At 72.7% G+C, this 54,113-nt stretch carries 50 protein-coding genes and 1 pseudogene; 33 read left to right on the forward strand and 18 right to left on the reverse strand.

All coding sequences use genetic code 11. The features are described from left to right. Positions 1 to 341 (forward strand): annotated as a pseudogene (locus tag AB0J69_RS48825) (ATPase); the annotation flags it as partial. A gap of 13 nt (positions 342 to 354) precedes the next feature. Here AB0J69_RS48825 and AB0J69_RS48830 read toward each other — a convergent pair. Beyond that, positions 355 to 1,425, reverse strand: coding sequence for an acetyl-CoA acetyltransferase (locus AB0J69_RS48830; protein WP_364132746.1), 1,071 nt, complete (start codon positions 1,423 to 1,425; stop codon positions 355 to 357). A 297-nt stretch (positions 1,426 to 1,722) separates the two neighbouring features. Here AB0J69_RS48830 and AB0J69_RS48835 point away from each other — a divergent pair, with 297 nt between their 5' ends. Together AB0J69_RS48835 and AB0J69_RS48840 are read left to right on the forward strand one after the other, a co-directional pair. Beyond that, on the forward strand, positions 1,723 to 2,571 hold the full coding sequence (locus AB0J69_RS48835) for a LysR family transcriptional regulator (RefSeq protein WP_364132747.1): 849 nt from the start codon (positions 1,723 to 1,725) through the stop codon (positions 2,569 to 2,571). Positions 2,572 to 2,586: 15 nt separating this feature from the next. Further along, positions 2,587 to 3,207, forward strand: a complete 621-nt coding sequence (locus AB0J69_RS48840) for a MerR family transcriptional regulator (protein ID WP_364132748.1) — start codon at positions 2,587 to 2,589, stop codon at positions 3,205 to 3,207. On the opposite strand, the gene AB0J69_RS48845 is transcribed toward AB0J69_RS48840, so the two are convergent. Then, positions 3,204 to 4,091, reverse strand: coding sequence for a hypothetical protein (locus tag AB0J69_RS48845; protein ID WP_364132750.1), 888 nt, complete (start codon positions 4,089 to 4,091; stop codon positions 3,204 to 3,206). The genes AB0J69_RS48840 and AB0J69_RS48845 overlap by 4 nt on opposite strands. A gap of 75 nt (positions 4,092 to 4,166) precedes the next feature. Between AB0J69_RS48845 and AB0J69_RS48850 the strand changes: the two genes are divergently transcribed. Beyond that, positions 4,167 to 4,586: a TIGR03668 family PPOX class F420-dependent oxidoreductase gene (locus tag AB0J69_RS48850; RefSeq protein WP_364132751.1), complete on the forward strand. Its 420-nt coding sequence runs from the start codon at positions 4,167 to 4,169 to the stop codon at positions 4,584 to 4,586. Here AB0J69_RS48850 and AB0J69_RS48855 read toward each other — a convergent pair. Then, the gene (locus AB0J69_RS48855) at positions 4,576 to 5,250 is read right to left on the reverse strand and encodes a ThuA domain-containing protein (protein ID WP_364132752.1); all 675 of its coding nucleotides are present in this window, start codon (positions 5,248 to 5,250) and stop codon (positions 4,576 to 4,578) included. The two genes, AB0J69_RS48850 and AB0J69_RS48855, sit on opposite strands and share 11 nt — an antisense overlap. 195 nt (positions 5,251 to 5,445) lie before the next feature. Here AB0J69_RS48855 and AB0J69_RS48860 point away from each other — a divergent pair, with 195 nt between their 5' ends. Then, positions 5,446 to 6,306, forward strand: a complete 861-nt coding sequence (locus AB0J69_RS48860) for an RNA polymerase sigma-70 factor (RefSeq protein ID WP_364132815.1) — start codon at positions 5,446 to 5,448, stop codon at positions 6,304 to 6,306. A gap of 33 nt (positions 6,307 to 6,339) precedes the next feature. Then, entirely contained in the window at positions 6,340 to 7,101 is a 762-nt protein-coding gene (locus tag AB0J69_RS48865) for an SDR family oxidoreductase (RefSeq protein ID WP_364132754.1), read from the forward strand. Here the strand turns inward: AB0J69_RS48865 and AB0J69_RS48870 are convergent. Continuing rightward, complete coding sequence (locus tag AB0J69_RS48870) at positions 7,091 to 7,663, reverse strand: helix-turn-helix domain-containing protein (RefSeq protein ID WP_364132756.1); 573 nt, start codon at positions 7,661 to 7,663, stop codon at positions 7,091 to 7,093. The genes AB0J69_RS48865 and AB0J69_RS48870 overlap by 11 nt on opposite strands. A gap of 79 nt (positions 7,664 to 7,742) precedes the next feature. Between AB0J69_RS48870 and AB0J69_RS48875 the strand changes: the two genes are divergently transcribed. The 3 genes from AB0J69_RS48875 (at position 7,743) to AB0J69_RS48885 (ending at position 12,155) form a co-directional block, all read left to right on the forward strand. Next, positions 7,743 to 9,398, forward strand: a complete 1,656-nt coding sequence (locus AB0J69_RS48875) for an FAD-dependent oxidoreductase (protein ID WP_364132757.1) — start codon at positions 7,743 to 7,745, stop codon at positions 9,396 to 9,398. After that, positions 9,395 to 10,831: an ATP-binding protein gene (locus tag AB0J69_RS48880; protein ID WP_364132759.1), complete on the forward strand. Its 1,437-nt coding sequence runs from the start codon at positions 9,395 to 9,397 to the stop codon at positions 10,829 to 10,831. The genes AB0J69_RS48875 and AB0J69_RS48880 overlap by 4 nt, the downstream gene beginning before the upstream one ends. Before the next feature lie 193 nt (positions 10,832 to 11,024). Further along, the gene (locus tag AB0J69_RS48885; RefSeq protein ID WP_364132761.1) at positions 11,025 to 12,155 is read left to right on the forward strand and encodes a M20 family metallopeptidase; all 1,131 of its coding nucleotides are present in this window, start codon (positions 11,025 to 11,027) and stop codon (positions 12,153 to 12,155) included. 49 nt (positions 12,156 to 12,204) lie between these two features. Here the strand turns inward: AB0J69_RS48885 and AB0J69_RS48890 are convergent, their stop codons facing one another. Next, entirely contained in the window at positions 12,205 to 13,215 is a 1,011-nt protein-coding gene (locus tag AB0J69_RS48890; protein WP_364132762.1) for an ROK family transcriptional regulator, read from the reverse strand. Positions 13,216 to 13,285: 70 nt separating this feature from the next. On the opposite strand from AB0J69_RS48890, the gene AB0J69_RS48895 reads away from it, so the two are divergent. The 6 genes from AB0J69_RS48895 to AB0J69_RS48920 all read left to right on the forward strand — a co-directional run bounded on the left by AB0J69_RS48895 (position 13,286) and on the right by AB0J69_RS48920 (position 22,192). Beyond that, positions 13,286 to 14,473, forward strand: a complete 1,188-nt coding sequence (locus AB0J69_RS48895) for an MFS transporter (RefSeq protein WP_364132763.1) — start codon at positions 13,286 to 13,288, stop codon at positions 14,471 to 14,473. A gap of 208 nt (positions 14,474 to 14,681) precedes the next feature. Further along, the gene (locus tag AB0J69_RS48900) at positions 14,682 to 16,937 is read left to right on the forward strand and encodes a protein kinase (RefSeq protein WP_364132765.1); all 2,256 of its coding nucleotides are present in this window, start codon (positions 14,682 to 14,684) and stop codon (positions 16,935 to 16,937) included. A gap of 568 nt (positions 16,938 to 17,505) precedes the next feature. Beyond that, a complete protein-coding gene (locus tag AB0J69_RS48905; RefSeq protein WP_364132767.1) occupies positions 17,506 to 18,849 on the forward strand; it encodes a ferric reductase-like transmembrane domain-containing protein in 1,344 nt (447 codons plus the stop codon). 147 nt (positions 18,850 to 18,996) lie between these two features. Further along, positions 18,997 to 19,311 carry a hypothetical protein gene (locus tag AB0J69_RS48910; protein WP_364132768.1) on the forward strand — a complete coding sequence of 105 codons (315 nt, stop codon included), beginning with the start codon at positions 18,997 to 18,999 and terminating at the stop codon, positions 19,309 to 19,311. Between the two features lie 316 nt (positions 19,312 to 19,627). Then, positions 19,628 to 20,686 carry an LLM class flavin-dependent oxidoreductase gene (locus tag AB0J69_RS48915; protein ID WP_364132770.1) on the forward strand — a complete coding sequence of 353 codons (1,059 nt, stop codon included), beginning with the start codon at positions 19,628 to 19,630 and terminating at the stop codon, positions 20,684 to 20,686. A 12-nt stretch (positions 20,687 to 20,698) separates the two neighbouring features. After that, on the forward strand, positions 20,699 to 22,192 hold the full coding sequence (locus tag AB0J69_RS48920) for an AMP-binding protein (protein WP_364132771.1): 1,494 nt from the start codon (positions 20,699 to 20,701) through the stop codon (positions 22,190 to 22,192). Here the strand turns inward: AB0J69_RS48920 and AB0J69_RS48925 are convergent. Next, positions 22,177 to 22,809: a TetR family transcriptional regulator gene (locus AB0J69_RS48925; RefSeq protein ID WP_364132772.1), complete on the reverse strand. Its 633-nt coding sequence runs from the start codon at positions 22,807 to 22,809 to the stop codon at positions 22,177 to 22,179. The two genes, AB0J69_RS48920 and AB0J69_RS48925, sit on opposite strands and share 16 nt — an antisense overlap. A 98-nt stretch (positions 22,810 to 22,907) precedes the next feature. Between AB0J69_RS48925 and AB0J69_RS48930 the strand changes: the two genes are divergently transcribed. Beyond that, complete coding sequence (locus AB0J69_RS48930; RefSeq protein ID WP_364132774.1) at positions 22,908 to 24,071, forward strand: cytochrome P450; 1,164 nt, start codon at positions 22,908 to 22,910, stop codon at positions 24,069 to 24,071. Here AB0J69_RS48930 and AB0J69_RS48935 read toward each other — a convergent pair. Further along, positions 24,049 to 24,957 (reverse strand): cyclase family protein, encoded by a 909-nt coding sequence (locus AB0J69_RS48935; protein WP_364132776.1) that lies wholly within the window; start codon positions 24,955 to 24,957, stop codon positions 24,049 to 24,051. The genes AB0J69_RS48930 and AB0J69_RS48935 overlap by 23 nt on opposite strands. Before the next feature lie 30 nt (positions 24,958 to 24,987). On the opposite strand from AB0J69_RS48935, the gene AB0J69_RS48940 reads away from it, so the two are divergent. Beyond that, positions 24,988 to 26,145, forward strand: coding sequence for a serine hydrolase domain-containing protein (locus AB0J69_RS48940; protein ID WP_364132778.1), 1,158 nt, complete (start codon positions 24,988 to 24,990; stop codon positions 26,143 to 26,145). Between the two features lie 12 nt (positions 26,146 to 26,157). Here AB0J69_RS48940 and AB0J69_RS48945 read toward each other — a convergent pair whose 3' ends face one another. Both AB0J69_RS48945 and AB0J69_RS48950 read right to left on the reverse strand, forming a co-directional pair. After that, entirely contained in the window at positions 26,158 to 26,895 is a 738-nt protein-coding gene (locus AB0J69_RS48945; protein WP_364132816.1) for an SDR family NAD(P)-dependent oxidoreductase, read from the reverse strand. Next, on the reverse strand, positions 26,895 to 27,485 hold the full coding sequence (locus tag AB0J69_RS48950; RefSeq protein WP_364132780.1) for an isochorismatase family protein: 591 nt from the start codon (positions 27,483 to 27,485) through the stop codon (positions 26,895 to 26,897). The genes AB0J69_RS48945 and AB0J69_RS48950 overlap by 1 nt, the downstream gene beginning before the upstream one ends. 163 nt (positions 27,486 to 27,648) lie before the next feature. Between AB0J69_RS48950 and AB0J69_RS48955 the strand changes: the two genes are divergently transcribed. The 8 genes from AB0J69_RS48955 (at position 27,649) to AB0J69_RS48990 (ending at position 37,374) form a co-directional block, all read left to right on the forward strand. After that, positions 27,649 to 29,490, forward strand: a complete 1,842-nt coding sequence (locus AB0J69_RS48955) for a protein kinase (protein ID WP_364132782.1) — start codon at positions 27,649 to 27,651, stop codon at positions 29,488 to 29,490. 88 nt (positions 29,491 to 29,578) lie between these two features. Further along, on the forward strand, positions 29,579 to 29,941 hold the full coding sequence (locus AB0J69_RS48960) for an OB-fold domain-containing protein (protein ID WP_364132783.1): 363 nt from the start codon (positions 29,579 to 29,581) through the stop codon (positions 29,939 to 29,941). Next, positions 29,938 to 30,303 carry a VOC family protein gene (locus tag AB0J69_RS48965; protein WP_364132785.1) on the forward strand — a complete coding sequence of 122 codons (366 nt, stop codon included), beginning with the start codon at positions 29,938 to 29,940 and terminating at the stop codon, positions 30,301 to 30,303. The genes AB0J69_RS48960 and AB0J69_RS48965 overlap by 4 nt, the downstream gene beginning before the upstream one ends. 16 nt (positions 30,304 to 30,319) lie before the next feature. Continuing rightward, positions 30,320 to 31,828: a class I adenylate-forming enzyme family protein gene (locus AB0J69_RS48970; RefSeq protein WP_364132786.1), complete on the forward strand. Its 1,509-nt coding sequence runs from the start codon at positions 30,320 to 30,322 to the stop codon at positions 31,826 to 31,828. Then, on the forward strand, positions 31,825 to 33,837 hold the full coding sequence (locus AB0J69_RS48975; RefSeq protein WP_364132788.1) for an acetate--CoA ligase family protein: 2,013 nt from the start codon (positions 31,825 to 31,827) through the stop codon (positions 33,835 to 33,837). The genes AB0J69_RS48970 and AB0J69_RS48975 overlap by 4 nt, the downstream gene beginning before the upstream one ends. Further along, a complete protein-coding gene (locus tag AB0J69_RS48980) occupies positions 33,824 to 34,573 on the forward strand; it encodes a glucose 1-dehydrogenase (RefSeq protein WP_364132789.1) in 750 nt (249 codons plus the stop codon). Before AB0J69_RS48975 ends, AB0J69_RS48980 begins: the two co-directional genes overlap by 14 nt. A gap of 261 nt (positions 34,574 to 34,834) precedes the next feature. Then, on the forward strand, positions 34,835 to 36,610 hold the full coding sequence (locus AB0J69_RS48985) for a CHAP domain-containing protein (protein ID WP_364132790.1): 1,776 nt from the start codon (positions 34,835 to 34,837) through the stop codon (positions 36,608 to 36,610). A 77-nt stretch (positions 36,611 to 36,687) separates the two neighbouring features. Then, positions 36,688 to 37,374: a hypothetical protein gene (locus AB0J69_RS48990; protein WP_364132791.1), complete on the forward strand. Its 687-nt coding sequence runs from the start codon at positions 36,688 to 36,690 to the stop codon at positions 37,372 to 37,374. On the opposite strand, the gene AB0J69_RS48995 is transcribed toward AB0J69_RS48990, so the two are convergent. From AB0J69_RS48995 to AB0J69_RS49005, 3 genes are read right to left on the reverse strand one after another with little or no spacing between them, the layout of a single operon-like run. Then, on the reverse strand, positions 37,352 to 38,179 hold the full coding sequence (locus tag AB0J69_RS48995; RefSeq protein WP_364132793.1) for a TIGR03619 family F420-dependent LLM class oxidoreductase: 828 nt from the start codon (positions 38,177 to 38,179) through the stop codon (positions 37,352 to 37,354). The genes AB0J69_RS48990 and AB0J69_RS48995 overlap by 23 nt on opposite strands. Then, positions 38,176 to 39,162: an acyl-CoA dehydrogenase family protein gene (locus AB0J69_RS49000; protein ID WP_364132794.1), complete on the reverse strand. Its 987-nt coding sequence runs from the start codon at positions 39,160 to 39,162 to the stop codon at positions 38,176 to 38,178. Before AB0J69_RS49000 ends, AB0J69_RS48995 begins: the two co-directional genes overlap by 4 nt. Beyond that, complete coding sequence (locus AB0J69_RS49005) at positions 39,159 to 40,256, reverse strand: acyl-CoA dehydrogenase family protein (protein WP_364132796.1); 1,098 nt, start codon at positions 40,254 to 40,256, stop codon at positions 39,159 to 39,161. Before AB0J69_RS49005 ends, AB0J69_RS49000 begins: the two co-directional genes overlap by 4 nt. A gap of 67 nt (positions 40,257 to 40,323) precedes the next feature. Here AB0J69_RS49005 and AB0J69_RS49010 point away from each other — a divergent pair, with 67 nt between their 5' ends. Continuing rightward, a complete protein-coding gene (locus AB0J69_RS49010; RefSeq protein WP_364132797.1) occupies positions 40,324 to 41,373 on the forward strand; it encodes a helix-turn-helix domain-containing protein in 1,050 nt (349 codons plus the stop codon). On the opposite strand, the gene AB0J69_RS49015 is transcribed toward AB0J69_RS49010, so the two are convergent. Both AB0J69_RS49015 and AB0J69_RS49020 read right to left on the reverse strand, forming a co-directional pair. Beyond that, entirely contained in the window at positions 41,351 to 42,313 is a 963-nt protein-coding gene (locus tag AB0J69_RS49015) for an alpha/beta hydrolase (protein ID WP_364132798.1), read from the reverse strand. The two genes, AB0J69_RS49010 and AB0J69_RS49015, sit on opposite strands and share 23 nt — an antisense overlap. A gap of 95 nt (positions 42,314 to 42,408) precedes the next feature. After that, positions 42,409 to 43,077, reverse strand: coding sequence for a type 1 glutamine amidotransferase domain-containing protein (locus AB0J69_RS49020; protein ID WP_364132799.1), 669 nt, complete (start codon positions 43,075 to 43,077; stop codon positions 42,409 to 42,411). A 72-nt stretch (positions 43,078 to 43,149) separates the two neighbouring features. On the opposite strand from AB0J69_RS49020, the gene AB0J69_RS49025 reads away from it, so the two are divergent. Beyond that, positions 43,150 to 44,037, forward strand: a complete 888-nt coding sequence (locus AB0J69_RS49025; RefSeq protein ID WP_364132800.1) for a LysR family transcriptional regulator — start codon at positions 43,150 to 43,152, stop codon at positions 44,035 to 44,037. Positions 44,038 to 44,052: 15 nt separating this feature from the next. Next, complete coding sequence (locus tag AB0J69_RS49030) at positions 44,053 to 44,772, forward strand: dienelactone hydrolase family protein (RefSeq protein WP_364132802.1); 720 nt, start codon at positions 44,053 to 44,055, stop codon at positions 44,770 to 44,772. Positions 44,773 to 44,814: 42 nt separating this feature from the next. On the opposite strand, the gene AB0J69_RS49035 is transcribed toward AB0J69_RS49030, so the two are convergent. Genes AB0J69_RS49035 through AB0J69_RS49045 form a run of 3 tightly spaced genes read right to left on the reverse strand, consistent with a single transcriptional unit; the run spans position 44,815 to position 49,392 of the window. Next, on the reverse strand, positions 44,815 to 45,555 hold the full coding sequence (locus AB0J69_RS49035) for an ABC transporter ATP-binding protein (protein WP_364132803.1): 741 nt from the start codon (positions 45,553 to 45,555) through the stop codon (positions 44,815 to 44,817). Position 45,556: 1 nt separating this feature from the next. Next, positions 45,557 to 48,157: an ATP-binding cassette domain-containing protein gene (locus tag AB0J69_RS49040; RefSeq protein ID WP_364132804.1), complete on the reverse strand. Its 2,601-nt coding sequence runs from the start codon at positions 48,155 to 48,157 to the stop codon at positions 45,557 to 45,559. Continuing rightward, positions 48,154 to 49,392 carry an ABC transporter substrate-binding protein gene (locus tag AB0J69_RS49045; protein ID WP_364132805.1) on the reverse strand — a complete coding sequence of 413 codons (1,239 nt, stop codon included), beginning with the start codon at positions 49,390 to 49,392 and terminating at the stop codon, positions 48,154 to 48,156. Before AB0J69_RS49045 ends, AB0J69_RS49040 begins: the two co-directional genes overlap by 4 nt. Positions 49,393 to 49,537: 145 nt before the next feature. Between AB0J69_RS49045 and AB0J69_RS49050 the strand changes: the two genes are divergently transcribed. Next, entirely contained in the window at positions 49,538 to 50,626 is a 1,089-nt protein-coding gene (locus AB0J69_RS49050) for an alcohol dehydrogenase catalytic domain-containing protein (protein WP_364132806.1), read from the forward strand. Between the two features lie 31 nt (positions 50,627 to 50,657). Here the strand turns inward: AB0J69_RS49050 and AB0J69_RS49055 are convergent, their stop codons facing one another. Continuing rightward, positions 50,658 to 51,473 carry a GDSL-type esterase/lipase family protein gene (locus tag AB0J69_RS49055; RefSeq protein ID WP_364132807.1) on the reverse strand — a complete coding sequence of 272 codons (816 nt, stop codon included), beginning with the start codon at positions 51,471 to 51,473 and terminating at the stop codon, positions 50,658 to 50,660. A 95-nt stretch (positions 51,474 to 51,568) separates the two neighbouring features. Here AB0J69_RS49055 and AB0J69_RS49060 point away from each other — a divergent pair, with 95 nt between their 5' ends. Genes AB0J69_RS49060 through AB0J69_RS49075 form a run of 4 tightly spaced genes read left to right on the forward strand, consistent with a single transcriptional unit; the run spans position 51,569 to position 54,015 of the window. After that, complete coding sequence (locus AB0J69_RS49060; RefSeq protein WP_364132809.1) at positions 51,569 to 52,462, forward strand: LLM class flavin-dependent oxidoreductase; 894 nt, start codon at positions 51,569 to 51,571, stop codon at positions 52,460 to 52,462. Positions 52,463 to 52,503: 41 nt separating this feature from the next. Continuing rightward, positions 52,504 to 52,998 carry a cupin domain-containing protein gene (locus tag AB0J69_RS49065; protein ID WP_364132810.1) on the forward strand — a complete coding sequence of 165 codons (495 nt, stop codon included), beginning with the start codon at positions 52,504 to 52,506 and terminating at the stop codon, positions 52,996 to 52,998. Next, positions 52,998 to 53,645: a metalloregulator ArsR/SmtB family transcription factor gene (locus AB0J69_RS49070; protein ID WP_364132812.1), complete on the forward strand. Its 648-nt coding sequence runs from the start codon at positions 52,998 to 53,000 to the stop codon at positions 53,643 to 53,645. The genes AB0J69_RS49065 and AB0J69_RS49070 overlap by 1 nt, the downstream gene beginning before the upstream one ends. A 52-nt stretch (positions 53,646 to 53,697) precedes the next feature. Beyond that, complete coding sequence (locus AB0J69_RS49075; RefSeq protein WP_364132813.1) at positions 53,698 to 54,015, forward strand: hypothetical protein; 318 nt, start codon at positions 53,698 to 53,700, stop codon at positions 54,013 to 54,015. Positions 54,016 to 54,113: the final 98 nt, after the last annotated feature.

Genomic DNA, 54,113 nt, shown 5'->3' on the forward strand with positions numbered 1-54,113 from the left:
ACGCGCGGCCGCCGCTGGCGCTGGCCGAGCTGGCGCCGCTGGTGAGCCGGGCCGCCCGGGGCGGCGACCCGACGGCGGTGTCCATCGTCGCCGAGGCCGCGTCGCACCTGGTCCGGACCGTCTCCGAGGTGCACGAGCCGGGGCTGCCGATCGTGCTCGCCGGCAGCGTGCTCACGGCGGAGGGCCCCGTACGGGAGGCCGTACAGGGCCTGCTGGAGGGGGCCTCACCAGCCGTGGCGGGCGACCCGGCGGGCGCGGCGGCCTGGCTGGCGGCGCGCCCGTTCCTGGATCCGCGAGAGTCGCAGGCACGCCACCCGCGCTTCGTCCGCCCCGCCACCTGACCACCGCCACCGCTCACCGCGTGAGCAGGGCCGCGCTCCCGTAGCTGCCACCGAACCCCGTCACCAGCGCCGCCTCGCGCCCTGCCCGCAGCTCCCGGACGGCCTGGGCCACGTTGTTCAGCCCGTGCACGTAGCCCTCGGACAGCAGGCCGCCGTGCGGGTTCACCCAGGCGTGCCGGCGCTCCAGCAGGTACGCCCCCAGTTCCCCCCGCCCGACCAGCCCGAAGTCCTCCAGCTGCCGGGGCACCAGCCACGAGTACGCGTCGTACGCCAGCACCACGTCCACGTCGGACGCCCGCATCCCGGACGCCTCCCACAGCATGGGCGCCACGTACGCCGAGAAGATCGCCGTGACGTCGGGCGCCCGGTCCATCGAGGAGCAGCCCGGGCCTCCCCCGCGTACCACCGCCCGCACGCGTGGCCCGTCGATCACCCCGCTGACCAGCAGGGCACAGGCCCCGTCGGTCTCCTGACAGCAGTCCACCGTGCGGAGCGGGGTGCAGACGTACGGCCTGGCGAGGTAGTCGGCCAGGGCGAGCGGCTCGCGGCGCAGGGCCCGGGGGTTGGCCTTGGCGTTGTCCCTGGACTGGGCGACGACGGCGTGCAGGTGCTCGGCCGTGAGCCCGGTGTCGTGCAGGTAGCGGGTGGCGGCCAGGGCGAACAGCGGGACGGGCCCGGCGAGGCCGTAGGTGAAGCGTTCCTGCGGGCCGGTGGAGACGGTGTTCATGCGCTTGCCGGAGCGGCCGTTGAGCGCCCGATAAATCAAGATATTTCGTGCCAGGCCGGCGTGGATGAGCATGGCCGCGTCCCCCAGGATCGACGCCGCCTGCGTGCCGCCCCCGGCGATGTCGTTGTGCCAGCCGAGCCGTTCGATCCCCAGCGCACGGGCGACCTGCGCGACGGGCGCGGAGTCGTTCAGGTGGTAGCTGAGCACGCAGTCCACCTCGCTCGGGGCGATCCCGGCGTCCGCGCACGCCGCCCGGCCCGCCTCGACCGCCAGCTCCAGCTCGGAGCGCCCGGACTCCCTGCTCAGGGCCGTCATGCCGATCCCGGCCAGGGCGGCCCGCCCCGCGAACGGCTGCATGCCGCCTCCTCCGCTCGCCCGCACTCTCGCGATCTCACTATACGAGGCAAGCGCTTGCTCGGCAGAATCACCCGGCCACCCCCGCGCGGGCTTTCCGGAAGACCGTAATGGCGGCATCTTCCGTCCCAAGCCACTCGCTCGCAGGCGGCTCGATGTCCGGGAAATCCGGCGTGACCAGCGGGTTACGCCGTCCCGCCAGGAATCAGGTGACTGAGAACCTTCACGGGAGCTGTCCCCTCTTGTAATACAGAGGTGCGATCTCCCGATAGCCCATCATCATCAAGCCCGAGGTGAGCGATGGATTTACGCTACGTCCGGTACGCCATGGCGATCGCACGGGCGGGCAGCCTCCGCCGGGCCGCCGCCGCGCTGCACATCGCTCAGCCCACGCTGTCGGAGCAGTTGAGGGCCCTGGAGAAGGAGATCGGCGTCGAGCTGTTCAGCCGCTCGTCGAGCGGCGTGCAGCTCACCGAGGCGGGCGAGGCGTTCCTGGCCCAGGCCACCGTGGCCGTCGACGCCTTCGAACGCGCCGTGGCGGCCGCCAGGAGCACGGCCGAGACCGCCCGCCTGGGCGTGGCCGACGGCCTGGCCGACGTGGTCGCCCGGCTGCTGTCCCAGCTCCACAGCGGCCACCTGCGGGTGGCCCCGATGGGCACGGCCGAGCAGATCGTCTCGATCGCGGACGGCGCCCTGCAGGCGGGGCTCGGGTACGCGCCCGGCTCCCTGCCCAGGGGCGTGGCCCGGATGCTCATCCACCGCTACCCGGTACGCGCGCTGCTGCACCGGGAGCACCACCTGGCGGCGCACGAGGCGGTGTCGCTGTCCGACCTGGCGGGCGAGCCGCTGCTCATGCCGGAGTCCGACGCCGTGTCCGGCGCCCGCCGGTTCCTGGAGGGCTTCGTCCGCCACCGCCTCCACCCCCGGCTCGGCCCGTCGGCGGCCACCCACGACCTGGTCATCAACATGGTGGAGGAGGGCGCGGGCTACGCTTTGTGCGTGCATGAGGGCACCACGGTGCCGGACACCCTGGTGTTCGTCCCGGTGAAGGAGGACGTGCCGCCCCTTGAGGTGGTCTTCCTCTGGAACCGCCAGGCCGACGTGCAGGAGCTCGTGAGCGCGGCCCGGCATCTGGCCCGCTCTGGATAGCTCTATTATCTAACGATGCGCATCTCCGAACTCAGCGCCAAGTCCGGCGTGGCCATCCCGACGATCAAGTACTACCTGCGCGAGGGCATGCTGCACCAGGGCCGGCAGACGGCCGCGACCAGGGCCGAGTACGACGAGTCGCACCTGCGCAGGCTCCGCCTGATCCGGGCCATGCTCGAGGTGGGCAGGCTCTCCGTGGCCTCGATCAAGAAGGTCGTCGCGGCCGTGGAGGACGAGTCGCTGCCGACGCACGAGATGCTCGGGACGGCCCACTACGCGCTGAGCCCGGCCGTGGAACCGGAGCCCGGCGAGGAGTGGCAGGCCGCCCGCGCCGAGGTGGACGGCTTCATCGCGGACCTGGGCTGGGACATCCACCCCACCGCGCCCACCCGCGACGAGCTGGCCCAGACCCTGGTCCGGATGCGCCAGCTCGGCGTGCCGGTCGACCTGGCGCCGTACGCCGAGCTGGCGCGGAAGCTGGTCGCCGAGGTGGAGATGGGCACCATCCCGTTCGACGGCCCGCGCGACGCGGCCGTGGAGGCCCTGGTGCTCGGCACCGTCCTGTACGGCCGGGCGTTCGACACGCTGCGCCGGATGGCCCAGGAGTCGGAGTCGGCCCGCCGCCTCACGTCCTAGACCAGCCCGTTCGCGCGCAGGATCGAGACCGTCTTGACCGTGACGGCGCCGCGCCACTCCAGCGAGCCGGCGGGCGAGAACCGCGCGTAGTCCACGGTCCACCCGCCGTCGTCCTGCTGCTCCCCCGCCAGCCGTACGAGGTCGGCCGCGATCACCTCGGGATCGAACAGCTCTCGGGTCGGCCGCCCGGGGTGGGGCGCGATGTCGAGGGGCCGCAGCGCCTCGTTCTCGGTGCCACCCTCGACGGGCACCCGCCCGTCCTCGGGGATGTAGGCGCCGAGCCGCTTGAGCAGGTCGGCGGCGCGGGGGTGGCGGTCGTACACGGCGTCGAGGAAGTGCACGGCGAACGACAGCACGTACGCGTGCGGCATCTCCTTCAGCGCCGCGATCGTGTCGAGGCAGTAGCGCGTGGCCTTCTCCAGCCACGGGTGCCCGGCCACGGCCGGGTCGTGGACCGCGACGCGGTGGGCGACCGCCGCCGTGATGGCGGTGATCTGCAGGGACGAGGTGTCGGCGGCGCCCCCCGCCCACCAGGTCGCGGTCGCGGTGGGGACCGTGAGCGGCAGCGAGAACGGCAGCCCGCCGTCGGGCAGCGTCACCGTGTCCAGCCAGTCGCACAGGGCCGCGGCGTGCGGCGAGTTCACCGGGGCGATCTCCTCGAACACCTCGAAGGCGTGCAGCGCCGAACCGGGCTGGCTCTCGGGGGAGCGCAGGTCGGGTTCCAGGCCCCAGCCGTAGCCGCCGTCCGGGTTGCGGTAGCCGTCCAGGGCGGCCAGCGCGCCGGCCGCGTCGCCCTCTCCCATGAGCAGCTCGTAGCGGCGGCGGTCCAGGATGCGTGCGTGCCCGGCCATGAAGCCGGGGACTGCGGAAAGGTTCACGTTCATGCAGTCATCGTGCCCGGATCGCCGCGGGCCGGTCTTGTAGGTTCCGGACACGCCGGCAGTGCGATCATGGCGGGCATGGGGGTCGACTTCCACACCGGTCCGGCGCGGGCGAGGTTCGCCGCGCAGCGGGTGGCGCGCCTGGCCAGGCTCGCTCCCGACGGCACGCCACGCGTGGTGCCCATCACGTTCGCCCTGGACGGCGACACGGTGGTGACGGCCGTCGATCACAAGCCCAAGACGACCACCGACCTCAGCCGGCTGCGCGACATCCGGGCGAACCCGGCCGTCAGCGTGCTGGCCGACCACTACGAGGACGACTGGACGCGGTTGTGGTGGGTGCGCGCCGACGGCCGGGCCTTCGTCCTGGAGGACGGGCGGGACGCGGCGCTCGACCTGCTGGCGGCCAAATACCGGCAATACCGCGAGCGCCGGCCCGATGGCCCCGTGATCGTCGTCGAGGTGACCAGGTGGAGCGAGTGGTCCGCTACTCCCTGATCGTCACCGGCCGCTTCAGCAGCCACAGCGCCGCCCGCTGGAGCAACGTCCGGTGGATCTCGTTGTCGTACGACCTCGTGTCGTGCCCCAGCGCGTCGTAGAACACCCGCCCGCGCCGCACCGGCCGCGCCCAGATCAGCGGCTGGCCGTTCGACGAGGCCAGCGGCTCGACGTCGGGCAGCACGTCAAGGTCGCTGTAGACCTCGTCCACCACGTCGAAGTCCCGCAGGCCCTCCACCACCGGATGCGTCCCGTGCACCCGCACCCCCGTCCAGCCCAGCGGCGGGTGGTGGGACTTGGGCCAGGTCCAGCAGCCGCCCAGGACGCGCGGCCAGCCCTGCCAGTCGTCGAAGCAGATCGACGCCGAGTGCATGCACAGCAGCCCGCCACCCCGGTCGAGGTGGTCGAGGAGAGTCGTACGCGCCCCGGCCGGTAAGGCGAAGCGCCACTCGTCACGCAGGTCGGCGAAGCGGTCCTGGGTCATCTGCCAGCGCAGCGCGTTGACCGTGATGAGCTGGACCTCCGACGGCTCGCTCAGCGCGCCCGCGATGTCCTCGGTGATCTCCGACTCGATCCCCACCTCGGCGAACGCCTCCGCGAGCGCGGCCGACGTGGCGGCGAAGTCGTGGAAGGGGCCTCCTGACAGGATCAGATTTCTCGCCACTTGCCAAGCTCATCACGCTTATCGCGACATTTCTACCCATGCTCGGTCACCTCGCGACCGTACGGGCAGTGGGGCGGTCCTACCCCGGCGCCGGGGCCGGCCGACGAGGAGGCGCCGCTGCGGCGATGGGGGTGGGCGGGCTGGTGCCGCGGTTGGCGGCCCCCGGCACACCTCGTTCTTCGGCGGGCGGGCATGATGCCGGTCGTGGAGGACTTCGAGGAATGTCGCCCGATGCTGCTCGGTCTGGCCTACCGGCTGCTCGGCAGCATGTGGGACGCGGAGGACGTCGTACAGGAGGCCTGGCTGCGCTGGGAGGGCACCGACAGGGGCGCGGTCAGGGAGCCGCGGGCGTTCCTGGTGACCGTGGTCTCGCGGCTGGCGCTCGACCAGCTCCGCTCCGCGCGGGTCAAGCGGGAGGCCTACACGGGGCCGTGGCTGCCCGAGCCGGTCATGACCTCCGAGGCGGGGCCGCTGGACACGGCCGAGCTGCGGGACACGGTCTCGTACGCGACCCTGTACATGATGGAGCGGCTCTCGCCGCCGGAGCGGGCGGTGTTCGTGCTGCGCGAGGCGTTCGAGCTGCCGTACGACGAGATCGCGGAGATCGTCGGCGCCTCCGTGGCCAACGCCAGGCAGATGCACCACCGGGCCTCCGTCAGGCTGGCCCAGGGGCGCGACCGGTTCCGGCCGTCCACCGAGGAGCACGCGAAACTGCTGGTGAGCTTCATGCGGGCGGCGCAGAGGGGCGACCTGGCCGCGCTCACCGAGCTGCTCCACGAGGACGTCGTGTCCTACAACGACGGCGGCGGCCGGGTCCGCGCGGCGCTGCGGCCGATCATCGGCCGGGAGAAGGTGTTGCGGCTCCTGGAGGGCCTGGTGGAGCGCTACCGGGTCACGGATTCGCGGATGCTCGACGTCAACGGCACGCCCGCGGTCTTCTCGCGGATCGACGAGGGCCTGCGGCAACTCGTCCTGATCGACGTCCGTGACGGCCGCATCTCCGGGATCTACGCCGTGCTCAACCCCGACAAGCTCACACACGTGAGCCGAGGCTGAGATCCGCGGCCCCCACAATCTATAGTCGCCCCTATGGATCTCGGCATCTCGGGCAAGGTCGCCCTCGTCACCGGAGGCAGCGCGGGCATCGGGCTCGCCGCGGCCAAGAGCCTCGCGCGGGAGGGCTGCGACGTCTGCGTCAGCGCCCGCGACCCGGAGAAGCTCGCGGACGCGGTGGTGGAGCTGCAGGAGTTCGGCAAGGTCGTGCACGCCGTGCTGGCCGACGTGGAGGACCCGGCCGCCGCCCGGCGGGTGGCCGAGGAGACGCGCGACGTGCTCGGCCCGATCGACATCCTCGTGGCCAACGCGGGCGGGCCACCGCCCGGCCGCTTCGACGAGCTCGGCCTCGACGCCTGGGACGTGGCCGTGCAGCGCAACCTCCTCGGCACCGTGCGCCTGGTGCACGCGGTGCTGCCGGAGATGCGCTCGCGCGGCTGGGGCCGGATCGTCACGATCACCAGCAGGTCGGCCCGCGAGGCGCTCGACGGCCTGGTGCTGTCCAACGCCACCCGCTCGGCCGTGGCCGGCCTCGTGCGCACGCTGGCCCGCGAGGCCGGCCGCGACGGTGTGCGGGTCAACAACGTGATGCCGGGCCCGATCGAGACCGAGCGGCTGCGGGAGACCGCGGGCGGCGAGGACGCGCTGCTGCAGCGGGGCGAGTCGGTGCCGGTCGGCCGGATCGGGCGGCCCGAGGAGGTGGGGGACGTGGTGGCGTTCCTGGCCAGCGAGCGGGCCTCGTTCGTGAACGGGGTCTCGATCCTGGTGGACGGCGGGGAGAGCCGCGTCATCGCCTGAGGAGGGTGCGCACGACCGTGGCCGCCCAGGTCTCGTCGTCCTCGGGCAACATCACGTAGTGCGACAGGTTGGCCCGGTGGAAGCAGGCGCCCATCAGCAGGGAGGCGGCGGCGTCCGCGTCGATGCCCGCGTCGATCCGGCCCCGGCCCTGCTCCTCGCGCACGATCTCGGCCAGCGCATGGACCGGCAGGTGGGGCCCGGCGCCGGCCTTGGCCAGCATGTTCCTGAACCCCTCCAGGAGCGGGGGGTCCCCCAGCACGCCGCCGCCGATGGCCGCGGCCCTGGTGTAGAACTCCAGGGCCATGATCGTGAACGTGCTGAAGTTGGCGGTCACGTCCTCCTGCCCCACGCTCTGCCGCAACCGCGTCAGCGCGGGGCCGAGCGCGGGCATCCGCTCCAGCAGCACCGCGAGGAGGAGCGCCTCCTTGCTCGCGAAGTGCTTGTAGAGCAGCGCCTCCGAGCACCCTGCCTGGTGGGCGATGCGTTTCGTCGTGGCCCCCGCGATGCCGAACTCGTGAATCGCCTGCTCAGCGGCGTCGATGATGCGATCGCGTGTGCCCATCCGCCCATGATATGAGCGCGTGCTCACCCACACCGGCGTACATGACATCCTTCCTGTTAGGGGAACCATGGAAAGGGCGATGGGCATGGACAAGCCGGTCATCGTGACGGTGGATGACGATCCAGGCGTCTCGCGGGCGGTCGCCCGCGACCTCAGACGCCGATATGGGCAGGAATACCGGATCGTACGCGCGGAGACGGCCAGAGCCGGCATCGACGCGGTGAAGGAGATGCGGTTGCGGGGCGACGAGGTGGCGGCGATCCTGGCCGACTACCGCATGCCCCAGATGAACGGCGTGCAGTTCCTCGAGGCCGCCATGGACATGTATCCGTTCGCGCGCCGGGTGTTGCTGACCGCCTATGCCGACACCGACGCCGCGATTCAGGCGATCAACGTGGTGGACCTGGACCACTACCTGCTCAAGCCGTGGGATCCGCCGGAGGAGAAGTTCTACCCGGTGATCGACGGGCAGCTGGACGCCTGGTTGCGGACCGACCGGGTGGAGCGGGCCCAGTTGCGGGTGGTGGGCGACCGGTGGTCGGCGCCGTCCTACAAGGTGCGCGACTTCCTGGCCCGCAACCACGTGCCGTACCACTGGCTGCTGGCGGAGGACCCGGAGGGGGCTCAACTGGTGAAGGCGGCGGGCGAGAACTGCCACCTGCCGCTGGTGGTGACCGCCGACGGCGTCACGCTGGAGTCGCCCGACCAGGCGACGCTGGCCACGGCGGTGGGGCTGTCCACGACCCCGGCCACCGACTTCTACGACCTGATCGTGGTGGGCGGCGGGCCGGCCGGGCTGGGCGCGGCCGTCTACGGGGCCTCCGAGGGACTGAACACCGTGCTCGTCGAGGCGTACTCGTCGGGCGGGCAGGCGGGCCAGAGCTCCCGGATCGAGAACTACCTGGGCTTCCCCGACGGCGTCTCCGGCCAGCAGCTCGCCGACCGGGCGCGCAGGCAGGCGCTGAAGTTCGGTGCGGAGCTGCTGACCGCGCGCAAGGTGATCAGCCTGGAGCCGCGCGGCCAGGCGCGGGTGGTCGGGTTCAAGGACGGCGGGGAGATCGCGGCGCACGCGGTGATCCTGGCCACCGGCGTGACCTACCGGCGGCTGGAGGCGCCGGGGCTGGACGAGTTCGTCGGCCGGGGCGTCTTCTACGGCGCGGCCCTGACCGAGGCGCCCGCCTGCCGGGACACCGAGGTGTTCATCGTGGGGGCGGCCAACTCGGCGGGCCAGGCGGCGGTCTACCTGTCGGGATTCGCGAGCAAGGTCCACTTGTTGGTGAGGAGTGATGGTTTGGAGAAGTCCATGTCTCACTACCTCATCGAGCAGATCGCCGCGATCCCCAACATCGAGGTGCACGTCCAGACGCAGGTCGTGGGCGGTGCGGGCGACACCCATCTGGAGCGGCTGACGCTGTCCACGAAGGGCGAGGAGCGCACGGTCGACGCGCAGTGGCTGTTCGTGTTCATCGGGGCGGAGCCGTACACCTCGTGGCTGGGCGAGACGATCGAGCGGGACGCGCGCGGGTTCGTGCTGACCGGGCCCGACCTGGTGCAGGGCGGGCGGCGGCCGCGCAACTGGCCGCTGCGGCGCGAGCCGTACTTCCTGGAGACGAACGTGCCCGGGGTGCTGGCGGCGGGCGACGTCCGCGCTGAATCGATCAAGAGGGTGGCCTCCGCCGTCGGCGAGGGCGCGATGGCCGTCGCGTTCGTGCACCGTTACTTGGAGAAGCAATGACCGACCAGATGACGATCGACATAGACGAGCTGCGCAAGTTGTTCCTGTTCGAGCGGCTCACGGACGAGCAGCTCACCAAGCTGGCCGGTAGCGGGCGGGTGCAGACGTACGGCCAGGACGAGAACATCGTGTGCCAGGGCGAGCCGGCCGAGTGCTTCGCCGTGCTGATCGAGGGCGAGGTGCAGATGATCAGCGAGACGGTCAGCGCCGGCACCGTGGCCATGCCCCGCACCTCGCAGCCCGGCGTCTACGGCGGTGCCACCTCGGCCTACCTGGGCGACCGGGCGCCGGAGACCTACCAGCACACGCTGCGCGCCACCGCCCCGTCGCGGATGTTCATGCTGCCGGCCAAGAAGTTCGCCTACATCGTGGCCGAGTGGTTCCCGATGGCGATGCACCTGCTCGACGGGCTGCTGTCCGGCGGGCGGATGCAGCGGGAGATCATCGACCGGCGGCAGCGGCTGACCGCGCTCGGCACGATCACGGCCGGGCTCACGCACGAGCTGAACAACCCGGCCGCGGCGGCCGTGCGTGCGGTGAGCGAGCTGCGCTCGCTGATCAAGACCTCCCGCATCCAGCTCGCCCAGCTCGCCGAGGACGGCATCCCGCCGGAGAAGCTGCGCGCGCTGATCGAGGCGCAGGAGGCGTGCACGAGCAACCTGGGCAACCAGGAGCAGCGCTCGCCGCTGGAGATCTCCGACGCCGAGGACGAGCTCGGCGAGGCGCTGGAGGAGCTCGGTGTCGAGGACGCGTGGGAGCTGGCCCCCGCGCTGGTCAACGCCCGCTTCAACAACGCCTACCTGCAGAAGATCCGTAACAAGGTGGGCGAGGAGCACACCCCGGCGGCGCTGCACTGGCTGGCCGAGGCCATCGAGATCTCGCAGATGCTCAACGAGGTGACCGAGGCGACCGAGCGCATCACCACGCTGATCCGCTCGGCCAAGCAATATTCACAGATGGACCGGGCGCCGTTCCAGCAGGTGGACGTGCACGAGCTGCTCGACAGCACGGTCGCGATCTTCCGCGGCAAGGTGCCGCCCGGCATCACCGTGGTCACCGACTACGACCGCACACTGCCGGACATCCCCTGCTACGCGGGCGAGCTCAACCAGGTATGGACGAACCTGATCCACAACGCGCTCGACGCGATGGGGCAGGAGGGCACGCTGACCATCCGCACCGCGCACGACGAGGACGAGGCCATCGTCGAGATCGGCGACACCGGCCCCGGCGTGGCGGAGGCGATCAAGGACCGGATCTTCGAGCCGTTCTTCACCACGAAGAGCGTGGGCGAGGGCACGGGCCTCGGGCTCGACATCTCCTACCGGATCGTGGCCGGCCGGCACGGGGGCGAGATCAAGGTCCGCTCGGTGCCCGGCGAGACCTGGTTCGAGGTACGCCTGCCGCTCCGCGAACCCGTGGCCACCGCTTGAAAACGGGCCGAGAATCCTTTCCCCGGCGCCGGCTCCCACTTGTCAGATCGTTTACTGACCGCATGTAATGGGTGACCGAAATGCGGGAGGGAGGCGAGCCGGTGAGTGCGCTGCCGGACGTCCCGCCCGGTTTCGTGCTGCCGCGCGACCCCGGAGCGGCCGTTCCCTGAACACCGGTGGAAGGATTCTCGTGTTGATCACCGACTGGGCCCGGCAGGCCCTGCCGGCCATGCTCGACGACCTCAGGGCCGTGGTGGAGCTGGAGACCCACAGCTACGACAAGGCCATGCTGGTCAAGGGGCTACGGGCGATCCGGGGCAGGGCGGTCGGGCACCTCGGTACGCCGGACGACGAGATCCTGCACGAGGGCGGGCAGCACGGCGACGTCCTGGAGCTGACCTACCGGGGCACCGCGCCCGGCACGGTGCTCCTGCTCAGCCACTACGACACCGTCTGGCCGACGGGGACGCTGCTGGGCTGGCCGTTCGCGGTGGTCGAGGGCAAGGCGACGGGGCCGGGCGTGTTCGACATGAAGGCGGGGCTCGTGCAGTCGATCTGGGCGCTGCGCGGGCTGCGGGAGCTGGGGCTGCCGCATCCGAGCGTGCGGTTCCTGTTCAACGGGGACGAGGAGCTCGGCAGCCCGGCCTCGCGCGAGCACATCGAGGCGGCCAGCGAGGACGCGCTGGCGACGCTGGTGTTCGAGGCGTCCATGGACGGCGCGCTGAAGACCGCGCGCAAGGGCGTGGGGCTGTTCAACGTGAGCGTGACCGGGGTGGAGGCGCACGCGGGGCTGGATCCGTACGCGGGGGCGAGCGCGATCCACGCCCTGGCCGAGATCGTCACCACGCTGGCCGGGGTGGGTTCGCGCGAGCGCGGCACGACCGTGAACGTCGGCCTGATCAGCGGCGGCACGGGGCGCAACGTCGCGGCCGGGCGGGCGGCGTGCGGCATCGACGTGCGCGTGACCGACGCGGCGGAGATGGGGCGGATCGACGACGTGTTCGCCGGGCTGCGGGCCTCGGACCCGCGCGTGACGGTCTCCGCGACCGGCGAGTGGAACCGGCCGCCCATGACCCCGAACCCCGCCTCGCAGCGGCTGTTCAAGGAGGCGCAGGAGGTGGCGGCCGGGTTCGGGTGGCTGGTGAACGAGGCCGCGGTCGGGGGCGCCAGCGACGGGAACTTCGTGTCGGCGCTGGGGCGGCCGGTGCTGGACGGGATGGGGGCGGTGGGGGACGGGGCTCATGCGCGGCACGAGCACGTGCTGGTGGAGCACATCCCGGAGCGTACGGCGCTGACGATCGGCCTCATCGCCGCGCTGGCCTGACCCCGTACCGCTCTGGTGTGGCCCCGGCCCGATGAGAGCGCTCTCACCCTCAGCCGAAAACGCGGTCCCGGGTCAGGTCGAGGGCGGTCAGCACGGCGCCCTGGAGCACCGCGTTGCCCGCCACCGTGCTGGCGCGCACCTCGGTGGGCGCCGGTGACAGCACCCGCAGCCGCGCGGCCACCTCGGCGGCCAGCTCGTCGCCGCCCGCGCGCCCGCTCTCACCGCCGAGCACCACGAGCCCGGGATCCAGGAGCGTGACGAAGGCGAAGGCCCCCTTGGCCACGCGGGCGGCGAACTCGGTGAGGCCGAGCCCGCGCACGTCCGAGACCAGATTGCAGAACGCGGTGCCGTCCACCTCCAGGAAGCCGATCTCCCCGGCGCCGCCCGAGGCCCCGCGCCGCACCCGCCCGCCGAGCACGACCGCCGCCCCGACCCCGTCGTCCACCCACAGCAGCACGAAGTCCTCGCTGCCCCGCGCCGTACCGGTACGCAGCTCGGCGATGGCCGCCAGGTTGACCTCGTTCTCGAGGATCACCGGCACGCCGAGCCGCTCGCGCCACGAGGTCACCAGCCCGGCCCGCCACCCGGGCACGTCGTTGGACGACACGAGCTCGCCGTCACGCGGGGCCACCAGCCCAGGCGCGCCGATCACCACCGTGTCGAGCACCCGCTCCCCCGCGGCCTCGGCCAGCACGCCTTCGACCAGATCCACGAGATCCCCGCCGACCGCCCTGGTGGCCGACCCGACGACCCGGCCCGAGATGTCGGCGACCGTGACGTTGACCGTCTCGCGCCGCAGGTCCACCCCCGCCACATGAGCCCGGCCCGCCACCACCCCGTACAGGCGCGCGTTCGGCCCCCTCCGATCCTCCCCGGACTCGCCCGTGACCTCGACGAGCCCGCCCTCCATGAGCCGCTCGATCAGGTCGGACACGGTCGGCCTGGACAGCCCGGTCAGCGTGCGGAGCTGGGGCGCGGTCAGCGGCCCGCGCTCCAGCAGCAGGTCGAGGGCCAGCCGGTCGTTGATCGCACGGGCCATGGCGGGGGTCGCGGTCTTCATCCACCCATAATAAGCAGGGAGCCTGCCTAAAGCTCTTTTCATCAGGAAGCCTGCCTGATAGTTTCGAGACATGAGCCATCATCGCGCCATAGCGGCTGTCTTCGCCGTGCACGGGGCCGTGGCGGGCAGCCTGTCCACGCGGATCCCGTGGATCCAGGACCATCTGGCCCTCGACCCCCGCCTCCTCGGACTCGCGCTGCTGTGCCCCCCGATCGGCGCCTTCATCGGCATGCCGATGGCCGGCCGGGTGGCCTACCGCTTCGGCAGCCGCGCGGCCACCCGCGTGCTGATCGCGCTGTGGTGTGCCGGGCTGGCCCTGCCCGCGCTCTCGCCGTCGCCGATCTGGTTGTTCGCCGCGTTCCTGCTGTTCGGCGCGGCCGCCGGCATGTCCGACATCACGATGAACGCCCACGCCGTCGTCCTCGAACGCCGCCTCGGCCGCTCGATCATGTCCGGCCTGCACGGCATGTGGGCGGTGGGCAGCCTGGCGGCGGGCGGCATCGGGACCGTGGCCGCGCAGGCGGGCGTGGACGCCAGGCTGCACCTCGCGACCGTCTCGGCCGTGCTGCTCGTCCTGGGCGGGCTGGCCGGGCGCCACATGTACGCCGACGACTCACCCGCTGACGCGCCCGCGCCCCGGCGCTTCGCCCTGCCCTCGCGGGCGATCCTGCCGCTCGGGGTGGTCGGGTTCTGTGCCACGTTCGCCGAGGGCGCCAGCGCCAACTGGTCGGCCGTCTACATCACGGAGGTCACCGACGCCGGCCCCGGCATGGCCGCGGCCGGCTACACCATCTTCATGTTCTGCATGGCAGGCACCCGCCTGCTCGGGGACCGGGTCATCCGGCTGCTCGGTCCGGTCAGGGCCGTCCGGACGGGCGGGGCCGTCGCGGTGCTCGGGGGTGTCGTCGTGGTGACGGCCCGCACACCCGTGCCGGCCATCGCCGGGTTCGCCCTGGTCGGGCTGGGGGTCGCGGTGATCGTGCCGCTGGTGTTCGCGGCGGCGGGCAACGCCGGGGCCACCCCTGGCGAGGGGGTGACGGGGGTGGCGACGATCACGTACCTGTCGGGGATGATCGCCCCGGCCGTCACGGGATGGGTGGCCGGCGGGCTGTCCTATCCGGCCGCGTTCGCGCTGATCACCGGCGTGGTGGTGGTGCTGACGCTGCTCGCCCAGGTCCTGCGGCCCTCGGCCGGCGGTGGCGGCGCGTCCCAGCCGCCGGTGCTCGCCCGGGAGGGCCTGGCGAGGACGCACGAGTGAGACCGGCCCGCGGCACTGCCGGTGGCGCTGCCGGTGGCGCTGCCGGGGGTACTGCCGGGGGTACTGCCGGGGCCGCTCCCGGCGGTACTGCCGGTGGCGCCACCGGGAGTGCGATCGGCAGCGCGCCTCGCGGCGCGCCGACCAGGGGCTGCGCAATTAGTGGCGCGGATCGCCGAACCGACGGCTTGTCCGGAACGTCGTCTTTAACGTGATCAGTGCGGATATGTTGCTGGCGGGCCGGTATCGCTTGCTGTCGCGGCTCGGCAGCGGCGGGCACGGCGAGGTCTGGCGCGCCCAGGACACGCTGCTCGAGCGGGTCGTGGCGGTGAAGACGGTACGCGCGGCGCTGGCCGACAACCCCGAGTTCACGGCCCGGTTCCATGCCGAGGCCCGCTCGATGGCCACCATCGACCATCCCGGCGTGGTGGGCGTGTTCGACTTCGGGATCGCCGAGATGCCCGGGGGGCGGACACCGTACCTGGTCATGCAGTACCTCGACGGCGAGCCGCTGCACCTGCTGCTGTCCCGCCGGGGGCGGGTCGCCGCGGGCCCGACGATGGAGCTGGTCGCGCAGGCCGCCGCGGCACTCCAGGCCTCGCACGAGGCCGGCGTCGTGCACCGGGACGTCAAACCGGGCAACCTGATGATCCGGCCCGACGGGACGGTGGCGCTGACCGACTTCGGCATCGCCAGGACGGCCGAGGGCCTCCAGCTGACCGCCTCGGGCATCGTGCTGGGCACCGCCACCTACTGCGCGCCCGAACAGGCCGAGGGCTCCGCCCCCACCCCCGCGATGGACGTGTACGCGCTGGGCGTGGTCGCGTACGAGTGCCTGGCGGGGCGGGTGCCGTTCGAGGGCGAGAACGCGGTCGCGATCGCGCTCAAGCACCTGCACGAACAGCCGCCTCGGCTGCCCGACGACGTCCCGGCCGGGGTCCGGGAGGTCGTCATGCGCGCCATGGCCAAGGATCCGGCAGATCGCTGGCCGAGCGCCTCCGCCTTGGCGGCGGCTGCCCGTGCCCTCGCGGACGGCTTGGACACGCCGATGGCGAGCCTCTCCGGTGCCGACGGCGGCACCACCTCGACACCGAGAATCTCCGCATCTGCCGGCCCGCCGCATGACTCCGCATCCGCCGGCCCACCCCGGGACTCCGCGCCTGTCTCCTCGCCCCGTGGTTCCGCGCCTGCCGGCCCACCGCAGAACCCCGCACCCGCCGACGCACGTCAGCAGTCCGCACCCACCGGCGCACGTCGGCACTCCGCACCCGTCGGCGCGCCTCCAGGTTCCGCGTCCGCCGACCCACCTGGGGGCTCCGCGTCCGCCTCCCGGGGCACCGCCGGGGATTCCAGCGAAGGCTCTCGCCGGGAGCGGACCACCGGCGTGCGAGGCGCACGTCGTACCAGGCGGGGCGTGCTGATGGCAGGAGGCGGGCTCGCCGCCGCAGCGGCAGCGATCGCGGCGGCCGTGGCCTGGACCCTGCTCCAGCCCGGCCCACCGCCCACCACGGCGGCCCAGTCACGCGCCGGCGAAACCCTCCCGTCCACCGCGCCGGAGCCCGTACCGAACCCCACGACGGACGCCAAGGACGGCGAGCCTCGCGACACCCCCACCACCCCCGACACGTCCCCGGATCCGGACGCATCCGCGAACCCCGACCCCTCCGCCGACCCCGACACGTCGGCGAACCCCCAAGGTCCGAAGACCGGCCTGCTCATCGGTGGCATCGTTCACGTCGGCAAGCCCTCACCCGGCAGTGCAACCACCGACGGCTACCAGCCCGGGCTGGTCGAGGTCTTCACCGACAAGGGCCGGCGGGTGGCGGGCAAGCGCTCGGAGCAGAGCGGGTTCCGCTTCTCGTTACCTCAAGGCGGCTACCGCCTCCGGACCGCCGTGGGCGATGAGACGTGCTCGACGACAGCCCACATCAAGCTGGGCAAGACCACGCGAGCAGACCTGAAGTGCACCATATCCCCGCCCCCTGCGTCCGAACCGGCCTTCCAGAGCGCGAGCATCAAGGACAAGAGCGGCGACGCCCAGGGCGGGCCGAACGCGGGCAAGCCACCCCTGTACGCCGATCTCCTGGCCGCCGTCGTGCGGGGCGGCAAGGAGGGCGCGACCGCCGAGTTCACCACGGCCGGCACCGTCCCCACGACCGCCCCTTCGGAAGTACGCAGCCGCAGCGTCTGGACCGTCTCCGTCGAGCAGGACGGCAAGACCGCCACCTTGACGCTCACCGGCGCGAAGGACGCGTGGACCCTCCATTGGGCGGCGAAGGACAACAAGACCGACCAGGTGTCGACGGCGGCCAAGCCCACGATCTCCGGGGCACGGATCTCCGTCGCCCTCGGCCACCGCGCCCCGCTGAAAACGGCCCCGATCGACTTCGCCAAGCCGTACCGGATCGTCGGCGCCGGATCCAACGTGATCCACGCGCTCCACGGCTGGACGGACGCCGCCCCCTGACGCCACCCTCGGATCGTGGCACCGGGCCCCGCCGTGACCGGCGTCGCCGGTCCGGCGGAGCAGCACAGCGCCGCGTCCAACGGAGATGGTGTGACCAGGCGAGTCCAGAACCACGAGCCCGGTTGGCCACAGGCATCCGGGTATCGAGCCCCATGGACCTGGTGAAGAGCCCCGCCCATGATGTAGGTGAGCTGCCCGGCAGGATGGAGCAGAACCTGGCCGAACACGCCTGTCACCTGCACCGGCGGATGAAAGGCGCGATCGTCGTGGAGACCGACGACCTCCTGGCCACCGACCTGCCCGGGAAACCCGCAACGGCGTCAGCGGGGGCGACGACCTACATGTACGCACCTCAGCTGGAAAGGACGGAACCGAATGAGCCTGACCGCCGCGCCCCCGTCCCGGGATCGTTTTGGCACGGTGCGCACGGGTACGCACGTCATGTTGTTGCAGCTCATCGCGGGGGTGTGAGCGGTGTGGACGGTGGTTCGGTGTTCGCTGCGGTCGCGGAGCGGGCCCGGGGGTGGCCCGTGCCGGCGACTTCGCTGAGCGCCGCCGGACGTCCGGCATGAGAGCGGCTGCCCAGGGCATCGTGTGGATCGGCGTGTTCCTGGGAGTCTGCGTGGCACCCCTGGCGTTCGCGTTGATGGGGGTGAACCGCCCGGGGCAGGGCTTCTGGACCGACTTCTCCGTTGCCCTCGGGTTCGTCGGCCTGGCCTTGATCGGGATCGAGTTCGCCCTCGTCGCGCGGGTCCGGGCCATAGCGGAGCCGTTCGGCACGGATGCGGTGATCCAGTTTCACCGGGAGATCGGTTACGTCGGTCTGGCGTTCATCGTGGCGCACATGGCGCTGTCAGGTCCCGGCGTGTTCGCCGCCTTCTCCCCCACCGAGTTGCCGTGGAGGGCGCGGTTCGCCGTGCTGTCGGTGCTGGCGCTGCTGATCCTCATGGTGACCTCGGTCTGGCGACGACGCCTGCGACTGTCGTACGAGGTGTGGCAGGCACTGCACGCGGTGATGGCGACGGTCGCGGTCGTCGCGGCGCTGATTCACGTGCTGCTGGTCAACTACTACATCGACAGCCTGTGGAAACAGGTGCTGTGGGCGATCATGTCGGCCGCGTTCGTGGGGCTGCTCCTGTGGATTCGGGTGCTGCGGCCGCTGTGGTTGTGGCGCCGTCCGTGGGCGGTCGAACAGGTGATCCCCGAGCGTGGCCGCATCACGGTTCTCGTGCTGCGCCCGCACGGGCACGACGGGTTGCGTTTCCAGCCCGGCCAGTTCGCCTGGATCACGGTCGGCCGGTCGCCGTTCTCGGTCACCTCGCACCCGTTCTCGTTCTCCTCCAGCGCCGATAGCGCCGATAGCGCGGAGAGCGCGGAGAGCGCCGAGACGGGTGGCACGGTCGCCGTGGCCATCAAGGCGCTCGGAGACTTCACCTCCGGCGTCAGCGCGGTGCAGCCGGGCACCACCGTCTACGTCGACGGCCCGCACGGGGTGTTCTCCATCGACCAGTACGAGGGCGCGGGGTTCTGCCTGATCGCCGGCGGGGTCGGCATCGTCCCCGCGCTGAGCATGCTGCGGACCCTCGCCGACCGGGGCGATGTGCGGCCGGTCGTGCTGTTCTCCGCCCACCGCGACTGGGACAGCGTCCCGTTCCGCGAGGAGATCGGCGAACTCACCGGCCGGCTGAACCTGCGGGTCGTCCACGTGCTCGAACAACCGCCGCCCGACTGGACGGGAGAAACCGGCCACATCACCGCCGACACGCTACGCCGGCACCTGCCGTCCGCCAACCCGCGTTTCCAGTACTTCATCTGCGGCCCGAACCCGATGCTCGACGCCATGGAGGCCGCCATCCCGCAGCTCGGCGTACCCATCGACCGTATCCACACCGAGCGCTTCGCCTGGGTCTGAGCTGTCTCTTCCGGAGGTACCGTGCGCCACGCCTACATGACCCGGATGACGGTCGCCGTCGCCCTGTTCCTGGTCCTCGCGTGTCTGGCCTTCGCCGCCATCCAGAACTGACCGGCATCCGCGTCGAACGAGCCAAGGAGTACGCCAATGGAAGAACCGCAGGACCTGCAGATCGAGATCCTGGACCGTCCGGCCATCGAGGATCTGATCGGGAAGGTGGAGAACGTCGCCGACCAGCCCGGCGCGGCCGAGCGGGTGAGCCAGTGGCGTGCCGAACACGGCACCGAGCGTGCCACGCCGATGGCCCGCTCGTTCGTCGTCGTCGGTTCGACCCTGATGTTCCTGCACCCGTGTCCGGACGGCGTCGTCCTGCCGTTCGCGGCGTACCCCGACGGGACGGTGAAGGTCTACACCGACCCCGAGCATGCCGGCCTGAGCTTCTACCGGGACGGCGCCATGTGACGGGGATGGATCTGGACGTTGATCCGAATCCACCCTTTCGCCCGATCCACCGCCGGGACGGCAACGCCACGAACCGTACGCCGCGGTGCTGGTGACCGAGTTGCGCAGTCCGAGCGGCCTGGTCAGGATCGCAAAGCACTTCCCCCGAAAGCCCACACGCGCGAAGCGCCCCCCACGCGCAGGCCCATTCAGGGTGGGGTCCCGCCGGTCCAGCCGGTGACCAGGATTGGGGCGGGCACGAAAGCGGGCGGGGGTTGCGGGGTGGCTGTGGTACGCTCCCAAGCGAGCGCTTGGTTTACCGTTGAGGGGCCGCCGCATGAAGTTCTCGACCTTCCACCTCTTCCACCGTTTCGACGGCCAGAGCTTCAAGGACGTCTACGACTACCACCTGGAGCTCATGGAGCTGGCCGAGGAGCTGGGGTTCGACGGGGTACGGCTGGCCGAGCACCACTTCCGCGACTACGGCGTCGTACCGAACCTGTTCACCATGCTCGCCCACGCCGCCGCCCGCACCTCCCGCCTGCGCCTCGGCACCGGCATCGTGGTGCTGCCGCTGCACAACCCCGTCCACGTGGCCGAGGAGGCCGCCCAGGTCGACGTGCTGTCCGGGGGGCGGCTGGATCTGGGGATCGGGCGGGGGTACCAGAGCTTCGAGTTCGAGGGGTTCGGGATCGACCTAGCGGAGGCCCGGGACCGGTTCAACGAGGCGCTGGAGGTGATCGTCGGGCTCTGGACGCAGGAGGCGTACCAGCACGAGGGGAAGTTCTACAAGACCGGCGCCGAGGTCTCGCTGGTGCCCAGGCCGCTGCAGACCCCGCACCCGCCGCTGCACGTGGCGGCCGTCTCGCCGGAGACCGTGACCATGTACGCCGAGCGCGGCCTGCCCATCCTGGCCGACCCGGCGGCCACGTTCCGCAAGGTCGTCAAGGCGGCCGAGACCTGGCGGGAGACGGCCGCGCAGGCCGGGCACCCGGCGGGGGCCGACCTGGTGGTGGCCCGCAGCGTGTACGTCGCCCCCACCCTGGAGCAGGCCCGCGCGGACCAGGCGAGGTTCGAGGCGTCGTTCGACCGCTCGCGCATCTTCAACGAGCGCAGCGCCCCCATCGACCCCAAGACCGGCCGGACCGCCCAGGGCTTCGAGTACTACCAGGACCGTTACCTCAAGGGCGGCACGGTCTCCCCCGACTTCCGGTGGGAGCAGCTCGAGGTGATCGGGGACCCGGCGCGCGTGATCGAGCAGATCTCGCTGCTCAGGGACGCCGGGTTCGGCAACCTCCTGTGCGACTTCGGCAGCACCCGGCCGATGCCGCTGGAGGACATGAAGCGGGTCATGCGCTTCTTCGCGACCGAAGTGATGCCGGCCTTCAGGGCCTGAGGGAGACCGAAGATGATCCACAGCCTGTCCCTGTCAGACGTCCTCGCCGACCACGCCCGCAGCCGCCCGCAGGTGACGGCGGTGGTGGACGGTGACGTCCGGCTCACCTACCCGGAGCTGGACGTCCGCGTCTCCCGGCTGGCGGCGGCGCTGGACGGGTTGGGCGTCGCGGCCGGCGACCGGGTGTTGTGGCTGGGGCAGAACTCGTACGCGGTGCTGGAGCTGCTGCTGGCCTGCTCCCGGCTGGGCGCCGTCCTGTGCCCGGCCAACTGGCGGCAGTCCGAGGACGAGCTGCGCTTCGTGCTCGACGACCTGGCCCCGGCGGCCGTCGTCTGGGAGCCGTCGGAGGCCACCACGGCCCTGAGCGCCTCGGCCCGGCAGCCGTGGGTACGCGCGGGCGATGAGTACCAGGAACTGGTGGCGGGCGTCGGCACGAGGGAGTTCCCCCAGGTCAGCGACGCCGAGCCGGTCCTGGCCCTCTACACCGCCGCGTTCGGCGGCCGGCCGAGCGCCGCCCTGCTCAGCAGCGCCGCGCTCGTGGCGCACGCGACCTCCCTCCTCGTCGTACGCCAGATGGAGCCCGGCTTCACCTTCCTCAACAACGGCCCGCTCTTCCACGTCGGGACCATGATGTTCTGCCTGGCCACCCTCCAGATCGGCGGCACGAACGTCTTCACCCCCGCCTTCGACCCCGAGGAGACGTGCCGGCTCATCGACGCCGAACGGGTGACGCAGGCGTTCCTGTTCGGGCAGATGATCGACGCGGTGGCGAAGGCGAACGCGGGCGGCAAGTACGACCTGTCGTCGCTGCGCTTCGTCGCCCACTCGGCGGAGTGGGACGACATGATCACCGTGGACGACTCCCCCTGGTGCCGCTCCAAGATGGGCGGGTACGGGCAGACCGAGGTGGGCGGCATGCTGACCTTCCTCGGGCTGGCGGAGGGCGGGGCCGGGTTCGCGGGGCGGCCGTCGCCGCTGGCGCAGGTACGGCTGCTGGCCCCGGACGGCACCGAGGTCCCGGCGGGCGAGGTCGGGGAGATCTGCGCCCGCGGCAAGACCCTCTTTTCCGGATATTTCGCCCGGCCCGACTTAAATGCCGAAAAGTCGGCGTACGGCTGGCACCACACCGGCGACCTCGGCCGCCGCGAACCCGACGGCACCATCACCTTCATCGGCCCCAAGCTTCGCATGATCAAGTCCGGTGCCGAGAACGTCTACCCCGCCGAGGTCGAACGCGCGCTCAAGACCCACCCCGCGGTGGCCGACGCCGCCGTCATCGGCGTCCCCGACCCCGACTGGCACCAGGCGGTCAAGGCCGTCGTGGCGCTGAAGCCCGCGGCCGAGGCGTCGGCGGACGAGCTGGTCGAGCACGTCAGAACGCTGCTGGCGTCGTACAAGAAGCCGCGGCACGTCACGTTCGTGGACACGATCCCCAAGCGCGGCTTCACCCCCGACTACGACGCCCTCGACGAGACCCACGGCGGCGGCAACTACCCGGGCGCCTGACCGCCTCGATCCACGGCCCGATCCACGGCCCGATCCAGCGGCAGCCCCGCTTCCAGGTGGAGCAGGGCGCGGTCGAGCTCGGCAGGCGCGTCCATGCCCGGATCCCGCACCCAGTCGACCCACACTCCCATGATCAACCCCACGATCGCCCCCGTGACGTTGCGGATCTCCGGGTCGTCCGGCGCGCGGCCCTCGCGCGCCGCCAACCGCTCGTTGAGGCTCCTGACCACGCCGGTGATGTTCTCCAGGCTCGCCGCCCACAGCTCGGGCACGGTGAGCATGAGCCGCTCGCGCTCCAGGCTGTCGGCGCGCTCCTCCGGCGTCTGCGCCTCGATCACGGCACGCATCGCCATCCGTACGGCCGGCACGGGCCCCACCTCGGGCGGCACCTCCTGGAGCGCCTCGACGAAGGGCGGGAACTGGTCGACCATCACCAGCTCCTCCTTCGTCGCGAAATAGCGGAAGACGGTGCTGGGCGCCACCTCCGCCGCCTCCGCGATCTGCTCGACCGTCGTGGCCGAATAGCCCTGCTCGCGGAACAGCCGCAGCGCCTCCTTCTGGATCGACGCCCTCGTCTTGGCCTTCTTCCGCTCGCGCAGGCCCGGTCGGTCGCTCATGACTCCGCATTCTCCGGGGTACGGCGGGCCGCGTCCACTCACGAGAGATCACCATCTTTCGCTATACAACTATCAATTGAGAGTCTACTCTCACATTTATGCGACTTCCCACGGAACGCGACCCGCGATGCCCCTTCGACCCGCCCGCCGAGCTGCGCGGCCTGCCGCCGATGAGCCGGTTGGAGTTCCCCGACGGCCACCTGGGCTGGCTGGCCACCACGAGCGCGGCGGGCCGGGCCGTGCTGAGCGATCCCAGGTTCAGCGCGCGGCGGGAGCTGAAGCACGCCGCCCTACGGTTCACCACGGCCGGCGAGACCGGGCAACCCGCGCCGCCAGGGTTCTTCGGCGCCATGGACCCGCCCGAGCACACGCGCTACCGCCGACTGCTCACCGGCCAGTTCACGCTGCGCAGGATGCGCGTGCTGGAGCCGCGCATCGAGCGCATCGCGGCCGAGCACCTGGACGCCATGGCCGCGGCGGGGCCGCCGGTGGACCTCGTGAGCGCCTACGCGCTGCCGATCCCGTCGGTGGTCATCTGCGAGCTGCTCGGCGTGCCGTACGAGGATCACGAGTTCTTCCAGGACCGTAGCCTCCAGATCGTCGGGGCGGACGGCGACGTGGCCAAGGCGATCGCCGATCTGGCCGGCTACCTGGGCGAGCTGGTACGGCGCAAGCGGTCCACGCCGGGCGACGACCTGATCAGCGGCCTCACCGGCGAGCTCACCGACGAGGAGCTGGTCAACGCCGCGATGATCCTGCTCGTCGCGGGCCACGAGACCACCGCCAACATGCTGGCCCTCGGCGTGTTCGCGCTGCTGGAGGCGGGGCGCGCGTACGAGGAGGGCGTGGTCGAGGAGCTGCTGCGCTGGTTGTCGATCGTGCACCTCGGCGCGCCCAGCAGGGCCGCGATGGAGGACGTGGAGGTGGCGGGCACGCTGGTCAGGAAGGGCGAGACCGTCGCGCTCTCCCTGCCGCTGATCAACCGGGACCCGGACGTGTTCGACGACCCGGAGGCGCTCGACCCCGGCCGCCAGGAGGCCCGCAGGCACCTGGCGTTCGGCCACGGCGTGCACCAGTGCCTCGGGCAGCAGCTCGCCAGGATCGAGCTGCACATCGGCTATCGGGCGCTGTTCGAGCGCTTCCCCGGCCTGCGGCTGGCCGTCCCCGCCACGGAGGTGCCGCTGAAGCACGACGCCGCCGTGTACGGGGTCGCCCGCCTCCCGGTCACCTGGCCTGCGATCACAGGATCGCCAGCGGGGTGAGCGGGCTTCCGGTGCCGCCCTCGATCCGCAGCGGCGCCGCGACGAACACGAACTCCGTACGTCCCGACGCCGCCAGCTCCTCCAGCCAGAGCATCTCGATCAGGTGGATGCCGTGCCGGTGCAGCAGCACGAGGTGCAGGTCGTCCTCCAGCGGCTCGTCGGCCAGCCCCTTCGCGTTGAGCCCGCCGATGGCGGCGTTGTCCGAGGCCACCACGGCCACGTCCCGCGCCGCCAGCCAGCGGCCCGCCTCGGCGGACAGCCCGGGCTGGCCCGACCAGTACTCCTCGCGCGAGCGCTCCCACACCACCGGCCACCCCGTACGGATCACCGCCACGTCCCCGGGACGCGGCGTGGCCAGCTCCTCCAGCAGCCCGGCCGGGACGCGGTAGCCGGCCGGCAGGTGGTCCACGCCGAGCCGCCGGGGCACGTCGTACAGCACTCCCCTGGCCACCACCCCGCCCACGTGCTCGATGCCGCAGCGGGTGGCGCCGTACGAGCGGACCCGGGCGGCCGGATGGCCGTTGTACAGCTCGTCGCCCGACCACATGTGGCACAGCGCGTCCATGTGCGTCGTGGTGCCGTGGTGGGTGACGACGAGGGCGTCGTCGGCCACCCGCAGGCCCGCGCCGATCGGCCGGGCGCCCGCCGCGTAGTCGCCGCCGTCCACGGACATGAAGTGCTGCGGCAGCGGGCGGCCCGGCAGGTGCGGCACCGTGCCGGGGGCGGGAGAGGACGTGGCGCCCCTGATCGGCATGGCCAGGCTCAGCACCTCGCCGGTGGTGGCGCTGCGCAGGGCGTCGAGGACCACGGCCGGGGTGAGGAGGTTGAGGGTGCCACGCTGATCGTCTGGGCCGAATCGTCCCCAGTTGTTAGGCTCGTGAACCAAGTAAGCGCTCCCTTTCTCTCCGGAGGTCCGATGCACTGCGATCCGCGGTTCTCTCGTGTACGCGAGGTGTTCGAGCGGCATTTCGCCGACGGCGAGGAGCTGGGCGCCGCGTTCGCCGTCTACCTGGACGGCGAGCCGGTGGTCGACCTGTGGGACGGGATCGCCGACCGGCACACCGGGCGGGCCTGGGCGGCGGACACGCCGGCCTTCGCCTACTCCTGCACCAAGGCGATCACCGCCGCCGTGCTGCTGCAGCTCGCCGAGCGGGGGCTGGTGGACGTGCGCGCGCCGGTCGCGGACGTGTGGCCGGAGTTCACGGCCGGCGGCAAGGAGGCGGTAACCGTCGAGCACCTCCTCACCCACCAGTGCGGGCTGCCGGTGGTGGCGGAGCCGGTGCCGGTGGAGGAGTTCGAGGACCAGCCGGCGATCGCGGCGCGGCTGGCCGGGCAGGCGCCCCTCTGGGAGCCGGGGACGGCGCACGGCTATCACGCGTTGACGTACGGGTTCCTGGTGGGCGAGGTGATCAGGCGGGTGACCGGCAAGTCGGTGGGCGACCTGGTGGCCGCCGAGATCGCCGGGCCGCTGGAGCTGGAGCTGTGGGTGGGGGCGCCCGACTCCGTGATCGCCCGCACGGCGCGGCTCAAGGCCGGCGAGCGCCCCGGGTCCGGCGTCACCGAGACCCCGGCCGGCGGGCGGCCGCCGGAGGTGCTGGCCGAGATGGCCCGCGCGGCGCTCGACCCGCAGAGCCTGATGAACCGGGCGCTCGGCAACCCCGGCATGCACCTGCTCAAGGGCGGCGCGAACAACCCGGTGGTCCTGCGCGCGGGCTGGCCGGCGGCCGGCGTCGTCACCACCGCCAGAGGGCTGGCCGGGTTCTACCGCGCGCTGGTCAGCGGCGACCTGCTGCGCCCCGAGACGCTCCAGGACGCCATGCGCCCTCACGTGCACGGCCCCGACCGGGTCCTCCTCCTGGACACCTCGTTCGGGCTCGGCTTCATGCGGCCGTCGCTGACCTTCCCGATGCCGTCGCCCACCGCGTTCGGCCACTCGGGCATGGGCGGCTCCCTCGGCCTGGGCGACCCGGGGCGCGGCCTGGCGATCGGTTACGTCATGAACAAGATGGCCAACGCGATCTCCGGCAACCTGCGCGGCCTGCGCCTGGCGCAGGCGGTCTACGACTCGTTGTGAGGTCATGGGCGCTCAGTGCATGGTCACGCCGCCGCTCACCGACAAAATCTGCCCGGTGATGTAGGCGGCGCGATCGGTGCACAGGTAGGCGACCAGCCCGGCCACGTCGGCGGGCGTGCCGAGGCGGCGCAGCGGGATGCCGCGGGCGATCTTGTCGACCAGCCCAGGCTCGGCCGCGGACACCCGGCGGAGCATGGGGGTGTCGGTGGGGCCGGGGCAGACCACGTTCGAGGTGACGTGCGCCCTGGCGGCCTCGCGGGCGAGCGTCTTGGCCAGGCCGAACAGCCCGGCCTTGGTCGCCGCGTACGCCCCCTCGCCGCCCGACCCGGCCCTGGCCCCGTCGGAGGAGACGAACACCAGCCGCCCCCACCCCCTGGCCAGCATGCCCGGCAGCAGCAGCTTGGTCAGGAGCATCGGCCCGCGCAGGTTGACCTGCCACATGAGGTCCCAGCCCGCCGGGTCGCTCTCGGTGAACGGCTCCACGATCGACACCCCGGCGTTGTGCACCAGGACGTCCACCTCGCCCACCGCGCCCCCGAACCCCTCCACCGCCGGCGGCGAGGCCAGGTCCACGGCCATCGCCCGCGCGCCGGGCAGGCCGGCCGCCACCTTCTCGGCGTTCGGCAGGTCCACGTCGGCGATCACCACTTGCGCGCCGAGCGAGGCCAGGTCGGCGGCGATGGCCGCGCCGATCGCGCCCGCTCCCCCGGTCACCACCGCCACGCGCCCGTCCAGGCGCAGCCCGTCCATCACTGCCACGCCTCGACCAGGTCCGCCGTGGTGGCACGGGTGGCGAGCATGCTGATCGTGTGCTTCAGCACGCCCCGCGCGTAGTCCTCCGGGATGCCCGCGACCGCGTCCGTGACGACCGTCACCCGGTAGCCCAGGTTGACCGCCTCCAGCGCCAGGCCCGGGATGCCCAGGTTGAGCGAGACGCCGACCGCGACCACGGCCGAGACGCCCAGCGAGCGCAGCGTCATGTCCAGGGAGGTGCCGGTGAACGGGGAGAAGCCGTGATGGCGCCGGCTCTCCAGGTCGCCGCCGTCCCGCAGTTCGGGCAGGACCTCGACGGCCGGCGTGCCCTCCAGCATGTGGTCCGGGTCCTTGAGCAGGGAGACGATGAACGGGCTGTTGGCCGCGTGGGAGCCGGCCCGGTCGGGGCGGAAGGCGGCCGTGCAGTGGATCACCGGCAGCCCGGCCTGCCGGGCCGCCTGGAGCAGGCGGGCCGCGTTGGCGATCACATCGTGGCGGGCGCACGCCTCCACCAATTCCGGAAATTTCGTACGATCGCCGACCACGCCCCGCTGCATCTCCATCACCAGCACCGCCACGCGCCCCACCGGCGACCTCCCCAGCTATTTAGCCGAGCGCTTGCTTGGGAAGCATAACACCGGCACTCAGCGTCAACTCGCATTAACGCGGGGCGAAATATCTGCGGTCGTGACAACCCGAACCCCGGGTGAGACCGTCGAATCCAAGACGGCTGCCTTATGGGGGTACGACTTGGTCCCTGGTTACCGTGAAGTGCGCCAGCTCGGCGCCGGCCGCACCGGCCGCGTTTTCCTCGCCACCTATCAGTCGACCGGCGCGTACGTGGCCATCAAGTATCTGAACGCCACCCTGCGCAGGGACGCCGAGTTCATGGACCGCTTCCGGTCGGACACCCACGAGCTCGTCGAGCTCGACGACCCCAACGTGGTGCGCCTGTACGAGTACGTGGAGACCCCCACCAGGGCCGCCGTGGTCATGGAGCTGGTGGACGGCGTGTCGCTGCATACGCTGCTGGCCGAGCACGGCCGGACCAGCCCGGAGGCGGCGCTGGCGCTGGTCAAGAGCACGCTGCTGGCCCTGGCCGCCGCCCACGAGAAGGGCGTGCCGCACCGGGACGTCAAACCGGGCAACATCCTGGTCCAGGCCGACGGCACCAGCAAGCTGGCCGACTTCGGCGTGGTCGTGCACGCCGAGGAGCCGGGCGTGCCGGCGGGCAGCCCGGCGTACATGTCGCCCGAGCTGTGGACGCAGGAGCGGGCGGGGCCACCCGCCGACGTGTACGCCGCGGCGTGCGTGCTGTTCGAGGCGGTCAGGGGGCGGCCGCCCTACCGGGCGTACAAGGAGGGGCCGGACGGCGAGCGGGACGAGGAGCCGGACGTCCCCGCGCTGCGGGACAAGCACCTGGTGGAGCCGGTGCCGCTGGAGGTGGCGCCGGACACGCTGCGCGACCTGCTCCGGCAGGGGCTGGCCAAGGACCCGGCGACCAGGTACGCCTCGGCCCGGCAGTTCGCGGCGGAGCTGGAGGAGGACGCGGTCGCCGGGTACGGCCCCGACTGGGAGAAGCGGGGGCGGCGGCACCTGGCGGAGCAGGCCACGCTGCTCGCCCTCCGCTTCCCCCTGGCCAGGACCGACCGCGAGGCTCCGGCCATGGCCGGCCTGCGTGACCGGGTACGGCGGATGCCCAGGCTGCCCCCGCAGCTGTGGGTGGCGGGCGCGACGGTGGTGGCGGCGCTGATCGCCATCTTGCTGTCCGGTGGCCAGATGCCTCCCGGGCCGGGGGCGATCCTGATGCCGCCTCCCAGGGCCGAGACCCAGGCCGCCCCCGTGCCCACCACCGAACCCCCCGCCACTCCCGGCCAGACGTCCGCCCCGGCCACCCCCCGCCGCACGCCCACGACCCTCGCGCCGCCGCCACCCCCCACCGGCACGACGGCGCCCCCTCCCCCGCTCCCCACCGGCCGCCAGGGCGGGACCTCGGTGCCGCTCCCCACCGTGCGGGCCGCCAGCATCGTCCGGTGGAGCGGCACGGCGGGCGCGGTCTCGGTCACGGCGGACGGGACGGGGCCGGTGCGGCTGCGGATCTCGTACACGCGCCGGGACGGGGAGGGCGGGACGGCCAGGACGGTCCGGCGGGAGACCCGGACCCTGCGCGGCAGCACCGCCTACACCACCGACCTCACGCACGATCCGGGGGCGGTGGCGTGCGGAGAGCGGGCGTACTTCGGGATCCTGGTGATGACGGAACCGGCGGCGGGGAACGGGCCGCAGGTGAGCGAGGTGGCGGTGACCGGCCCGGCCTGCCCGCCGCCCCCCGCCCCGACCCGCTCCGCCGACCCCACGCCGACAACGGACCACACCGCCTCCGGCACCGACACCCCCGCCCCCTCCACCTCCGACGCCCCCGCCGCCCAGCCGTCGGACGCCCCTGTCGCGCGACCCTCGGACGCCCCGGTCGCCCGGCCATCGCCCACCCCGTCCACGGCCCCCCTCCGCACGTCCGAGGAGCCTTCGCCCGGCCTCCTCCCCGCCACGCCGGACCCGTCGGACCTGCCGGACCCGTCGGACCCGGAGTGAACGCCACCTCGGGTGCGGCAGCGGGGGTCAGCGCGCTGCGGCCAGGCGGGCCTTGTCGAGAAACCAAGCGTGCGCTAGCTTGGCAGCGATGAGCGGTGACACCTCTGCCTACTGGGCCGCCTGCGGGCGCGGCGAGCTGGTCATCCAGCGCTGCACCGCCTGCGACCGCCGCATCCACCTCCCCGAGGCCGCCTGCCCCTGGTGCGGTGGCGACCGGCTCGTGTTCGAGCCCGCCTCCGGCGACGGCGTGGTGCACACCTACACCGTCGTGCACCGCTCGTTCGCCCCCGCCTACCGGGGCCGCGAACCCTACGTGATGGCCTGGGTGGACCTGCCGGAGGGCGTGCGGGCCTTCGGGCACGTGGTGGAGTGCGCCCCCGAGCAGGTGCGCGTCGGCCTCCCGGTACGCGTGACGTTCCTCGACGACCTTCCCCACTGGAGGCCCGCGTGAAGCTCGGCAACGTGCTCATCCCCGTCGCCGACCTGGACGAGGCGATCGCCTTCTACGGGTTGCCGGTGAAGTTCCGCGACGGCGACCGGTTCGCCGCGCTCGACGGCGGCGGGGTCACCGTGGCGCTGGCCGGGCCGGCCGAGCACGTCACCGCCTCGGCCGCCCCGTCGTACAAGGTGGACGACGTCGAGCGGGCCGTACGGGAGCTGGCGGCGCGCGGCGCCGAGGTGGTGCGGGCGCCCGAGGCCGGGCCGCACGAGACGCGGGCCGTGCTGCGCGACCCCTCAGGGAACGTCTTCGTGCTGTACGCGTCCCTCCAAGCCCCTGCGAACCCTCCCGAACCCTCTGATCTGCCCCTCTGATGTGGAGGCACCCCCCATGGCACGATCACCCTACGGCAACTACGGCCACGCGATCCTGACCGCCGGAGCGCTGCGCACGCCCGACCGGGTGGCGCTGACGTACTGCGGCGAGCAGAGCTTCACCTACGACCAGCTCAACCGGAACGTCAACCGCCGCGCCAACGCCCTGCTCGCCGCCGGGATCACGCCGGGCAGGCGGGTGGCGGCGCTGCTCAACGAGACGTTGCGGGTGGCCGAGGTCTACCTGGCGCAGGCCAAGATCGGGGCGGTCACGGCGGCGCTGAACCCGTACTGGCCGGAGGAGACGCTGCGGGACGTGGTGGCGGCCTCCGGGTGCACGGCGTTCGTCCACGACGCGACCGTGGAGGCGGTGGTCGAGCGGATCAGGCCGAGCCTGCCGGAGGTGACCACGTGGATCGACGTGCGGGAGCTGGCCGAGGCGTCGGACGAGGAGCCGCCGCTCGCCGGGTTCCACGACGACCCGCTGGCGCTCTACTACACCTCGGGGACGACCGGGCTGCCCAAGGCGGTCACGCACACGCACGCGTCGTCGCTGGCCACGGCGCAGATCTGGCTGGACGTGCCGCGCGGGCCCGACTCGGTGTTCGGCACGGGCGCGATCATCTGGGGCATCGGCTTCCCGGCCATCGTGGGGCCCGCGCTGTACGCGGGGATGCGGCTGGTGCTGGAGCAGGACTGGGGGCCGGAGAACTTCCTGCGGGTCGTCCCCCGCGAACGGGTCACGCACGTGTCGCAGATCCCCTCGTTCTACGCGGCCCTGCTGGCCTCGGCCGCCCACGAGGGCGTGGACCTGTCCTCCATCCAGGTGATCATGCTGGGCGGCGAGCCGCTGACCGCGACCATGCTCGACCGGATCAAGGCCCGGCTGCCGCAGGCCGGGGTGTTCTCGTACTACGGGCAGACCGAGGCGCCGTACACGTGTATGGGGCGCGTGGACGACGGCTCCACCCCGCTGGGGTCCTCGGGGCGTGCCCGTACGGGGAACGCGGTGCGCATCACTGGCCCCCAGGGGAACCCGGTGATCGACGAGGTCGGCGAGATCAACCTGGCCGGGCCGCACCGGATGGCCGGGTACGACGGCCTGCCGGACAAGACGGCGGAGGTGCTGCGCGGCGACTGGTACGTGGGGGGCGACCTCGGGACGCTCTCCGCCGACGGCGTGCTGCGCGTCCTCGGCCGCAGGGAGGACTCGATCCTCAAGGGCGGCGTCTGGACCCAGCCGGTCGTGATCGAGGAGGCGGCCTCGGCGCTGGACGGGGTGGCCGAGGCGGGCGCGGTCGGGGTTCCCGAGGGGGCGGCGGAGCAGGAGGTGCTGCTGGCCGTCGTCCCGCGCGCCGGGCACACCCTCGACGCCTCCAAGCTGGCGCTGGCCCTGGCCGACACCCTGCCCGCGCACCAGCGGCCGGACCGCATCGTGGTGACCGGCGAGCTGCCGCACTCGCAGGACGCCTCCGGCGGGCCCGGCAAGCTGCTGCGCAGGAAGATCCGCGAGCTGCACGGGTGAGCGCGTACGAGCACGAGGTCAAGGCGCTGCTCGCCGCCGCCGGGGTGCCGGTGCCGCGCGGGGTGGTGGTCCGCGACCTCGACTTCGGGGCGGCTCGGGAGCTGGCCGAGCCGCTGGTGCTGAAGGCGTTCGGGCCCGGGCTGGTGCACAAGTCCGAGGCCGGGGCCGTGGCGCTGGGGCTGCGCTTCGCGGACCTGGAGGCGGCGGCGGCCGGGATGGCGGCCCGGCTGGAGCCCGCCGGGTTCCTGGTCGAGGAGCAGGCCGCGGCCGGGGTCGAGCTGATCGTGGGGCTGGTGCGGGACCCGGCGTTCGGGCCGGTGCTGCTCGCCGGGCTGGGCGGGGTGTGGACCGAGGCGCTGCGCGACACCGCGCTGCGGCTCTGCCCGATCGCGGAGGGGGACGCGCGGCGCATGCTGGCGTCCCTGCGCGGGGCCGGGCTGCTGGACGGCTGGCGCGGCGGGCCGCCGGTGGACGTGGACGCGGTGGTCAAGCTGCTCATGACGGTGGGCGGGCCCGGAGGGCTGTGGGAGCGGCTGGAGCTGGGCGAGTTCGAGCTGAACCCGGTGATCGCCGGCCCCGCCGGGGTGATCGCGGTCGATGCCCGCCACCTGCCGGGCGAGGCGTCCCCCGGCGAGCCTGTGACGCGCGCGACGGACTTCCTGCCGCTCTTCGAGCCCGGGGCCGTGGCCGTCGCCGGGGCCTCCACGTCCAGGCCGAACTTCGGGAACATGTTCCTCGGCTTCTACCGGGCCACGGGCGTCCCGCTGGTGGCGGTGCACCCCACGGCGGCCGAGGTGGCGGGGGTGCCGGCCGTGCCGTCGCTGGCCGCGGCGGAGGTGGACTACGCCCTCGTCGCGGTGCCCGCCGAGCGGTGCGCCGAGGTGGTGCGGCAGGCACGCGGGGTGCCGTTCGTGCAGGTGATGAGCGGCGGGTTCGGGGAGGCCGGGCGGCCGGAGCTCGAGGAGGAGCTCGTCACGGCGGCGCGGGCGGCGGGGACGCGGCTGCTCGGGCCCAACTGCATGGGCGTGTACTCGCCCAAGGGCCGCCAGACGTTCGTGGGCGGCGGGATCGGGCCCGCGGGCACGGTCGCGCTGATCTCCCAGAGCGGCGGGCTCGCCGGAGAGGTGATCAAGGTCGGGGAGCGGCGCGGGCTGGCGTTCAGCCGGGTCGTCACCGTCGGGAACGCGGCCGACGTCACCCCCGCTGAGCTGCTGCGCTGGCTCGCCCGCGACTCCGAGACGCGGGCGGTCGGGCTGTACCTGGAGGATCCCCGGGACGGGCGCGAGCTGTACGCGGCGCTGCGGGACGCGGAGCTGCCCGTGGTGCTGCTGGTCGGCGGGCGCACCGGGCAGGGGCAGCGGGCGGCGGCCTCGCACACGGGCGGCATGGTGAGCGACCGGCGGATCTGGGAGGCGGTGGCCGAGCAGGCGGGGGCGGCGCTGGTTCCCACCCAGGACGACCTGATCGGCGTGCTGGCGTTCTTCCAGGCGCACGGCTCCCGCACCCCCTCGGGGGACGGGGTGCTGGTGGTGGGGCCGAGCGGGGGCGCGAGCGTGCTGGCGGCGGACGCGTTCGACCTGGCCGGGGTGCGGCTGGACGCGCTGCCCGGCGACCGCCTGGACGCGCTGCGCGGGCTCGGGGTGGTGGCGGCGGGCAACCCGCTCGAAGTGCCGGTGGGCCCGCTGGGCCGGGCCGGGCTCGTGGCCGAGGTGATCGACGCGCTCGAGGGGCCGTACCGGGACGTGGTGGCGCACGTGAACGTCCCGGCGTTCTTCACGTACGGGGACAGGACCGAACCTCTGTACGCCTACACCCGCGCCCTCGCCGGAGCCCAGGCCGCGCGGCCCGGGATCAGGATCACCCTGGTCACCAGGAACGGCGAATGCGCGCCCCCGGGCGTCGAGGACGAGGTAAGGCGGATCGCGGCGGCGGCGGGGATCCCCGTCTACCGCACCATGGAGGCGGCCGCCGTGGCCGTCGCGGCAGGAGGGCGTCATGGGACTGCTTGACGGCAAGGTCGCGCTGATCAGCGGCGGGGCCCGGGGCATGGGGGCGGCGCACGTACGGCTGTTCCTGGAGGAGGGGGCCCGGGTCGTGTTCGGGGACGTGCTGGAGGAGGAGGGCAAGGCGCTGGCGGCGGAGACCGGGGCCACGTTCGTCCGGCACGACGTGACGAGCGTGGAGGAGTGGGAGCGTGCCGTGGCGACGGCCACGGAGGTGTACGGCAGGCTGGACGTGCTGGTCAACAACGCCGGGATCCTGAAATTTCGGCGGATCGCCGAAATGTCGCCCGAGGAGTTCGACCGGGTGATCGGCGTCAACCTCAAGGGCACCTGGCTGGGGATCAAGTCGGCGATCGAGCCCATGAAGGCGGCCGGGCGCGGGGCCATCGTGAACATCTCCTCGATCGAGGGGTACGTCGGCGCCGAGGGGCTGTCGGCGTACTCGGCCTCGAAGTTCGGGATCCGCGGCATCACCAAGTCGGCGGCGCGGGAGCTGGCCAGGTTCAAGATCCGGGTCAACTCGGTGCACCCTGGGGCGATCAACACCGCGATGGCCATGGACCCGGTGATGATGAACGAGGTCGACGGCGAGGCCTTCGTCAAGTCCATGGTCATCAAGCGCTTCGCCAAGCCCGTGGAGGTGTCGCACGTGGTGGCGTTCCTGGCCTCCGACCGGGCCAGCTACTGCACGGGCAGCGAGTTCACCGTGGACGGCGGGCTGCTGACGGGCGCAGGGTACTGAGACCTCACCTGAAGGTAGATCTTTTCTGGTTAAACCACCTAGGCATGGACATTTCTGGCAACATCCTTGACCTGCGGTTTCTATCCTTAGAGTGGCATGGGTCTCTCTTGGGACGTGCTTGACCTGGGGTTACGGCACGGTAACCTCACTCATCACGGAAGACGACAGGCCTCCGGTCTTGTCACACCAGTCCCGGGTTATCCCTTTACCTAGGGCTGCGTGGATAAACCGGTCTTGCGCGGAAGGTTTCCCCACGCTTCCATGACGCCAGAGATCCAGAAGTACATCGAACTGCTCGAGAGCCAGATCGGCTACGCCGAGAAGTCGGGCGCGTACACCAAGTTCGGCGACTGGTACGGCAAGAACGTCGAGTTCGACGCCGACTACAGCTCCGCACCGTGGTGCGACATGTATCTCTCCTGGGCCGCGCACAAGCTCGGCTACGAGGAGTGGATTGGGCAGTTCGCGTGGACGGTGGCGCACGCGGAGTGGTTCAAGGAGCAGGGGGCGTGGGGCAAGACGCCCAAGGTCGGCGCGTTCGTCTTCTACGACTGGAGCGGCTCGAACGACGTCGACAACATCGATCACGTCGGCATCGTGACGAAGGTCGAGAACGGCCGGATCTTCACGATCGAGGGCAACATCGACGGCGGTGTCGCCAAGCGCAAGGAACGTGACACGAGCAAGGTCGTCGGCTACGGCTACCCGGAGCGGATCAAGTCCCGGCTGGACGAGGCGGCGGCGAAGCGGGCCGAGAAGGAGGCGTCCAAGGACGGCGATCAAGTTGGCACGCTCCAGCTTCCCGAGGAGTCGCTCAGCTCGCTGATCCCCAGGGGCGAGGTGGGGCGGGCCCAGACCCCGCTGGCCGGGGCCGACCGGCTCCAGTCGCGGACCCCCGGGCGGGAGGAGTCCGGCGCCCAGGGGCGTACCGAGGGCCAGACCCCGGAGGAGGCCCAGGGCCGTGCTCAGGAGCAGCCCAAGACCCAGGTCCAGCCGCAGCCCCAGCCCTCCGTCTCGGCCTCGGCGTCGGTGACGACGAGCCCGAGGGCGGCGGCCTCCCCCTCGCCCAGCACGGTCAAGAAGGGCAAGCACGCCAAACCTGCCACGGCGGACACCGAGGCGGCGACCGCCGAGCCTCTTCCGACGCACACCGACGCCTCCGCCACCGGCCCGCTGCCGGCCGTCAGCGCCCCGACGCTGGTCGGCTCGGCGCTGGTGGCCGCCCTCGCGCTGCTCGCCGTGGCCAAGACCCGCCGCATGCGCCTGAGCCCGGTCGCCGCGGCGGGCAAGCCCGCCCGCCCGTCCCGCTCCAAGGCCGGCCGCCGCCGCCGCCGTCGCCGCCGGACGACCACCGCCCCGGTGACGGCCCCAGTGGCGGCCCCAGTGACCGCCACAGTGACGGCCCCGGGGACCGCCCCGATGACCGCCACGGCCGCGGCCACGGCCGCCCAGCCCTCCCTCGTCTCCGCGGGGACCGCCCGCCCCACCACGCACCGGAAGCTGCCGCACGAGACCAGGCCGTTCGACCTGGCCACGGACGCCGTGCCGGGGCACCGCAGCACCCGCTCCCACGGCCAGGCCGCCGACAGCGGCCCGTTCACGCCCGCCTTCGACGACGACCCCTTCGAGCCGGACTTCGACCGGAGCCGGTTCGAGTTCACCGACGAGACCGGGCCGCTGGAGGTCGTCCTCGACACCGGCCCCCTCCAGCGGGTCGTCGACACCGGGCCGTTCGAGCGCATCGTCATCCCCGGGGCGACCAGCGCGTTCGACGCCTTCAGCCCGCCCCGGCGCAGGCGCGGGCACGAGGACGTCCTCGACTCCTCCGAGGCCGCCTACCGGGGTCGCCGGCGCCGCCGTGCCGCCGAGGAGCACGCCACGTTCTCGCCCGACCTGCCGCCTCGGGGCCGCCGGCACCGGCGCCCGGACCACGAGCCGCTCACGCACGACGGCCCGCTGAGAGGGCGCCGCCACCGCCGGTCGGATCACGAACTGGTCGGCGCGACGCGCGCCGGAAGAGGACGGCACCGGGCCTGAAAGGTATGTCGGGAACTCCCTTTCCGCGGCCGTCGTTGAGCCGTCCAGCGATGGACGAATACGGAAAGTAGGGCCAATTGTCGCCGACCGCCTTACGCTCTTCTTCCCTCGGCCTGGCATTAATCCTGGTCACCGGATGCGCCGGTCCGCCGGAGGAGTTCGTCCCGGAGGCCGTCTGGGAGGAGACCGACGAGGACGAAGGCACAGAGGCCGACCGGGCGGAGATCTGCGTCAGGAAGGCCACCCTGGTCAGGGCCGCGGACCAGCTCTGCGACGACGAGGCGAAGGGCCACACCTGGTACTACCTCCCGCTGACCGCGAAAATCCCCGCAGTCGGGAAGAAGGCGCGCTCGGGCACATTCGACGGCTCCTTCGATTTCCCGTTCCGGGTCTCCGAAAAGGGCGGTAAAGGGGAGGACATCCTCATTGCCGATGACGAGGACCGCATCGAGATCTGCGTGCGGAAATCGACCAGAATCCGGGTTCGGGACGACCTCTGCGACGACGAGGCCGGTGGCCACGAGTGGTATGTCCTCCCGCTCAGCAGCCAGATCCCCGCGGTGGGAAGGAAGGCCGTGAACGGCTCTTTCCGCCCGTCCGATCACACCGAGACGTTCAGGGCACGGCCCGGCGGCGGCAAGGGCAGCAAGATCGCGGTGGAACCCCCGGATGACCCGGGTGTCACGCCGCCGAGAACGACGACGAGACCGCAGCAGTGCACCACGATCACGACGGGCAGGATCACGACCCGCCGCTGCTCGTGACGCCGTAGTCGGCGGCGAAGGCGGCCAGCCGGGACACCGCGTCCCGGCTGCGCGTCCAGGGCCGTACGATGAGCCGCTCCACCCCGAGCGCCGCCCACGCGGCCACCTCGTCCGGCGAGGCCAGCGCATACGCGTGCGCCGTCACCGGCACGCCCGGCCCGAGCCGGTCGAGCTGCGGCTTGATCGACTCGATCGTGTGCGGCATGCTGATCCATCCGTCGCACAGCCGCGCCGCCCGGCGCAGGGCGGCGGCCGACTCCCCGCCCGCGAGCACGGGCAGCCGCCGCTGCACCGGCTTGGGCTCGAAGGCCACCTCGGAGAAGGAGTAGAACCGCCCGGAATGGGCGATCACGGGCTCGCTCCAGAGCCGCCTGACCACCTCGATCGCCTCGTCCAGCCGTGCTCCCCTGGTCTCGAACGGCACCCCGGCCACCTCCCACTCCCCCCGGTACCAGCCCGCCCCGACCCCGCAGATGGCCCGCCCCGACGACACCACGTCCAGGGTGGCGAACGCGCGGGCGGACACGAACGGGTGGCGCAGGGCGAGCAGCTGCACCGCCGTGCCGAGCCGGACGCGCGTGGTGAACGCGGCCAGCCAGCACAGGTACGCGGGGGCGTCGAACAGCGGCGTCGACGGCTTGATCCCCGGATCGGTGGTGCCCGGGTAGACGGCCAGGGACAGGTCGGTGGCGAAGACGAGGTGCTCGGGCAGCCACACCGACTCGAACCCGAGCTCGTCGGCCGCCACCGCCACGTCCTTCCAGGCGGCCGGGTGCAGCAGGCCGAGCGGGACGCCGAACTTCACGGGTACCTCCGCGGGGAGCCGCCGACGATCTCGGAACGCAGGTGCTCGCGGTGCGCGGCGGCGGTGCCGTACGCGGCCGACAGGGACCAGGCCCGCGCGAGCCAGAACCGCAGGTCCAGCTCCTCGGTGTAGCCGATGGCGCCGTGCACCTGCAGCGCCACCCGCGCCGCCAGCGTGGCGGCCTCCCCGGCGGCGGCCTTGGCGGCGCTCACGTCCCGCCCGGCGCTCGGCACCGCGCCGTCCACGGACAGGGCCGCCCGGTGGACCAGCGGCGCCGCGAACTCCACCGCCACCGCCACGTCGGCGAGCTGGTGCTTGACCGCCTGGAACGACCCGATCGCCGCCCCGAACTGGGTACGGGCCCGCGCGTAGGAGACGGTCATCGCGAGCAGCTCCCTGGCGACCCCGACGAGCTGCGCGGCCGTCGCCACCGTGCCCCGCCACAGGGCGGCCTCGACGGAGACGGCCGGCCGACCGGCCGGCGACCCACCCAGCGGCTCGGACGTGTCGAAGGCCACCTCGAACAGCGGCCGGCACGGATCGATCCCGGCCCGGACGGCCAGGCGCACGGACTCCCCGCCCACCAGCCGCGCCCCGCCGTCCCGCACCACCACGAGCAGGTCGGCCAGGTCGGCGTCCGCCGCGTACGCCTGCCCGGGCGGCAGCACGCCGACGCACACCGTGCCGGAGGCCAGCTTGGGAACCCCGGGAAGCAGCGACGGCGCCACCACCGCCGTCTCGACGACCGGCCCGGGCAGGCACGCGCGCCCGGTCTCCTCCAGCGCCGGCAGGACGTCGGTCAGCCCGAGCCCCAGCCCGTCGGCCTCGGGAGGCAGCAGCAGCCCGAAGAAGCCGAGCGCGGCCAGCTGCTCCCAGGCCGGGCGCCGCTCGGAGCGCAGCGCGGCGGGCGGGCAGTGCGCCCGCAGCACGTCGCGCACGGTCGCGGCCAGGGCGAGCTGGTCGTCGGTGAATCCGAAGTTCATCGCGGCAGCCCCAGGACCCGTTCGGCGACGATGTTGCGCTGGATCTCGTTCGTGCCCGCGTAGATGGGCCCGGCCAGCGAGAACAGGAACCCGTCCAGCCACTCCTGCGCCCGGTCCCCGAGCAGTTCCAGGGCCAGGGCGTGCATGCGCAGGTCCAGCTCGGACCAGAAGATCTTCCCCATGCTGGCCGCGGACCCGATCTCGTCCCCCGCCATGATCCGGCGGGCCGTCCCGAACGTGTGCAGCCGGTACGCCTCCGCCTCCACCCAGCACCTGGCGGCCCGGTCGGCCAGGGCCGGGTCGGCGGCGTCGCGGGCCAGCGCGACGAGCCGGTCGGCGGTGGCCAGGAAACGTCCGGGGCTGCGCAGGGTGAGGCCGCGTTCGGAGGAGGTGGTGGCCATCGCGATCCGCCAGCCCTCGCCGGCCTGGCCGAGCACCATCGACTCGGGCACGTACACGCCGTCGAAGTGCAGCTCGGCGAAGCCGGGCAACCCGTCGAGCTGCGCGATCGGCCGCACGCCGACCTCGGACAGGGGGAACAGGAAGTACGTCAGCCCCTTGTGCCGCGTCCCCGAGGTGCGGAAGAGGCCGAACCCGTGGGTGGCGTGGGCGGCACGCGAGCTCCACGTCTTGTGGCCGGACAGCCGCCAGCCGCCCGGCACGGGCTCGGCGCGGGAGGTGAGGGCGGCCAGGTCGCTGCCGGCCTCCGGCTCCGACCACGCCTGCGCCCACACGTCGTCGCCCCTGGCCATCCTGGGCAGCCAGCGCTCGCGCTGCTCGGCCGTGCCGAACCGCATCAGGGACGGCGCCAGCAGGAAGATCCCGTTCTGGGTGACGCGGGCGGGGGCGCCGGCGGCCCAGTACTCCTCCTCGAAGATCAGCCATTCGATCAGGGAGGCGCCGCGCCCGCCATACTCCTCGGGCCAGGAGACGACGGACAGCCGCGCACCCGCCAGCTCGGCCTCCCAGGCGCGGTGGGCGGCGAAGCCCTCGGGGGTGTCCATGGACGGGAGCGGGCCCGGCACGTGCGTCCTGAGCCAGTCGCGAACCTCGGCGCGGAAGTCCCGCTCGGCCGGGGAGAAGTCGAGATCCACGATAACCAACCTAGCGCACGCTTGGTAAGCTCGCCAGGCCGCCGCTCACCGATTTAGTCTGGTCACCGTGCAGGGACTGCTGCTGCGGCTCTCCACGCTCGACGCCGACGCGGAGAGCGCGGTGCGGGTCATCGCCTACTTCGACTCGCTGGTGCGCGACCACGTGAGCGTGCCGGTGCTGCTCGCCGCCACGGCCCGGCTGACGCAGTGCCCGGTCGGCCTGCTCGACGCGGCCACCGGCCGGCGCACGCGCACCTCGCCGGACGGCTCCGCCGACGCGCCCGCCGCCACCCCGGCCCGGGCCAGGGAGCTGAGCTCCGGGCTCGGGGCGGTCTGGATGGAGCGCGAGGGGCCCGCGCACGGGCTCGACGAGATCGTGCTCGAACGGTACGCCGCCGCGGCGGAGGTCACGCTGGAACGTGCCGCCGCGCTGACGCGTACGGGCCAGGACCCGGCGCTGGTGGAGCTGGCGCTGTCGGCCGAGACCGGCGAGGCCGAGCGCGCCCGCGCCCTGCGCCTGCTCGGCTTCGACCCCGCCACGCCGCTGCAGGCCCTGGCGATGGCGCTGCCGGACCGGGGGCTGGCGTCTGGCCTGCGCGCGCTGGGCCACCACGTGCGCGAGGCCAGCATCGGCGACACCCAGGCCGTCCTGGTGACGACCACCCTCCCACGGGAGGTGCCGGAGGGGGCCAGGGTCGGGATCGGCCCCGAGCTGCCGGGCACCCGGGCGGCCGAGTCGTGGGCGGGCGCGCGGGCCGCGCTGCGCTTCACCGGCCCCCACGACCTGGTGATGCGCTGGTCGGACCTGGGCGCGCTGGCGCTGTTCGCCGACCTGCCGGAGGCGGCGATCGCGGAGCTGGCCGACGTCCGGGCGATGGCGCGGCTCGGCGAGGAGTCGATGCTCGCGGTGCGGGCGCTGTGCCTGGCGGGCTCGATCCGCGGCGCGGCCGGAGCCGTGCACCTGCACCACAGCTCGCTGGCCGCGCGCATCGCCCGCGCCGAGTCGGTGCTCGGCTTCTCGCTGGCCGACCAGCCCGGGCGGATGCGCGCCCACCTGGCCCTGGCCCTGGCCCGCCTGCTCGCCAATCCGCAGGTCAGCGGCGGAACGCCCGCTTGAGCGCGGACATCCGGGCCTGCTGGGCCCGCCGGCTCAGCTCGGCGCCGGGCACCATGATGTCGAACCCGTGGAACGCCCCCGGGTAGAGGTGGAACTCGGTCGAGACCCCCGCCTGCGCCAGCCGCCGGGCGTAGTCGAGGCACTCGTCCCTGAACACCTCCAGCTCCCCCACGTCCACGAACGCCGGCGGCAGCCCGGACAGGTCGGTGGCGCGGGCCGGGGCCGCGTACGGCGGGACGTCGTCGGTGCCGGCCCGGTCGCCGAGCAGCGCCGACCAGCCGAAGAGGTTGGCCGACCGGTCCCACACCACGGCCTCGGCGAACTCGTGGCTGGACGGCGTGGTGTTGCGGTCGTCCAGCATCGGGCAGACGAGGAGCTGGAAGGCCACTTCGGGGCCGCCCCGGTCCCTGGCCAGCAGCACGGTCGCGGCGGCCAGCCCGCCGCCCGCGCTGGCGCCGCCCACGGCCAGCCGGTCCGGGTCGATGCCCAGCTCGGCGGCGTTCTTGGCGGTCCAGACCAGCCCGGCGTAGCAGTCTTCGACGGGCGCGGGATGCGGGTGCTCGGGCGCGAGCCGGTAGTCCACGGACACCGCGACGACGCCGAGCCGCTCGACGTAGTCGATCATCGTGGCATCGTCGATCTCCGGCACGCCGATGATCATGCCGCCGCCGTGGATCCAGTAGAGCCCCGGCCGGCCCTCACCCGGCTCCTCCGGCCGATAGATCCGCAGCCGGACGTCCGGCTCCCCCTCAGGCCCCGGGACCATGCGGTTCTCGATCGACACCCGCGTGTCGGGGGCGGGCGCGGCGGCCATCATCGCGTTCATCTGCGCCCGCTGCCCGGCGAGGGTCTCGAACGACAGCGCCATGTCGGCCGCTGCGAAGGGGACCTGCTCCATCCCGGCGCGCAGCTCGGGATCGAGGTTGGGGTGCAATGCCATGGGGTTTCCCTTCCACGGGAACGGTGGGGCTACTCCCTCGATGGTCGGGCCCGCAACCGTGGGGCACAACCGCCATCCGGCGGCGATTACCCGCCTCAGCCCCGCCGTTCGGCGAGCAGCCCGACCATCTGCTCGGCGAGGGGGGCGGCGCTGGCCGGGTTCTGGCCGGTGGCCAGGCGGCCGTCCACGACGACCCGGGCCTGCCAGTTCTCGCCCGGCTCGTGCTTCGCGCCGCGCGCCACCAGCGCGTCGGCCAGCAGGAACGGCACCACGTCCGCCACGCCGCGCTGCTCCTCCTCCGCGTTGGTGAACGCCGCCACCCGCTTGCCCGCCACCAGGTACGAGCCGTCGGACAGCGTGAGGTTCACCAGAGCGGACGGGCCGTGGCAGACGGCCGCCACGACGCCGCCCCGCTCGTACACCTCCCGCCCGACGCGGATCACGTCGGCGTCGTCGGGGAAGTCCCACATGGTGCCGTGGCCGCCGGCGTAGAGCACGGCGTCGTAGCGGGAGGGGTCGACGTCGGCCAGGCGGGCGGTGTCGCGCTGCTCGGGCGAGGCGAGGAAGGCCACCTGGGCAGGGTCCTCGGGGTCGTACCCGTCCTGGGGCGGCTCGCCGCCGCGCACGCTGGCGACCTCCACCTCGAACCCGGCCGCGCGGAAGATCTCCCAGGGGTGGGCGGCCTCGGGCACGTAGTATCCGGTCTTCTCCACGCCGCCGAGGTCGTCGTGGCTGGTCAGAGCGATGAGAATGCGCTTTGTCATGCCCCCAGCATCGCTCCCGCCCGCTATCAGCGACAAATAACAGAACCCGCCCTGAGGCATCAGAATACTGATATGTCACCTCTCTCGCTGGACCTGCTGCGGACCTTCCTCGCGGTGCACAGGACCGGCTCCATCACGGCCGCCGCGCAGACCCTCGGCCTGTCCCAACCGGCGGTGACCGCGCAGGTCAAAGCGCTGGAATCGGTGCTGGACCGGCCGCTGTTCGACCGGCTGCCGCGCGGCGTGGCGGCCACGCCCGCCGCCGACGAGCTGGCCCGGCGGGTGGCGCCCGGGCTCGACTCGCTGGATGAGGTGGTCGAGTCGGAGCTGCCCTCCGACGAGGCCGTCCATCTCGGCGGGCCGGCCGAGTTCCTGTGCGAGGAGGTGATGCCGATGCTCGCCCTGCTCGTACGCGACGGGCTGCGGCTGCGCTTCACCCTCGGCCTGTCCGACGACCTGCTGGCCGGCCTCGCGGCGGGGCGGCTGGACCTGGTGCTGTCCACGATCCGGCCCCGGCTGCGCGGGGTGCGGGCGGACGCGGTCTACGACGAGGAGTTCGTCCTGGTCGCCTCGCCCGAGGTCGCCCGCTCGGTGTCCGGGGCCGGGCCGCGGGAGCTGGCCGGCGTGCCCCTGGTGGCCTACGCCGAGGACCTGCCGATCGTCCGCCGCTACTGGCGTGGCGTGTTCGGCCGCCGTCCCACGATGGCGGCCCAGGTCGTCATCCCCGACCTGCGGGGCGTGCTGAGCGCGGTCCGGGCCGGGATGGGGGTGTCGGTGCTGCCCGCGTACCTGTGCCGGCGCGACCTGGCCGCCGGCGCGCTGGTCAAGCTGGCGGAGCCGCCGGAGGCGCCGATCAACACCGGCTATCTCGCCGTCCGCTCCGGCGCGCAGGCCAGACCTGCCGTGGCGGAGGTGCGGGCGCATCTCATCCGGTCGTTGCGGGCTGCGCCACCGTATTAGGGGCATGCTCATCGCATGTGCCATTCCACTGACAGCAGGCCGCCCGCGCCGCCCGTCCAGGGCGAGGTGGCCGCGCACGAGCAGATAGAGCTGACCGCCGCCGACGGCAACCGCATCATGGCCTACCGGGCCGAGCCCGCCGAGCCGAACGGGCGGAGCATGGTGATCCTGCCCGACGTACGCGGGTTGCACCCGTTCTACCGGGACCTGGCCGTGCGGTTCGCGGAGGCGGGGTTCCGTACGATCGCGATCGACTACTTCGGCCGCACCGCCGGGCCGGGCGACCGGGGCGACGACTTCGACTTCATGACGCACGTCAACCAGCTCGCCAACGACCAGGTCAGGGCGGACGCGAAGGCGGCGACCGAGGCGCTGGACGGGCCGGTGTTCACGGTGGGCTTCTGCATGGGCGGCGCCCAGTCGTGGCGGCAGGCCGCCGAGGGCAACGGCCTGGCGGGCGGCATCGGCTTCTACGGCGCCCTGCGCTTCATCGACGCGCCCACCACCGGCCCCGGGGCGCCGCTGCTGCTGCTCCGGGGCGGCGCGGACAAGGTGTCCACGCCGGAGGAGTTCGACGCGTACGAGGCCGCGCTCGACCGGGTGGGCACCGAGCACGAGACCCACGTGTACGAGGGCGCGCCGCACTCGTTCTTCGACCGCTCCTACGCCGAGTGGGCCGACGCCTGCCAGGACGCCTGGCGCCGCATCCTGTCGTTCACCGAGCGGCACTCATGACATTCGCCGAGCGGCACTCATGACGTTCGGCGAGCGGCGCTCCTAACCGAGGTAGGCGGCCCTGACGACCGGGTCCTCGCGGATCTCCCCGGGCGCCCCGGCGGCGATCACCTTGCCGAGGTCCAGCACGACGATCCGGTCGCAGGTGTCCATGACGAAGCCCATGTCGTGCTCGACCAGCAGCACGGTCGTGTCCAGGGCCCTGACGACCTCGCCCAGGCGGGCCGTCTGGCCGGTGTCCAGCCCGGAGGTGGGCTCGTCGAGCAGCAGCAGGCGGGGCCGGTCGGCCACGGCCCTGGCCAGCTCGACGAGGCGGCGCTGCCCGACGGGGAGCGCGGCGGCGTACGCGTCGCGCAGCTCGGTGAGCCCGCACAGCTCCAGCACCTCGGCCACGCGCTCACGCCGCTCGCGCTCCAGCCGCCGCCGGGCCGGCCAGCCGACCAGGTCGGCGGCCAGCCCGCCACCCCCGCCGTGCCAGTCGAGCGCGGCCAGCACGTTGGCGGCCACGGTGAGCCGGCCGAAGACCTGGGTGCGCTGGAACGTGCGGCGCAACCCGGCCCTGGCCCGCCTGACCGGGGACAGGCCGGTCAGGTCCCGGCCGGCCACGCGCACGCGGCCCTCGCTCGGCCTGCGCAGGCCCGACACGACGTCGAACAGCGTGGTCTTGCCGGCCCCGTTCGGCCCGATCACCCCGCAGACCAGGCCCTCCCCGACCTCGAACGACACCTTGTCCAAAGCCCTGACCCCGCCGAAGGCCACCGACACGCTCTCCACGGCCAGCACGTCACTTCACCCCCAGGTAGGCGGCGGTCAGCCGCTCGCTGTCCACCTCGGCGCGGGGACCGGCCCAGGTGACCCGGCCCAGCCGCATGAACGCCACCCGGTCGGCGATCGCCAGCGCCTCCGTGGCCTTCTCCTCGACCAGCAGCAGCGCGACCCCGCGCTCGCGCAACTCGGCGAAGACCTCGAACACCTGCCGCACCACCATCGGCGCCAGCCCGAGCGACGGCTCGTCGGCGATCAGCACGCGGGGCGGGCGCACGAGTGCGGGCGCGAGCGTGAGGAGCTGCTGCTCGCCGCCGGACAGGGCGCCGGCCAGGACGGTACGGCGCTCGGCGAGCTGGGGCAGGCGCTCGAAGACGGGCTCCGGGTCGGGCAGCCAGGTCCGCAGGTTCTCCTCCACCGTGAGGCCGGGGAAGACGCCCCTGCCCTCGGGCGCGAGCAGGATGCCGGCGCGGGCCCTGCGGTGGGCGGGCCAGGCGGTGACGTCCTCGCCGTCCAGCAGGATCCGGCCGCCGGTCACCGGCAGGTCCCCGGCGGCGGCCGCGCAGGTGGTGGACTTGCCCGCGCCGTTCGCGCCGAGCAGCGCGACCACCTCGCCGGGGCGTACGGCCAGGTCCACGCCGCGCAGCACCGTGCAGTCCTCGTACCCGGCGACCACGCCCTCCATCACGAACAGCGCCTCCTCGCGCTCGGCCGGCGCCTCCGGAACGACCCGCACATCCGCGGGCCGCCGGCGATGGCGCAGCTCGGCGAGCTGGGTGAGCACACCGTCGGGGTGCTTGGCGAGGATCATCCCGCCGAGCCCGAACAGGATCGCGCCCACGTGTGCCGACACGTCCCAGGTGGCCAGCAGCTCGGGCACGGCGACGGCGATGAGCCCGCCCAGCACGGCCCCGCCGATGCGCCGCACGCCCTGGAGCACCACCACGGCCAGCCACACGAACCCGGAGAACGCGGGCAGGTCGGTGGCGGTGATCGAGCCCTTGGAGACGGCGAACAGCACCCCGCCGAGCCCCGCGATCGCCGACGCCAGGACGAACAGCATGATCTTGGTACGCGGCGCCGACAGCCCCGACGTCGTGGCCGCGGCCGGGGCCGACCGCACGGCCAGGATCGCCCGCCCGGACGCCGACCTCTCCAGGTTCCGCACCAGCAGGGCCACCCCTCCGATCAGCAGGAGCAGCACGACCACCCGCACCCGGGGATCGGAGGTGTCGGCGAAGCCGAACCCGAGCGCCGGCAGCGACCACCCGATCGTCCCGTTGCTGAACGCGTCCACCTGGAACAGCACCTGGTCGGCCAGCAGCGCCATGGCCAGCGTGGCCAGCGTCAGCACCCGCCCGCCCAGCCGCAGCGCGGGCAGCGCCACCAGCATCCCCACCGCCGCGGCGGCCAGCACGCCCAGCAGGATCGCCGCGAAGAACGGCAGCCCCGACGAGAACGCCCACCCGCAGGTCAGCGCCGCCATCGAGGCGAAGGCGGCCTGTGCCAGGTTCACCATGCCGCCGATCCCGGTCACGACCACGAACGAGCAGAAGATCAGCGCCAGCACGAGCCCCTGCGCCGCGACGCCCACGTAGTATTCGGACCCCGCGAAGGCGAACGCCACCAGCGCGGCCACCCCCAGGGCCCACGGCAGGCGCCGCCGCCACGGCGGCAACCCGGCCAGGTGGTCGGGCGGCGGCGCGTCCTCCGCCGCGCTGCCGGCGACCCGGTCGCGCGACCGGTTCAGCAGCACGAGCCCGGCGAACAGCAGGATCACCGGCACGGCCGTACGCAGCCCGGTCACCTCTTCGAGGAAGTCGGTGTAGCCGGCCACCAGGTTCTGCACCACGCCGAGCGCCAGCCCGGCCGCGAACGTCCAGGGGATCGAGCGCAGCCGCCCGAACACCGCCGCCGTGGCCGAGGCGAACAGCAGCACCGTGTACGCGGTCGCGTCCAGCCCCAGCACCGACACCGCCAGCACCCCGGCCAGGCCGGCCAGCCCGGAGCCGAGCATCCAGGCCAGGGCGGAGGTGGCGTCCGCGTCGATGCCCCGGAGCGTGGCCAGGCGGCGGCGGTCCACGGAGGCGCGCATGCGCAGCCCGTAGCGCGAATGCCGCATGAACGCCCACAACCCGGCCGCCGTCACCGCCGAGAAGCCGAACGTGATGAGCTGGTCGCTGTCCAGGCGCACCCCGAGCACGTCGAACGCCTGCGCCGGGTGCGGCCCGACGCCGCGCGGCAGCGAGGTCGCGTCCGCCGGCGGCAGCGCGGCCAGGTCCACCACCAGCAGGCCGAGCGCGGGCAGCGCGATCGTGAGCCCGATGGTGGCCACGATCTGCGCGGTCTCCCCCGCCTGGGCGAGCCCGCGGAACATCGCCCTGTGCAGGACGTAGCCGAGCGCGGGCGCGAACAACGCCACCGACACCAGGGCCGACAGCCACGCGGGCAGGCCGGCCGCCTGGTTGAGCTCGTAGAACAGCAGGGCGGTCAGGAAGCCGACGGCGCCGTGGGCGAAGTTGAACACCCCGGTGGCCGCGTACGAGAGCGTCAGGCCCGATCCCATGATCGCGAAGATGGCGCCGGTGACCAGGCCGCTGAGGATGTAGTTCAGGATCATTTGAGCGGCACGTTGTCGAAGCACTTCATGCTCTTGGCCACCTGGAAGGCGCCGCCCTCCAGCTTGACCAGGGCACCGCAGCCGTTCGGCTCGCTGTGGTCCTTGGGATACTGGATCTTCCCGAAGCCGGCGTTCTCGTACAGGTACGAGCCGTTGCCCGTGGCCAGGAACCTCTCCCTGGTCAGGTCCTTGCCGGTCTTGTTCAGCATGTCGAGGAAGATGTCGGCGGCCCAGTAGCCGATGGCCAGGTGCTGGGTGAGCACGGTGCCGGGGGCGACCTTCTCGACGTCCTGCCTGAGCCGGGCGATCTCGGGGGCGGTGGACTCGAACGGCTCGAACATGGGCGCCGCGATCACGCCCTCCAGGGCCTGGGCGCTGGCCGGGTCCTTGAGGATGGCGGCGTCGTAGCTGGTGGCGTCCGTCAGCACGCCCTTGTAGCCGGCCCGCTTGAGAGCCGCGTACAGGCCGACGTTGAACTTGGTGCCGGCGATGACGGAGACCACGACGTCCGGGGGCGCGCCGCCGTCCGAGGTCATGATCTTGTTGACGTACGGGAGCCAGTCGGGGGGTGGCGCGGCGGCCGGGAGGCCGGAGTTCACGCCGGCCAGCTCGAAGCCGGCGGCGGTGAACGACTGGGAGATGGTGGTGCCGCCGTACTTGCTGCCGCTGGAGTCGGAGGTCTGCACGTAGACGCTCTTGCCCTCGGCGCCGCCGAGCAGGTCGGCCATCTGCCGGCCCCACCACGTCTGCGAGCCGGCCCCCTGCTTCGGCGCGAGGCAGCCGTTGTACCCGAACCCGGTCTTCGTCCCGCACCACTGCGGCCCGGTCGCCCAGCCGAACCACGGGACGCCCTGCTGCTCCAGGAAGGCGGCGCCGCCGAAGTTGGGGGCGTGCACGGGGACGAGGGCGAACACCTGGTCCTTCTGCACGAGCTTCTTGGCCGCCGCGTCGCCCTTGGCCGCGTCCTGGCCGTCGTCCTCGGCGCCGAGGAACTCGATCTTCCGCCCGTGCACGCCGCCCTCGGCGTTGGCCCCCTCGAACCTGGCCTTGGCACCGAGCTCGGCGTCCTTGGTGGAGTATCCGCTGGCGCTGGTCTTGGTCAGCACACCGCCGACCTTGATCGTCGTGTCGGTCACCCCGGCCGCGCCGCCCTGCGCGGTCGTACCCTGCTGCTGGGCCGCGCATCCGGCGGCGAGCAACGCGACCACGAACGCCATCGATCTACCCCGCACCATGACGGCCTCCCGTGCATTTGGCCTAGCGCTCGCTTGGTTTTGTGTCATGAGCGTAAATTCGCCCGGGAGGGCCGTCAACGGGCGCGGTCACACGTTCCCGAGCAACCGCTTGCTCATGATCGCCCGCCCGGCTAGCGTGTGGCGCATGCTGATGCGCGCGGCCGTGCTGACCGCATTCCACGCCCCCATGGAGATCCGTGAGGTCGAGATCGCGGATCCTGGCCCCGGCGAGGTCCGCGTGCAGATCAAGGCGACGGGCGTGTGCGGCTCCGACCTCAAGGCCATCGACGGCAAGAGCCCCGTGGTGAGCAGGCTGCCGTTCATCCTCGGGCACGAGAGCGCGGGGGTGGTGGAGAGCGTCGGTACGGGCGTCACCACCGTCAAACCCGGCGACCACGTCATCATCGCCATGAACGGCCCCTGCGGCCGCTGCCGCCCGTGCGGCGCGGGCCGCTTCCACCTGTGCGCGGGTCCCGCCCGCCTGCCCACGATCATGGGCGGCCTGCCGAGGATCACGCTGGACGGCGAGGAGACCCGCCGCTTCATCGGCATCGGCTCATTCGCCGAGTACGCCGTGGTGGCCGAACCCATGTGCGTAAAAATCGCGAAATCCGCCCCCTTCGACGCGATGAGCCTCCTGGCCTGCGGCGTCGTCACCGGCATCGGCGCCGTCCTGAACGTCGCCCAGGTCCCGCCCGGCGCCACCGTCCTCGTCGTGGGCTGCGGCGGCGTGGGACTCAACGTCATCCAGGGCGCGGTGCTGGCGGGCGCGACCACCATCATCGCCGCCGACGTGGCCGACCAGAAGCTCAAGCTGGCCGAACGCTTCGGCGCCACCCACACCCTCCGCGCCACCGACCTGCCGAAGCAGGTGGGCGAGCTGGCCAGGGGCGGGGTCGACTACGCCTTCGACGCGACGGGCGCCCCCGGCGTGCTGGCCCAGACCTTCGCCTCGACCCAGCCCGGCGGCACCACCGTCATGGTCGGCAGCCCGCCCCAGGGCCACCCGATGAGCCTGGACACGGGCCTGCTGTTCGCCTCCCGCCGCCTGATGGGCACCCAGGGCGGGGACGCCGCCCCCCACCGCGACCTCCCGATGCTGGCCGCCCAGTACCTGGCCGGCCGCCTCGACCTCAACGGCCTGATCTCGGAACGCCTCCCCCTGACCCGGCTCAACGAAGCCGTCACCCACGTCCGCCAGGGCACTGTCGCCCGCACGGTCATCACGTTCTGAAGGGCTGCCGCCTTCGGCCCATCGCCCGGCATCAACCGGCAAGCCACCCACCGACGAGATCCGCCACCAGCGCCCCGCCCCGATCGCTCAGGTGGACATGGTCGACCAGCAGCGTCCGCCCACCCGCAGCGGCGATCTCATCCCAGCCGCGCCCCAGAAGGTAATGCTGCGCCGCGACAGCCAGAGCGAGCGGAAAGCTGAAGTCGTAGGGCATCCGGCCACCTGTCAGCCGCAACTCCTCGGCCACCCGCTCGTACAGGGGCAGGTAGCCGGCTCGCGCCCGAGCGGCGACCTCCCGGATCACGGCGTTGTAGGCGCCGAGCCGGCCGTTGATCTCGCTGTCCAGATCCTCACCGAGCGGCGGCAAGGACACCAGCGCGACCCGGGCGCCGGTACGAGCCCTGACCCGATCGACGATCGCGTCGAGGTCGGCGCGATACTCCTCCAGCGGAACCCCGTTGCGAACGTCGTTGGTGCCGATGAGGATCGTCACCGCCGCCGGCCGGCAGGCCACGATGTCGCTGTCGACACGCTGCCGCAGATCGGCCGTCGTGTTGCCGTTGACCCCCGCGTTCACGAACTCGTGACCGCGGAACTCGGCCCGCTGCCGCAACGCGCCGACCCAGTTCGCGCCGAGCGCCCCCTGCGTCATGCTCGCCCCGGCGGCCACCACCCGGGGACGCGTCCCGGCCCCACCCGCACACGCCTCGGCCGGCGGGTTGTCGGCCGGCCGCAGGAAGGTGAGGTAGCCGACGGCGCCGGCGAGGTTCCAGTACGCCTTCCTGGGCCACATGGCGCCGCCCGCCGGCCGTGACGACGAGGCCGCCGCGGCGTCCTTCGCCGGCACCCTCCTCCAACAGCTCGCCTCTTGAAGCCCGAAGTAGCGCGCGGGGCGGCGCGGGAAGCTGGACGGCCCGCCGTCGCCGGGTTATTCGGTGGAGCATGACAGAAACCACGACCCGCTTCGCCATCTCCCTCCCCCAGCAGGTCCGCGACGGCGCCTTCGACCCCGGCACCTTCCGCGCCTACCTGCGCCGCGTGGAGGACCTGGGCTTCCACAGCGTCTGGACGCGCGAGGGGACGCTGTCGCCCATCCCCACCCTCGGCCCTGTCGAGGTCATGACGTACGCCGCCGCCGCCACCGAGCGCCTGCGCATCGGCTGTGCCGTGTTCGTCAGCGTCCTGCACAACCCGCTGCACCTGGCCAAGAGCCTCAGCACCCTGGACCAGCTCAGCCGGGGGCGGCTGGAGGTGGGGTTCGGTCTCGGCGCCGCCGACATGCTGGCGCCGTTCGGCGTGCCGCCCGAGGGGCGGGTGACGCGCTTCGTCGAGGGGATCGAGCTGATGAAGGCCTGCTGGACGGAGCCCAAGGTCACCTTCCACGGCCGGTTCTGGCAGGTGGAGGCCGCGATGGAGCCCAAGACGTACCAGAAGCCGCATCCGCCGGTGTGGATCGGCGGGCACCAGCCCGCCGCGATCCGGCGCGCGGTCCGGCACGGTGACGGGTTCGTGGGGGCGGGCGGGGCGACCACGGCGGCGTTCGCCGAGCAGGTGCGTACGCTCAGGGCCGAGCTGGAGCAGGCCGGGCGCGACCCGGCGAGCTTCGGGGTCGCCAAGCGGGTCTACGTCTCCGTGGGCACGGAGGGCCGGATCGAGGAGCAGCTCCGCCGCATGTACGGCGGCGCGGACGTGGCCGTCACCGGCCCGCCGGAGGCGTGCGTGCGCGGCCTGCGCGAGGTGATCGACGCGGGCGCGGGCCTGGTGCTGCTGGATCCGATGTTCGACGAGCCGGAGCAGCTCGAACGCCTCGCCACGGAAGTACTACCGGAATTGTGAGGACTATTCTAAGCTTCCTTGGAAAACTAGAGGAGGCGGACATGTCCTATCCCGAACCCCGCTACTTCGGCGAGACCGGCGAGCACAGCGGCGTCTTCAAGCTGGCCGGCCAGGCGCCGGACCTGTCCATGGGCGCAGGCGGCACGCAGGTCCACTACCTCGCGACGGGTGGCTCCACGAACGGCGCCTACGGCCTCTACCGCTGGGACATGGGCCCGCGCCCGTCCGGGCCCGGCGCGCACTTCCACCGGACCATGACGGAGTCGTTCTACGTGCTGTCCGGCACGATCAAGCTCTACAACGGCGACAAGTGGGCCGACGGCAAGCCCGGCGACTTCCTGTTCCTGCCGGAGGGCGGCGTGCACGCCTTCAGGAACGAGTCGGGCGAGCCGGCCTCGATGCTGATCCTGTTCACGCCGGGAGCGCCGCGCGAGGCGTACTTCGAGGAGCTCGCCGAGATCGCCACCACCGGCCGGCAGCTCACCCCGGAGGAGTGGACCGAGCTGTACCTGCGCCACGACCAGTACATGGTCTGATGTCCGCGTTCCCGGAAGAGCCGATCTACGCGCAGCTCGCCCGCATCGGCAAGGCCCTGGCCAGCCCGGTGCGGCTGCGCCTGCTGGACGTGCTCGACCAGCGCGAGCGCACGGTGGAGGAGCTGGCGCAGGCGGCGGAGATCCCGCTCAAGAACACCTCGGCCCAGCTCCAGCAGCTCCGCGCCGCCAACCTGGTGACCAGCCGGCGGGAGGGCACGCGCGTTCACTACCGGCTGGCCGACGAGGGGGTCTCGCGCTTCCTCGGGGAGTTCCAGGCGTTCGCGGACGGCCGGCTGGCCGACCTGCGCGAGGCCGTGCGCGCGCGGCTGGGCTTCCTGGAGGGCGTGACCGCCGACGAGCTGGCGGCCCGGCTGTCCGATCCGGGCACGGTCGTCGTCGACGTGCGCTCGGCGGCCGACTACGCGGCCGGGCACGTGCCGGGGGCGATCTCGGTGCCGGCGGCGGAGCTGCGCGACCGGCTGGCGGGGCTGTCGAGGGAGGCGGAGATCGTGGCGTACTGCGGGGGGCCGTACTGCGTGATCTCCCCCGAGGCGGTACGCCTGCTGCGCGAGCACGGCTACGACGCCCGCCCGCTGGACGGCGGCTACCTCGCCTGGCGACGCGGAGAAAAACCATTGGAACAGTGAGTGACCATGCCGTTACTGTGAGGCACGATCTCGACTCACAGAGGGAGGCACGGTGCACATCAGACGAGCCACCATGGCCGGCCTGCTGGCGGCCCTGACGCTGGGCGGGCTGGTCCCCGCCGAGACCGCGCAGGCCAGACGCCTGTACGACTTCGGCGCCCAAGGCGTGATCATCTGGAGCGAGCCGCGGGCGGGGTCGGGCCGCAACGGGCTCGGCTACGCGGGGCAGGGGTTCGAGTCGAACCGGTCGGAGGAGCACGGGCTCTACCGGTGCGACAACTTCGAGAGCACCCTGTGGCACCACGGCCGCAACGTGACCACCGGCGTCGTCGGCTGGGTCCCCGCCTGCAACCTCGCCGACCCGGACTAGTGGCAATGCCGGGAAGTTAGGACGGCTGGCGGTTGCGTCAAGGTGTTCGGCTGAACCAGAGACATGAGAACGGAGATCCAGTAGAACGGGTGATCTTC

The sequence above is a fragment of the Nonomuraea sp. NPDC049709 genome (assembly GCF_040674815.1).
GTDB lineage: Bacteria > Actinomycetota > Actinomycetes > Streptosporangiales > Streptosporangiaceae > Nonomuraea.

Coding starts and splice junctions, on each gene's coding strand:
- AB0J69_RS49070 (WP_364132812.1), top strand. CDS start 52,998: ATGTCCGCGTTCCCGGAAGAGCCGATCTACGCGCAGCTCGCCCGCATC.
- AB0J69_RS48920 (WP_364132771.1), top strand. CDS start 20,699: ATGATCCACAGCCTGTCCCTGTCAGACGTCCTCGCCGACCACGCCCGC.
- AB0J69_RS48910 (WP_364132768.1), top strand. CDS start 18,997: ATGGAAGAACCGCAGGACCTGCAGATCGAGATCCTGGACCGTCCGGCC.
- AB0J69_RS48925 (WP_364132772.1), bottom strand. CDS start 22,809: ATGAGCGACCGACCGGGCCTGCGCGAGCGGAAGAAGGCCAAGACGAGG.
- AB0J69_RS48840 (WP_364132748.1), top strand. CDS start 2,587: ATGCGCATCTCCGAACTCAGCGCCAAGTCCGGCGTGGCCATCCCGACG.
- AB0J69_RS48960 (WP_364132783.1), top strand. CDS start 29,579: ATGAGCGGTGACACCTCTGCCTACTGGGCCGCCTGCGGGCGCGGCGAG.
- AB0J69_RS49065 (WP_364132810.1), top strand. CDS start 52,504: ATGTCCTATCCCGAACCCCGCTACTTCGGCGAGACCGGCGAGCACAGC.
- AB0J69_RS48915 (WP_364132770.1), top strand. CDS start 19,628: ATGAAGTTCTCGACCTTCCACCTCTTCCACCGTTTCGACGGCCAGAGC.
- AB0J69_RS49015 (WP_364132798.1), bottom strand. CDS start 42,313: ATGGCATTGCACCCCAACCTCGATCCCGAGCTGCGCGCCGGGATGGAG.
- AB0J69_RS48835 (WP_364132747.1), top strand. CDS start 1,723: ATGGATTTACGCTACGTCCGGTACGCCATGGCGATCGCACGGGCGGGC.
- AB0J69_RS49020 (WP_364132799.1), bottom strand. CDS start 43,077: ATGACAAAGCGCATTCTCATCGCTCTGACCAGCCACGACGACCTCGGC.
- AB0J69_RS49050 (WP_364132806.1), top strand. CDS start 49,538: ATGCTGATGCGCGCGGCCGTGCTGACCGCATTCCACGCCCCCATGGAG.
- AB0J69_RS48905 (WP_364132767.1), top strand. CDS start 17,506: ATGAGAGCGGCTGCCCAGGGCATCGTGTGGATCGGCGTGTTCCTGGGA.
- AB0J69_RS49040 (WP_364132804.1), bottom strand. CDS start 48,157: ATGATCCTGAACTACATCCTCAGCGGCCTGGTCACCGGCGCCATCTTC.
- AB0J69_RS48930 (WP_364132774.1), top strand. CDS start 22,908: ATGCGACTTCCCACGGAACGCGACCCGCGATGCCCCTTCGACCCGCCC.
- AB0J69_RS48945 (WP_364132816.1), bottom strand. CDS start 26,895: ATGGACGGGCTGCGCCTGGACGGGCGCGTGGCGGTGGTGACCGGGGGA.
- AB0J69_RS48875 (WP_364132757.1), top strand. CDS start 7,743: ATGGGCATGGACAAGCCGGTCATCGTGACGGTGGATGACGATCCAGGC.
- AB0J69_RS48880 (WP_364132759.1), top strand. CDS start 9,395: ATGACCGACCAGATGACGATCGACATAGACGAGCTGCGCAAGTTGTTC.
- AB0J69_RS49045 (WP_364132805.1), bottom strand. CDS start 49,392: ATGGTGCGGGGTAGATCGATGGCGTTCGTGGTCGCGTTGCTCGCCGCC.
- AB0J69_RS48865 (WP_364132754.1), top strand. CDS start 6,340: ATGGATCTCGGCATCTCGGGCAAGGTCGCCCTCGTCACCGGAGGCAGC.
- AB0J69_RS48845 (WP_364132750.1), bottom strand. CDS start 4,091: ATGAACGTGAACCTTTCCGCAGTCCCCGGCTTCATGGCCGGGCACGCA.
- AB0J69_RS48830 (WP_364132746.1), bottom strand. CDS start 1,425: ATGCAGCCGTTCGCGGGGCGGGCCGCCCTGGCCGGGATCGGCATGACG.
- AB0J69_RS48895 (WP_364132763.1), top strand. CDS start 13,286: ATGAGCCATCATCGCGCCATAGCGGCTGTCTTCGCCGTGCACGGGGCC.
- AB0J69_RS48890 (WP_364132762.1), bottom strand. CDS start 13,215: ATGAAGACCGCGACCCCCGCCATGGCCCGTGCGATCAACGACCGGCTG.
- AB0J69_RS48870 (WP_364132756.1), bottom strand. CDS start 7,663: ATGGGCACACGCGATCGCATCATCGACGCCGCTGAGCAGGCGATTCAC.
- AB0J69_RS48970 (WP_364132786.1), top strand. CDS start 30,320: ATGGCACGATCACCCTACGGCAACTACGGCCACGCGATCCTGACCGCC.
- AB0J69_RS48940 (WP_364132778.1), top strand. CDS start 24,988: ATGCACTGCGATCCGCGGTTCTCTCGTGTACGCGAGGTGTTCGAGCGG.
- AB0J69_RS48860 (WP_364132815.1), top strand. CDS start 5,446: ATGCCGGTCGTGGAGGACTTCGAGGAATGTCGCCCGATGCTGCTCGGT.
- AB0J69_RS49030 (WP_364132802.1), top strand. CDS start 44,053: ATGTGCCATTCCACTGACAGCAGGCCGCCCGCGCCGCCCGTCCAGGGC.
- AB0J69_RS49060 (WP_364132809.1), top strand. CDS start 51,569: ATGACAGAAACCACGACCCGCTTCGCCATCTCCCTCCCCCAGCAGGTC.
- AB0J69_RS48985 (WP_364132790.1), top strand. CDS start 34,835: ATGACGCCAGAGATCCAGAAGTACATCGAACTGCTCGAGAGCCAGATC.
- AB0J69_RS49000 (WP_364132794.1), bottom strand. CDS start 39,162: ATGAACTTCGGATTCACCGACGACCAGCTCGCCCTGGCCGCGACCGTG.
- AB0J69_RS48850 (WP_364132751.1), top strand. CDS start 4,167: ATGGGGGTCGACTTCCACACCGGTCCGGCGCGGGCGAGGTTCGCCGCG.
- AB0J69_RS49025 (WP_364132800.1), top strand. CDS start 43,150: ATGTCACCTCTCTCGCTGGACCTGCTGCGGACCTTCCTCGCGGTGCAC.
- AB0J69_RS48980 (WP_364132789.1), top strand. CDS start 33,824: ATGGGACTGCTTGACGGCAAGGTCGCGCTGATCAGCGGCGGGGCCCGG.